The sequence below is a fragment of the uncultured Sphingosinicella sp. genome, from assembly GCF_963974575.1.
Lineage (GTDB): Bacteria > Pseudomonadota > Alphaproteobacteria > Sphingomonadales > Sphingomonadaceae > Sphingosinicella.
In genome coordinates this window covers 111,022-167,888 of the sequence record NZ_CAXBBQ010000002.1, presented here as the reverse complement: position 1 = coordinate 167,888, position 56,867 = coordinate 111,022, and the positions used below count along the sequence as shown (strand labels likewise).

At 64.9% G+C, this 56,867-nt stretch carries 51 protein-coding genes and 1 tRNA gene (2 of these 52 only partly in view); 17 read left to right on the top strand and 35 right to left on the bottom strand.

Annotated elements, in window-relative coordinates; translation table 11 throughout:
* Both parC and AAC014_RS03900 read right to left on the bottom strand, forming a co-directional pair.
* Window positions 1-1,994, bottom strand: the 5' portion of a protein-coding gene (parC, locus tag AAC014_RS03905; protein ID WP_339704286.1) for a DNA topoisomerase IV subunit A. 292 nt of this gene lie to the left of the window's left edge; only the first 1,994 of its 2,286 coding nucleotides appear in the window; it begins with the start codon at window positions 1,992-1,994; its stop codon lies beyond the left edge, outside the window.
* Window positions 1,995-2,037: 43 nt separating this feature from the next.
* Complete coding sequence (locus tag AAC014_RS03900; protein ID WP_339704284.1) at window positions 2,038-2,970, bottom strand: LysR substrate-binding domain-containing protein; 933 nt, start codon at window positions 2,968-2,970, stop codon at window positions 2,038-2,040.
* Between the two features lie 101 nt (window positions 2,971-3,071).
* Between AAC014_RS03900 and AAC014_RS03895 the strand changes: the two genes are divergently transcribed.
* The gene (locus AAC014_RS03895; RefSeq protein ID WP_339704282.1) at window positions 3,072-3,230 is read left to right on the top strand and encodes a hypothetical protein; all 159 of its coding nucleotides are present in this window, start codon (window positions 3,072-3,074) and stop codon (window positions 3,228-3,230) included.
* 4 nt (window positions 3,231-3,234) lie between these two features.
* On the opposite strand, the gene recO is transcribed toward AAC014_RS03895, so the two are convergent.
* Window positions 3,235-3,960, bottom strand: coding sequence for a DNA repair protein RecO (recO, locus tag AAC014_RS03890; RefSeq protein WP_339704281.1), 726 nt, complete (start codon window positions 3,958-3,960; stop codon window positions 3,235-3,237).
* A gap of 58 nt (window positions 3,961-4,018) precedes the next feature.
* On the opposite strand from recO, the gene AAC014_RS03885 reads away from it, so the two are divergent.
* The gene (locus AAC014_RS03885) at window positions 4,019-4,840 is read left to right on the top strand and encodes an arylamine N-acetyltransferase (protein ID WP_339704279.1); all 822 of its coding nucleotides are present in this window, start codon (window positions 4,019-4,021) and stop codon (window positions 4,838-4,840) included.
* 148 nt (window positions 4,841-4,988) lie between these two features.
* Here AAC014_RS03885 and AAC014_RS03880 read toward each other — a convergent pair whose 3' ends face one another.
* The 4 genes from AAC014_RS03880 to lepB all read right to left on the bottom strand — a co-directional run bounded on the left by AAC014_RS03880 (window position 4,989) and on the right by lepB (window position 8,647).
* A complete protein-coding gene (locus tag AAC014_RS03880; protein ID WP_339704277.1) occupies window positions 4,989-6,215 on the bottom strand; it encodes an alpha/beta hydrolase in 1,227 nt (408 codons plus the stop codon).
* A gap of 106 nt (window positions 6,216-6,321) precedes the next feature.
* Window positions 6,322-7,221, bottom strand: coding sequence for a GTPase Era (gene era / locus AAC014_RS03875; RefSeq protein WP_339704276.1), 900 nt, complete (start codon window positions 7,219-7,221; stop codon window positions 6,322-6,324).
* Window positions 7,218-7,880, bottom strand: a complete 663-nt coding sequence (gene rnc, locus AAC014_RS03870; RefSeq protein ID WP_339704275.1) for a ribonuclease III — start codon at window positions 7,878-7,880, stop codon at window positions 7,218-7,220. The genes era and rnc overlap by 4 nt, the downstream gene beginning before the upstream one ends.
* Complete coding sequence (gene lepB / locus AAC014_RS03865) at window positions 7,880-8,647, bottom strand: signal peptidase I (RefSeq protein ID WP_339705334.1); 768 nt, start codon at window positions 8,645-8,647, stop codon at window positions 7,880-7,882. The genes rnc and lepB overlap by 1 nt, the downstream gene beginning before the upstream one ends.
* 137 nt (window positions 8,648-8,784) lie before the next feature.
* Between lepB and pgi the strand changes: the two genes are divergently transcribed.
* Window positions 8,785-10,311, top strand: a complete 1,527-nt coding sequence (gene pgi / locus AAC014_RS03860; protein WP_339704273.1) for a glucose-6-phosphate isomerase — start codon at window positions 8,785-8,787, stop codon at window positions 10,309-10,311.
* Here pgi and AAC014_RS03855 read toward each other — a convergent pair.
* A complete protein-coding gene (locus AAC014_RS03855; protein WP_339704271.1) occupies window positions 10,308-11,603 on the bottom strand; it encodes a PLP-dependent transferase in 1,296 nt (431 codons plus the stop codon). The two genes, pgi and AAC014_RS03855, sit on opposite strands and share 4 nt — an antisense overlap.
* Before the next feature lie 137 nt (window positions 11,604-11,740).
* On the opposite strand from AAC014_RS03855, the gene typA reads away from it, so the two are divergent.
* A complete protein-coding gene (gene typA, locus AAC014_RS03850) occupies window positions 11,741-13,567 on the top strand; it encodes a translational GTPase TypA (protein ID WP_339704269.1) in 1,827 nt (608 codons plus the stop codon).
* A gap of 19 nt (window positions 13,568-13,586) precedes the next feature.
* Here typA and AAC014_RS03845 read toward each other — a convergent pair whose 3' ends face one another.
* The 3 genes from AAC014_RS03845 to AAC014_RS03835 form a co-directional block, all read right to left on the bottom strand.
* Window positions 13,587-14,945: a serine hydrolase domain-containing protein gene (locus AAC014_RS03845; RefSeq protein WP_339704267.1), complete on the bottom strand. Its 1,359-nt coding sequence runs from the start codon at window positions 14,943-14,945 to the stop codon at window positions 13,587-13,589.
* Between the two features lie 110 nt (window positions 14,946-15,055).
* Window positions 15,056-15,268, bottom strand: a complete 213-nt coding sequence (locus AAC014_RS03840) for a hypothetical protein (protein WP_121048128.1) — start codon at window positions 15,266-15,268, stop codon at window positions 15,056-15,058.
* A gap of 202 nt (window positions 15,269-15,470) precedes the next feature.
* A complete protein-coding gene (locus AAC014_RS03835) occupies window positions 15,471-16,004 on the bottom strand; it encodes a PAS domain-containing protein (RefSeq protein WP_339704263.1) in 534 nt (177 codons plus the stop codon).
* Between the two features lie 89 nt (window positions 16,005-16,093).
* Between AAC014_RS03835 and AAC014_RS03830 the strand changes: the two genes are divergently transcribed.
* Both AAC014_RS03830 and fghA read left to right on the top strand, forming a co-directional pair.
* A complete protein-coding gene (locus AAC014_RS03830; RefSeq protein ID WP_339704261.1) occupies window positions 16,094-16,600 on the top strand; it encodes a prolyl-tRNA synthetase associated domain-containing protein in 507 nt (168 codons plus the stop codon).
* Window positions 16,597-17,436 carry an S-formylglutathione hydrolase gene (fghA, locus tag AAC014_RS03825; RefSeq protein WP_339704259.1) on the top strand — a complete coding sequence of 280 codons (840 nt, stop codon included), beginning with the start codon at window positions 16,597-16,599 and terminating at the stop codon, window positions 17,434-17,436. The genes AAC014_RS03830 and fghA overlap by 4 nt, the downstream gene beginning before the upstream one ends.
* Here fghA and AAC014_RS03820 read toward each other — a convergent pair.
* Window positions 17,433-18,035, bottom strand: coding sequence for a hypothetical protein (locus AAC014_RS03820; protein ID WP_339704257.1), 603 nt, complete (start codon window positions 18,033-18,035; stop codon window positions 17,433-17,435). The two genes, fghA and AAC014_RS03820, sit on opposite strands and share 4 nt — an antisense overlap.
* A gap of 93 nt (window positions 18,036-18,128) precedes the next feature.
* On the opposite strand from AAC014_RS03820, the gene AAC014_RS03815 reads away from it, so the two are divergent.
* Window positions 18,129-19,118, top strand: a complete 990-nt coding sequence (locus AAC014_RS03815) for a zinc-dependent alcohol dehydrogenase family protein (RefSeq protein ID WP_339704255.1) — start codon at window positions 18,129-18,131, stop codon at window positions 19,116-19,118.
* Here the strand turns inward: AAC014_RS03815 and AAC014_RS03810 are convergent.
* The 5 genes from AAC014_RS03810 to hutI are packed head-to-tail and all read right to left on the bottom strand — an operon-like array spanning window position 19,115 to window position 24,817.
* Window positions 19,115-19,603 carry a flavin reductase family protein gene (locus AAC014_RS03810; RefSeq protein WP_339704253.1) on the bottom strand — a complete coding sequence of 163 codons (489 nt, stop codon included), beginning with the start codon at window positions 19,601-19,603 and terminating at the stop codon, window positions 19,115-19,117. The two genes, AAC014_RS03815 and AAC014_RS03810, sit on opposite strands and share 4 nt — an antisense overlap.
* Window positions 19,604-19,663: 60 nt before the next feature.
* A complete protein-coding gene (hutU, locus tag AAC014_RS03805) occupies window positions 19,664-21,319 on the bottom strand; it encodes a urocanate hydratase (protein ID WP_339704252.1) in 1,656 nt (551 codons plus the stop codon).
* A complete protein-coding gene (gene hutG, locus AAC014_RS03800) occupies window positions 21,316-22,131 on the bottom strand; it encodes an N-formylglutamate deformylase (protein ID WP_339704250.1) in 816 nt (271 codons plus the stop codon). Before hutG ends, hutU begins: the two co-directional genes overlap by 4 nt.
* Window positions 22,128-23,630 (bottom strand): histidine ammonia-lyase, encoded by a 1,503-nt coding sequence (hutH, locus tag AAC014_RS03795; protein WP_339704248.1) that lies wholly within the window; start codon window positions 23,628-23,630, stop codon window positions 22,128-22,130. Before hutH ends, hutG begins: the two co-directional genes overlap by 4 nt.
* Window positions 23,627-24,817, bottom strand: a complete 1,191-nt coding sequence (hutI, locus tag AAC014_RS03790; protein WP_339704246.1) for an imidazolonepropionase — start codon at window positions 24,815-24,817, stop codon at window positions 23,627-23,629. The genes hutH and hutI overlap by 4 nt, the downstream gene beginning before the upstream one ends.
* Window positions 24,818-24,864: 47 nt before the next feature.
* On the opposite strand from hutI, the gene AAC014_RS03785 reads away from it, so the two are divergent.
* Together AAC014_RS03785 and AAC014_RS03780 are read left to right on the top strand one after the other, a co-directional pair.
* Complete coding sequence (locus AAC014_RS03785) at window positions 24,865-26,214, top strand: formimidoylglutamate deiminase (RefSeq protein WP_339704244.1); 1,350 nt, start codon at window positions 24,865-24,867, stop codon at window positions 26,212-26,214.
* On the top strand, window positions 26,211-26,864 hold the full coding sequence (locus AAC014_RS03780; protein ID WP_339704242.1) for a UTRA domain-containing protein: 654 nt from the start codon (window positions 26,211-26,213) through the stop codon (window positions 26,862-26,864). Before AAC014_RS03785 ends, AAC014_RS03780 begins: the two co-directional genes overlap by 4 nt.
* A 24-nt stretch (window positions 26,865-26,888) precedes the next feature.
* Here the strand turns inward: AAC014_RS03780 and AAC014_RS03775 are convergent.
* The 6 genes from AAC014_RS03775 to AAC014_RS03750 all read right to left on the bottom strand — a co-directional run bounded on the left by AAC014_RS03775 (window position 26,889) and on the right by AAC014_RS03750 (window position 32,599).
* Window positions 26,889-26,964: transfer RNA gene (locus tag AAC014_RS03775), tRNA-Lys, on the bottom strand.
* A gap of 103 nt (window positions 26,965-27,067) precedes the next feature.
* Window positions 27,068-28,192 carry a rod shape-determining protein RodA gene (gene rodA / locus AAC014_RS03770; RefSeq protein ID WP_339704240.1) on the bottom strand — a complete coding sequence of 375 codons (1,125 nt, stop codon included), beginning with the start codon at window positions 28,190-28,192 and terminating at the stop codon, window positions 27,068-27,070.
* Window positions 28,185-30,104, bottom strand: coding sequence for a penicillin-binding protein 2 (gene mrdA / locus AAC014_RS03765; RefSeq protein ID WP_339704238.1), 1,920 nt, complete (start codon window positions 30,102-30,104; stop codon window positions 28,185-28,187). Before mrdA ends, rodA begins: the two co-directional genes overlap by 8 nt.
* Window positions 30,101-30,628 (bottom strand): rod shape-determining protein MreD, encoded by a 528-nt coding sequence (gene mreD / locus AAC014_RS03760; RefSeq protein WP_339704236.1) that lies wholly within the window; start codon window positions 30,626-30,628, stop codon window positions 30,101-30,103. The genes mrdA and mreD overlap by 4 nt, the downstream gene beginning before the upstream one ends.
* A complete protein-coding gene (mreC, locus tag AAC014_RS03755; RefSeq protein ID WP_339704234.1) occupies window positions 30,625-31,548 on the bottom strand; it encodes a rod shape-determining protein MreC in 924 nt (307 codons plus the stop codon). The genes mreD and mreC overlap by 4 nt, the downstream gene beginning before the upstream one ends.
* A gap of 13 nt (window positions 31,549-31,561) precedes the next feature.
* On the bottom strand, window positions 31,562-32,599 hold the full coding sequence (locus AAC014_RS03750; protein WP_339704232.1) for a rod shape-determining protein: 1,038 nt from the start codon (window positions 32,597-32,599) through the stop codon (window positions 31,562-31,564).
* Between the two features lie 173 nt (window positions 32,600-32,772).
* Here AAC014_RS03750 and mutL point away from each other — a divergent pair, with 173 nt between their 5' ends.
* Window positions 32,773-34,542: a DNA mismatch repair endonuclease MutL gene (gene mutL / locus AAC014_RS03745; protein WP_339704230.1), complete on the top strand. Its 1,770-nt coding sequence runs from the start codon at window positions 32,773-32,775 to the stop codon at window positions 34,540-34,542.
* Between the two features lie 2 nt (window positions 34,543-34,544).
* The gene (locus AAC014_RS03740) at window positions 34,545-34,952 is read left to right on the top strand and encodes a DUF2147 domain-containing protein (protein ID WP_339704228.1); all 408 of its coding nucleotides are present in this window, start codon (window positions 34,545-34,547) and stop codon (window positions 34,950-34,952) included.
* 11 nt (window positions 34,953-34,963) lie between these two features.
* Here the strand turns inward: AAC014_RS03740 and AAC014_RS03735 are convergent, their stop codons facing one another.
* The 4 genes from AAC014_RS03735 to AAC014_RS03720 all read right to left on the bottom strand — a co-directional run bounded on the left by AAC014_RS03735 (window position 34,964) and on the right by AAC014_RS03720 (window position 41,251).
* Window positions 34,964-36,259, bottom strand: coding sequence for an amino acid permease (locus tag AAC014_RS03735; protein ID WP_339704225.1), 1,296 nt, complete (start codon window positions 36,257-36,259; stop codon window positions 34,964-34,966).
* A 99-nt stretch (window positions 36,260-36,358) separates the two neighbouring features.
* On the bottom strand, window positions 36,359-37,144 hold the full coding sequence (locus tag AAC014_RS03730; protein ID WP_339704223.1) for a DsbA family protein: 786 nt from the start codon (window positions 37,142-37,144) through the stop codon (window positions 36,359-36,361).
* 7 nt (window positions 37,145-37,151) lie between these two features.
* Window positions 37,152-38,507, bottom strand: coding sequence for a M48 family metalloprotease (locus tag AAC014_RS03725; protein WP_339704222.1), 1,356 nt, complete (start codon window positions 38,505-38,507; stop codon window positions 37,152-37,154).
* A gap of 143 nt (window positions 38,508-38,650) precedes the next feature.
* Window positions 38,651-41,251, bottom strand: coding sequence for a ribonuclease E/G (locus AAC014_RS03720; protein WP_339704220.1), 2,601 nt, complete (start codon window positions 41,249-41,251; stop codon window positions 38,651-38,653).
* Window positions 41,252-41,736: 485 nt separating this feature from the next.
* On the opposite strand from AAC014_RS03720, the gene AAC014_RS03715 reads away from it, so the two are divergent.
* Window positions 41,737-43,053: an N-acetylmuramoyl-L-alanine amidase gene (locus AAC014_RS03715; protein WP_339704218.1), complete on the top strand. Its 1,317-nt coding sequence runs from the start codon at window positions 41,737-41,739 to the stop codon at window positions 43,051-43,053.
* Here the strand turns inward: AAC014_RS03715 and AAC014_RS03710 are convergent.
* Both AAC014_RS03710 and AAC014_RS03705 read right to left on the bottom strand, forming a co-directional pair.
* The gene (locus AAC014_RS03710; RefSeq protein ID WP_339704216.1) at window positions 42,976-43,824 is read right to left on the bottom strand and encodes an NTP transferase domain-containing protein; all 849 of its coding nucleotides are present in this window, start codon (window positions 43,822-43,824) and stop codon (window positions 42,976-42,978) included. The two genes, AAC014_RS03715 and AAC014_RS03710, sit on opposite strands and share 78 nt — an antisense overlap.
* A 1-nt stretch (window position 43,825) precedes the next feature.
* Window positions 43,826-44,797 (bottom strand): phosphoribosylglycinamide synthetase, encoded by a 972-nt coding sequence (locus AAC014_RS03705; RefSeq protein WP_339704214.1) that lies wholly within the window; start codon window positions 44,795-44,797, stop codon window positions 43,826-43,828.
* A gap of 298 nt (window positions 44,798-45,095) precedes the next feature.
* On the opposite strand from AAC014_RS03705, the gene AAC014_RS03700 reads away from it, so the two are divergent.
* The 3 genes from AAC014_RS03700 (at window position 45,096) to prfB (ending at window position 50,767) form a co-directional block, all read left to right on the top strand.
* Window positions 45,096-46,919 (top strand): M48 family metallopeptidase, encoded by a 1,824-nt coding sequence (locus AAC014_RS03700; RefSeq protein ID WP_339704212.1) that lies wholly within the window; start codon window positions 45,096-45,098, stop codon window positions 46,917-46,919.
* 220 nt (window positions 46,920-47,139) lie between these two features.
* The gene (locus AAC014_RS03695; protein ID WP_339704210.1) at window positions 47,140-49,605 is read left to right on the top strand and encodes a PBP1A family penicillin-binding protein; all 2,466 of its coding nucleotides are present in this window, start codon (window positions 47,140-47,142) and stop codon (window positions 49,603-49,605) included.
* 33 nt (window positions 49,606-49,638) lie between these two features.
* A protein-coding gene (gene prfB, locus AAC014_RS03690) for a peptide chain release factor 2 (RefSeq protein WP_339704208.1) occupies window positions 49,639-50,767 on the top strand; the annotation gives its coding sequence in 2 pieces (ribosomal slippage) (window positions 49,639-49,707 and window positions 49,709-50,767; 1,128 coding nt in all).
* On the opposite strand, the gene AAC014_RS03685 is transcribed toward prfB, so the two are convergent.
* Genes AAC014_RS03685 through sseA form a run of 3 tightly spaced genes read right to left on the bottom strand, consistent with a single transcriptional unit; the run spans window position 50,764 to window position 54,061 of the window.
* Window positions 50,764-52,050, bottom strand: coding sequence for a mechanosensitive ion channel domain-containing protein (locus tag AAC014_RS03685; RefSeq protein ID WP_339704206.1), 1,287 nt, complete (start codon window positions 52,048-52,050; stop codon window positions 50,764-50,766). The genes prfB and AAC014_RS03685 overlap by 4 nt on opposite strands.
* A gap of 5 nt (window positions 52,051-52,055) precedes the next feature.
* The gene (gene metC, locus AAC014_RS03680) at window positions 52,056-53,228 is read right to left on the bottom strand and encodes a cystathionine beta-lyase (RefSeq protein WP_339704205.1); all 1,173 of its coding nucleotides are present in this window, start codon (window positions 53,226-53,228) and stop codon (window positions 52,056-52,058) included.
* Window positions 53,225-54,061, bottom strand: a complete 837-nt coding sequence (gene sseA / locus AAC014_RS03675) for a 3-mercaptopyruvate sulfurtransferase (RefSeq protein WP_339704203.1) — start codon at window positions 54,059-54,061, stop codon at window positions 53,225-53,227. The genes metC and sseA overlap by 4 nt, the downstream gene beginning before the upstream one ends.
* Window positions 54,062-54,155: 94 nt before the next feature.
* Here sseA and queF point away from each other — a divergent pair, with 94 nt between their 5' ends.
* Complete coding sequence (gene queF / locus AAC014_RS03670) at window positions 54,156-54,602, top strand: preQ(1) synthase (RefSeq protein WP_339704201.1); 447 nt, start codon at window positions 54,156-54,158, stop codon at window positions 54,600-54,602.
* Here the strand turns inward: queF and AAC014_RS03665 are convergent.
* The 3 genes from AAC014_RS03665 to queC are packed head-to-tail and all read right to left on the bottom strand — an operon-like array spanning window position 54,599 to window position 56,391.
* Complete coding sequence (locus tag AAC014_RS03665) at window positions 54,599-55,048, bottom strand: hypothetical protein (protein WP_339704199.1); 450 nt, start codon at window positions 55,046-55,048, stop codon at window positions 54,599-54,601. The two genes, queF and AAC014_RS03665, sit on opposite strands and share 4 nt — an antisense overlap.
* 12 nt (window positions 55,049-55,060) lie before the next feature.
* Window positions 55,061-55,693 carry a 7-carboxy-7-deazaguanine synthase gene (gene queE, locus AAC014_RS03660; RefSeq protein WP_339704197.1) on the bottom strand — a complete coding sequence of 211 codons (633 nt, stop codon included), beginning with the start codon at window positions 55,691-55,693 and terminating at the stop codon, window positions 55,061-55,063.
* Window positions 55,690-56,391: a 7-cyano-7-deazaguanine synthase QueC gene (gene queC, locus AAC014_RS03655; protein WP_339704195.1), complete on the bottom strand. Its 702-nt coding sequence runs from the start codon at window positions 56,389-56,391 to the stop codon at window positions 55,690-55,692. The genes queE and queC overlap by 4 nt, the downstream gene beginning before the upstream one ends.
* 49 nt (window positions 56,392-56,440) lie before the next feature.
* Here queC and AAC014_RS03650 point away from each other — a divergent pair, with 49 nt between their 5' ends.
* Window positions 56,441-56,867: the beginning of an energy transducer TonB gene (locus tag AAC014_RS03650; protein ID WP_339704193.1), read on the top strand. The gene runs 1,472 nt beyond the window's last position; only the first 427 of its 1,899 coding nucleotides appear in the window; it begins with the start codon at window positions 56,441-56,443; its stop codon lies beyond the right edge, outside the window.

Sequence of the window (56,867 nt, the reverse complement as noted above, 5' to 3'; positions counted from 1 at the left end):
GCGATCGGACGGATGCTGTGCAGCTTTGCGCCCTTCTTGAACGTCACGACCTGCCGCCCCTTGCGGGTTTCGCCGAGCAGATCCTCGTTCGTGGCAATGAAGCCGCGCCCATCACTCGATGCGAGCAGTACGCGCATTTCGGGGCGTGCCGGGAGAACGGTCGCGATCGCGGCGTCGCCCTCGATATCAACGAGGAGCCTGAGCGGCTCGCCGAAACCGCGCCCGCCGGGGAGCTTGTCCGCGCCCACGGTGTAGAAACGGCCGTTATCGGCGGCGATGAAGATCTTGTCGGTCGTTTGCGCATGGAACGCGAAGGCGGGGCCGTCGCCCTCCTTGAACTTGAACGCTTCCGGGTCGCTGAGGTCGAGATGGCCTTTCATCGCGCGCGCCCAGCCCTTGGCCGAGACGACAACGGTGATCGGTTCTTTCTCGATCATTGCTTCAAGCGGGATTTCGCGCGTTGCCGAGGCCTCTTCGATCCGCGTGCGACGAGCGCCGAGCACGGTTTCGAAGCCATAGCGTTCGCGAAGCACCGCGAGGTCGCGCTTCAGGCGCGTGCGCTGGCGTGCCGGGCTGTCGATTAGCGCGACAAGGCCTTCGCGTTCCTTCGCAAGATCGTCGCGTTCCTTGCGGATTTCCATCTCTTCGAGGCGGCGGAGGCTCCTGAGGCGCATGTTGAGAATGGCTTCGGCCTGCCGGTCGTTGAGGCCGAATTCCGCCATCATCACGGCTTTCGGCTCGTCCTCGGTGCGGATGATCTCGATGATGCGATCGAGATTGAGGTAGGCGATCAGGTAGCCGTCCAGCAGCTCGATCCGGTCGTCGATCTTCGCCAGCCGGTGGCGCGAACGGCGCAGGAGCACGGCGATCTGGTGGCTGAGCCACTGCGTGAGCACGTCTTTCAAGCTCATCACGCGCGGCGTGCGCTCCGCATCAAGTACGTTGAGGTTGAGTGAGAAGCGGGTTTCAAGCTCGGTGAGGCGGTAAAGGCTCTCCACCAACACCTCGGGCTCGACGTTGCGGCTCTTCGGCACGATGACGATGCGGATCGCCTCGTCGCTCTCGTCCCGCACGTCTTCGAGAATGGGCAGCTTCTTGTCGGCGATGAGCTGCGCGATCTGCTCGATCAGCTTGCCCTTCTGCACGCCATAAGGGATTTCGGTGACGATGAGCTGCCATGTGCCGCCGGAGAGCTTTTCCGGCTCCACCACCCACTTGCCCGTTGACGGGTCTTCGCGCCCGGCAAAGCGCGCCCGGACGCGGAAGCTGCCGCGGCCGGTGGCATAGGCCTCGCGGATGCTGGCCGGGCCATCGACGATGAGTGCGCCGGTGGGGAAATCGGGGCCTTTCACATGTTCGAGAAGCTGATCCAGCTCGGCCGCGGGCTGATCGATCAGGAGCACGGCGGCGTCGATGAGTTCGGCGGCATTGTGCGGGGGGATCGAGGTGGCCATGCCGACGGCGATGCCGCTGGCGCCGTTCGCGAGCAGGTTCGGGAACAGGCCGGGCATCACCTCCGGCTCTTCATCCTCGCCGTTATAGGTGGGGCGGAAGTCGGTCGCGTCTTCGTCGAGGCCGGCCATCAGATCGATGGCAACCTGCGTCAGCCGCGCCTCGGTGTAGCGGTAGGCGGCGGCGTTATCGCCGTCGATGTTGCCGAAATTGCCCTGACCGTCGACAAGCGGGTAGCGCAGCGAAAAGCTCTGCGCGAGGCGCACCATCGCGTCGTAGACAGCGACGTCGCCGTGCGGATGGTATTTACCGATCACGTCGCCGACGACGCGCGCACACTTCTTGTAACCCTGACCCGGATCGAGCTTCAAAAGCCGCATCGCCCACAGCAGCCGGCGGTGGACCGGCTTCAACCCGTCGCGGACGTCCGGCAGCGAGCGCGCGGTGATCGTGGAGAGCGCGTAGACCAGATAGCGATCGGCGAGCGCGTCGCCGAAAGGTGCTTCGATGATGTTCGATTCAGGGTCGAGAAGTTCGGTCATGGGAGGGCGATAGCAGGCCGAACGAAGCGATGCGAGCCTTCCGTCAGGCGCGTGCGGCGGGATACTCGTAGTTGCCGAACGGATCGCTTGCCGCCTCGCGCGCAGCCTCCGCGAGAAGCCATTCCCGGAACGCCTTCACCTTGGGCCGTGTGCCTGTGTGCTCTGGATAGACAAGCCAGTAGCTGCGGTGATCGAACACCGTCTCCCCGAAAACGGGGACGAGCCGTCCGGCGGCAATATCGTGCGTCCAGAACAGCGGATTGAGCAGGCCGATGCCATGCCCCACCATGATCGCCTGCATCTCCATGATCTGGGAATCGAGCCGAAGTCCGGGCGCGGGGCGATCTTCGATATGCGCGGCATCGAAACACCCGCGCCAGACCGACCACCATTCGTCGCCCGCGCTGATGCGCGGCAGACGGAGCACGTCGTCGACGCTCCGGATCGGTGGATGCGCGGCGAGGAAAGCGGGGCTCGCAAAGGCGCGGAGGGCGTCGCGCATGACAAAATGCGACGTGAGACCCGGCCAATCGCCATGCCCGAGGCGCAATGCGACGTCGACATCCTCGCGCGCGAAATCGACGAGCTGGTTCTGGCTCTGCAGGCGAACGGCAAGCGACGGCCGCGTCACCTGAAATGCGCCGAGCCGGGGCGCGAGCCAGTTTGCCGCCATGGAGACGGTACACGAGATGGTGAGCACGCTTTCCGTTTCCTGCCGCACGGCGCGGAATGCCTCCTCCATCGTGTCGAAGGCGCCCGACAGCAAAGGCGTGATGCGTGCGCCGATATCGGTGAGCCTCACGCCGCCGCCGGTTCGGAAGAAGAGCTTATGGCCAACGCGTTCCTCAAGCAGACGCACCTGATAGCTGACGGCCGCCTGCGTCATGCCGAGTTCTTCGGCGGCGCGTGTAAAATGCCCGTGACGTGCCGCAGCCTCGAAGGCGCGGACGGCGGCAAGGGGCGGTAGGCGGCGCATAGGCCTATCATAAGTTTAGCTTATGAATGGCGTCCATCGTTTTGTTGGTTTCAGAGGTGACGCACGGGCACAGTCCACGCATTGAAACACGGAGACTTGCGATGCGTGATGAATTCGACATGCGGCTGATGACCGAGCACCGCTCCGCCCTCTACGGCTTCGTGGAAGGCGTTGTCGTTTCGCTGGTTAGGGTGATGTGTCAGCTGAGCGCCATCCAGTGGCGCGCGCCCTGGCGGCCGGAACAGCCGCGCTGCCGCTGACGCCCTACCGCTTCAGCCGCGCTTCGATCCTGTCGCGTGCGGCGGTGAGGTTCGCGGCGCGGCGGCCGGTGAGGAGATCGCGTTCGATGAAATGGCGGGCGATGCGCAGGGCTTCGGCGATGTCGTCCTCGCTTGCCGCGCCGCCGTTCGCGATGAAGGCGGGCAGGCGGAACAGGCGGTCCGCATAGGGCGCGCCTGCGATTGCGCTTACCGCGCGGCCGGTTTTCGGGGACACGAAAGCGAGATCTTCCGTCTGCCCTGTCGCGGCGCAGGTGGAAAGATCGAGGCCGAAGCCCAGCTCGGCGAGAAACAGCAGCTCGAAGCGCGCGAGCGCCGCGAGCGTGACGAGCGGATCATCCTGAAGCTCTGCGAGGTCGAGCACCGATTCGAACGTTTCGTGGACGCGCGGGTAGGGGTGGCCTTCGGGGAGCAGCGTGGCGGCGAGGCCTGCCAGCCACTCGACAAGCGCCAGCGCCAGCGGATCGAAGGCGAGCGCGGCGCGGGAGCGCACGATCTCCACGCCTGCGCGCGCAAGCTGCGTTTCCGTACGCCCATCGAGTCGAAGCCGCACGCGCGTGCCAGGCGAAAGCGCCGGACGCAGCCGCTGCGAGCGCCCGCCCGGCACATAGGCAGCGACGAGTCCCGCCTCTGCGGTGAGGAAGCGCACGACCGCCCCGTTCTCGCCGTGAGCAATGGCAGCGCAGACGAGGGCTTCGGCATCGAGGTGCATTGGCGGATCATCGCCGAGGCGCTAGAGGCGCGTCAAACGATATACGGGCCTTACTCTTATGCTGACCGAACTGACACCTGAACAGATGGACCGCTACTGCGCACGCATCGGCGTGTCGCGTGAGGGCACGCCCGATCGCGATCGCCTTGCCGCCTTTCAGCGCGGTCACGTGCACAGCTTCACATGGGAAGTGCTCGACGCGTTCATGGGCTGGCCGAACGCGATCGACCCGGCGGCGGCGTTCGACAAGATGATCGACGGCACACGCGGCGGCTGGTGCTACGAGATGAACGGGCTTCTGGGCGCTGCGCTTTCGGCGGCAGGCTATCGGGTGACACGCCTGTGCGGCGGCGTAAACCGTGCCGCGCTGGGTGACCTTGCGGTGGGCAACCACTTGACGCTGCGCGTAGACCTTGATCGGCCCTGGTTGGTAGAGGGCGGCCTTGGCGACGCGCCGGCGCGGCCGATCCCGCTCGCGATCGGCGATCACCGCGAGGACGACCACGACTTCGGTATCGAAGCGGCGGACTCGGATTGGCTACGCTTCCGCAACCAACGCTTCGGCGCGGCGCCGAGCTTCGACTTCAAGGCCGACTACGCGGACGAACCGCAGCTTGCGGCACAGCAGGCGTGGCTGATGGCTGACGACGGCTCGCCGTTCCGAAACAACCTCGTCGTGATGCGGCACTTCGATGGCCGTATCGAATCGATCGTCAACCGCACGCGGCGCACGGTGACGGCGAGCGGCATGACCACGGAAACGATGACGAGCGCTGACGACCTCGCGGCGGCGCTCGGCGGTGTGTTTGGGCTTCAGGTGCCGGACGTCGCGGCGGTGTGGGCGAAGGTGGAAACGTTGCCGAAGGGTGAGTTCGAGTAGCGGCTTACGCGGCGCCAAGTACGACATAAATGCCGACGCCAATGACGAGTGCGGCGAAAATACACTCCAGCAACGCCTTGCGGCAGGAGAGGCGCGCGGTCGACCGCGACAACCGAACATCCGGATCCATCTCGCGCCGGCCTTCGGATTATTGCCTTTTTGGCTGGAGACCGGCGACCAGCTTCCCGAATGCCCGCGCCGTTTCCCCGGCCGCGCGATCGGCTTCCTGGGTAACGGCGGTTTGCTGGAGGAAGCCGTGCGGCAGGGCCGCATACTCCATGTAGACGGTGTGTACGCCCGCCTTTTTCAAAGCCGCTGCGTACGCGCGGTCTGAATCTCTCAGCGGATCAAAGCCGGCAGCGGCAACGAGCGTGGGCGGCATTATCGTGAAGTTGTCGGCCAAAATCGGCGAGATCTCGGGCTGAGACAAATCCATCTCCGGAAACACACGCTGGTGCACATAATTCGTGAAGGGCTCGTCGAGACCGAAGCCGTTCCAGAACAGGCGCGCAGAAGCGTAATGGATACGCATGATGGGCACGCTGCGGTTATCGACGGCAGCGTAGTAAAGCAGCTGACACGCGGGTTTCGGCTTTCCAGCCTTGTGGGCCCTGGCAGTCACCACAACCGACATGTTGCCGCCAGCGCTGTCGCCGCCCACGCAAATGCGCGAGGTGTCGCCATTCAATCGGCCAGCATTTTCCAATGCCCAATAGTAAGCATCTTCAGCATCGTTCCATGACGCGGGATACGGGTTTTCCGGCGCGAGCCGGTAATCGGTCGAAATGATCATCACCCCGGCTTCGTCCGCCAGCCGTCGCATGGCGCGGTCCACAGCCTCGATGTTGCCGAACAGCCAGCCGCCGCCGTGATAGTAGACGAGAACCGGAAGCGGGCTTTCCGCCCTGGGCCTGTAAATGCGGACAGGAATGGGCTTGCCGTCCCTTGCCGTGACGGTTTCGTTCGTTATCGACGCGAGTTCTGGCCCCACCTTTGTGCGCCGAATCCAGCGCTGGTTTGCGTCCTCGCGGGTCTCCATGGCGCTTTGCGGCTCATCAATGGGGTCCGCTTCCGGTTTTTCGGGCCGGTCTTTCGCCTCTTGCGCTTCTGTTTCCGCCGCCACCCGTGCTTTGTGGAAAAGATACTGCATTCGAAGGTCGAGTGTCTGACCATCAAGAACGATCCGCTCGCCGCCAACCTGCTCCAGAACCCAGCTGTCGGGCTTTCTGGCGAGATCGGCGATTTCCTGATCCTCCGGGTGGGCGATGCGCGCCGCGCTGCCTGCCGGAACGGGTGCGTCGAGCGGCTTTTGCTGTTCGCACGCCGAAACAGCGAGGGCGAAAGCGGAAATGGTGCATAGATGGCTGCGGATCAACATGGCCTCCCTTGAAAGCCGGTCAATCGTGGCAGGCATACATCAGGGAGCAATGCTGCAGGCGGGCAATTTCCCGTCCAGATGGGTAACGCCGGGGCGGTCGCCCTCAATCCACCCAGCCGAGGCCCATGTCCCGATAGGTTTCCCGGTCGTCTGCCCAGTCGGGCTTCACCTTAACATTCAGGAATAGGTGAACGCGACGCTCGAGCAGCGTTTCCAGTTCGGCGCGGGCGGCGGAGCCGATGGCGCGGATGCGGGTGCCGCTTTTGCCCAGCACGATGGCTTTCTGCGTGTCGCGCTGGACGAGAATCTGCTGGTGAATCTTCACGGAGCCGTTCTTTTGCTCTTCCCACAGCTCGGTTTCCACAGTGGAGGCGTAAGGGAGTTCCTCGTGGAGCTGGCGGTAGAGCTGTTCGCGCGTGATCTCGGCCGCGAGGAGTCGCGTAGTGATGTTGGAGACCTGATCTTCCGGGAAGTGCCACGGGCCTTCGGGGAGCGCGGCGGCGAGCGTGCGGCGGAGATCATCGATGCCATCGCCGGTGACGTTGGAAACCATCAGCGTTTCGGCGAAGTCGACGCGGCGGTTCGCTTCGGCGGCGATGGGGAGCAGGCGCTCTTTCGCAGCGATATCGACCTTGGTGATGGCGAGCATCTTGGGCTCGGGCCGGTTTGCGAGAACTTCGAGTATAGCGTTCGTCTCCTCGGAGATCGCGCGCTTGCCATCGATGACGAGGAGCACGATGTCCGCGCCCGCGGTGCCTTCCCAGGCGGCGTGGACCATCGCGCGGTCGAGGCGGCGCCTCGGCTGGAAGATGCCGGGCGTGTCGACGAGGAGGATCTGCGTCTCGCCCTCGATCGCGAGGCCCATCAGGCGCGTGCGTGTCGTCTGCACCTTGGGGCTGACGATCGCGACCTTCTGGCCGACGAGCGCGTTCACAAGGCTCGACTTACCCGCGTTCGGCGCGCCGACCACCGCAACCACACCGCAAAAGGTCTTCTCGCTCATTCACCCGTCTCCCGCGCGAGCAGCGCGATTGCCGCCTGTTTCTCCGCTTCCTGCTTGCTCGAACCGTCCGCCTCTGCTGGCGTATAGCCGCGCACGGTGACACGAACGCGGAAACTCGGCGCATGATCCGGGCCGGAGCGACCAACGACCTCGTAAACGGGTATCGGCAGGCGCTTCGCCTGCGCCCATTCCTGAAGCGCAGACTTGGGATCGCGCGGCGCTGAGGCCGGGCGATCGAGGTGAGCGGCCCAGGTGGCGCGGATGAAGGCTTCGGCGGCGGGGAGGCCACCATCGACGTAGAGCGCGCCGATCAGTGCCTCGCAGATGTCGCCGAGCACATTGTCCGACCGGTGCACACCCGCCTGCCGCGCGGCGGTATCCATGCGGATCATCGGGGGTACGCCCACGGCGCGCGCGACCTCCGCGCAGGTTCCTTTGTCGACGAGCGCGGCGAAGCGGCGGGCAAGCTCGCCCTCTGTCTCGTCGAAACGCTGATAGAGCCATGCGGCGACGACACAGCCAAGCACGCGATCACCGAGGAATTCGAGCCGTTCGTAATTGCGTTTGCGCCCTCCACCATGCGTGAGCGCGGTTTCAAGCAGCTTTGTATCGCTGAATTCGTGGCCGAGTGCCTCTCGTGCCCACGCCGTGCTGTCCATCAGAAGAGGCGCCCGATGCGCTCCCAACGCGCGGCGGAAACCCATGTCCACGGCATGACCCAACTTGCCGAGCCGTCGGTCGAGAAGAACATGATCTCGGCACGGCCGACGAGATTTTCCGCAGGCACGAAGCTGATGCCACCCTCGGCGAAGCTGAAGCGGCTGTCAGAGCTGTTGTCGCGGTTGTCGCCCATCATGAAATAATGGCCTTCAGGCACCACGAACGGGGCCGTATCGTCGCCCGCGCTCATCGGGTCGCTGTCGAGCACGAAATAGGTGCGGCCGCCGGGTAGCGTTTCTTCGAAACGCATGTAACGGCACATGCGCTCGCCGCTCGCGTCGACGAACACTTCGCCCTTGAGGCAGGCCATGTTCGGGCTCTGCGGCACGACGAAATCGGCGACGCGGCGCTTGGGCACGGCATCGCCGTTCAGGTAAAGCGTACCGCCGCGCATCTGAACGATGTCGCCGGGCAGGCCGATTACGCGCTTGATGAAATCCGTGCGGTTGTCACTCGGCGTCTTGAACACAGCGATGTCGCCGCGCTCCGGCGCGCTGCCGCCGATGCGACCTTCGAAGATCGGCGGGCCCATCGGGAAGGAATAGCGGCTGTAGCCATAGGGCCATTTCGCCACGAACAGATAATCGCCGACCAGCAGACGCGGCAGCATCGATTCGGACGGGATGTTAAAGGGTTCGTAGCCGAACGAGCGTAAGAACAGCGCGATCAGCACCGCGCCGACGATGGTTCTGAGGCCTTCCTTCATCGAACCGAGCATCTGTTCACCGCGCGCCTGATGGACTGCGCGGGCGGCTTCGGTAGAAGGGTCTACGGTTTCGGGATCGCTCACAGGGCGGCACTATTGGCCCCGGTCCGGGGTGTCAAGCAAGGAGCGGAGGGCGGATGGACGAGCGAAGTGCGGCCTGGGCGGCGGCAACGGAGGCAGCGAGCGAGGTTCCGACGCTGAGCGCGCTATTCGCGGCGGAAGCGGATCGGGTAGGGCGGCTTTCGGTGGACGTCGCCGGGCTCCATTTCGACCTTTCGAAAATGCATTTGTCGAAGGCGGCAGAGGCGGCGCTTACGGGGCTGCTGGGGGCTTCGGACTTCGAATCCCGGCGTGCGGCGCTGCTTTCCGGCGCGATCGTGAACCCGAGCGAGGTGCGCGCGGCGACGCACACGGCGGAGCGCGGTTCAGGCAGTGGGCCAGCGGTTGCGGCTGCAGCCGACGCGCGGCACGCGATGCAGCGGCTGGTGGACCGCGTGGAGGGCGGGACGTTCGGCGAGATCCGACATATCTTCCACATCGGCATCGGCGGCTCGGCGCTTGGCCCCGCATTGCTGGTGGATGCGCTCGGTGGTGAGGGCGCGCGCTATGATACGCACATCATTTCCAACATCGACGGCGTGGCGCTGGAGCGTGCGATGCGTGCCTGCGACCCCGCGCGGACGCTCGTGGTGGTGGTGTCGAAGACATTCACGACCGTCGAGACCATGACCAATGCCGAGAGTGCGCGGGACTGGATCGGTAGTGCGGAGCGCTTCGTTGCGGTGACAGCGGCGCCTGAGAAGGCTGCGGCATGGGGCGTGGCGCGCGAGAATGTGCTCGGCTTCGCGGAAAGTGTCGGCGGCCGCTATTCGCTGTGGTCGGCGGTGGGCGTGACAGCAGTGCTCGGTCTCGGATGGGTGGCGTTCGAGGCGCTGCTGGCGGGGGCGCGAGAGATGGACACGCATTTTGAAACCACGCCCGTCGCGGCGAACGCGCCGGTGCTCGCGGCGATGGTGGATGTGCTCTACGCGGCCTTCCTTGGTGCCGAGACGCGCGCGGTGTTCGCTTATGACGAGCGGCTGCGGCTGCTGCCGTCGTTCCTCCAGCAGCTTGAGATGGAAAGCAACGGCAAGCGCGTGGATACGGCGGGGAGGGCGCTCCAGCACCCGAGCGCCGCGATTACGTGGGGCGGCACGGGCACGGATGCACAGCACGCGGTGTTCCAGCTTCTGCATCAGGGCACGCATCTGGTGCCGGCCGAGTTCGTGATGGTGAAGACGCCGGGGCACGGGCTGGGCGCGGCGCATCACCGGCAGCTGCTGGCGAATGCTGTCGCGCAGGGGGCGGCGCTGATGCGCGGGCGGACGACCGAAGAGGCATTGGCGGTGAGCGGCGGTGATGCGGGGCTCGCGGCCGCGAAGACGTTTCCGGGCAACCGGCCGTCGAGTGCGATCGTGCTTGAAACGCTGGACCCGCACACGCTCGGCGCGCTCATCGCTTTCTATGAGCACCGCACGTTTACGGCAGCGGTGCTGCTCGGCATCAACCCGTTCGATCAGTGGGGGGTGGAGCTCGGCAAGGAGATGGCCCGCGCCGCTTTGGAAGGCAGCGCGGGGGAAGGGTTTGATGCATCCAGCCGCGCCTTGCTGGCGCGGGTGCTTTAGGCCCCGGCGGCCACCAGCGCCTGTTCGATGTCGGCGATGATGTCGTCAATGTATTCGAGGCCGATCGAGAGTCGCACGTAGCCCGGGGAGACGCCGGTGGCGATCTGGTCAGCTTCCGAGAGCTGCGAGTGCGTCGTCGAAGCGGGGTGGATGGCGAGGCTGCGGGCGTCGCCGATGTTCGCGACGTGGTAGAGCAGCTTGAGGTTGTCGATGAAGGCGCGGCCGGCCTCGCGGCCGCCTTCAAGCTCGAAGCCGAGCAGGCCACCGTAGCCGCCAGAGAGATACTTGTCGGCGTGGGCGCGGGCTTCGCTATCCTGAGCTGAAGGATGAATAACCTTCGTTATCCCCTTGCGCTTCTTCAGATAGTCGGCAACCGCCTGCGCGTTGCTGCAATGGCGTGGCATCCGGAGCGGCAGGGTTTCGAGGCCCTGCAGAAGCTGGAAGGCGTTCATCGGCGACAGCGCAGCGCCGAGATCGCGCAGCAACACGGTGCGGGCGCGCAGGATGTAGGCGATGGGGCCGAGCGGCTTCACCGCCTGCGTCCAGACAGCGCCGTGGTAGCTCGGGTCCGGCGTATTGAGCGTCGGGTGACGCTCAGGCTTCGCTTCCCAATCGAAATTGCCGCCATCGACGATGAGGCCGCCGATCGAGGTGCCGTGGCCGCCGATATACTTCGTTGCCGAATAGACGACGATGGCGGCACCGTGGTCGAACGGGCGCGCGAGCAGTGGCGCGGCGGTGTTGTCGACGATGAGCGGAATGCCGAGCCCGCGACCGAGTGCGGCGACCTCACCGATCGGGAAGACACGCAGCTTCGGGTTCGGGAGCGTCTCGGCGTACCAGGCGCGGGTGCGCTCGTCGCTGGCGCGCACGAACGCCTGCGGATCGGCGGGGTCGACGAAGCGGACGTCGATGCCCTGATCCCGAAGCGTGTTCGCAAACAGGTTCCACGTACCGCCGTAAAGATCTGTGGAACTGACAATATTGTCACCGGCGCGGGCGAGATTTTGGATCGCAAATGCCGACGCCGCCTGACCCGACGCGACCGCGAGCGCCGCAACGCCACCCTCGATCGCGGCAATGCGCTGCTCGAGGATGTCGGTCGTGGGGTTCATGATGCGCGTGTAGATGTTGCCGAGCTCGGACAGCGCGAACAGGTTCGCGGCGTGCTCAGTGCTTTTGAACTGGTACGAGGTCGTCTGATAGATCGGAGGGGCCACCGCGCCCGTCGTCGGGTCCGCGCGCCAGCCGGCATGAAGTGCCAGCGTTTCGGGGTGCAGGCTGTTGGTCACGGGCGATCCTCCTTGTTGGTTTTGAAGCTCTAATCGGGTGACGGGGGCTTCGCCAAGAGGTGACACGCCTTGCTGCGATGCAGCAGGTGCTGTATGCGCGCGCCAAATCCGTTTCCTCGAATCTGAAAGAGACCCCCATGGGCCTTCGCAACGTGGCAATCATCGCCCACGTCGACCACGGCAAGACAACGCTCGTTGACCAGCTGTTCCGCCAGTCCGGCACCTTCCGCGATAATCAGCGCGTTGAAGAGCGCGCGATGGACTCGAACGACCTCGAAAAAGAGCGCGGCATCACGATTCTCGCGAAGTGCACCTCCGTCGAGTGGACGCACGGCGGCGAGACGACGCGCATCAATATTGTCGATACGCCCGGCCACGCCGACTTCGGCGGCGAGGTGGAGCGAATCCTCTCGATGGTGGACGGCGTGATCCTGCTCGTCGATGCCGCCGAGGGGCCGATGCCGCAGACGAAGTTCGTCACCGGCAAGGCGCTCGCGCTCGGGCTTCGTCCGATTGTCGTCGTCAATAAGGTCGATCGTTCGGACGCGCGCGCCGATGAGGTGCTCGACGAAGTGTTCGAACTGTTCATGGCGCTCGACGCGAGCGACGAGCAACTCGACTTCCCGGCGCTGTTCGCCAGCGGGCGTGGCGGTTATGCGGGGCTTTCGGCGGACGTGCGCTCGGGCGACCTGACGCCGCTGTTCGAGAAGATCGTGGAGCACGTGCCGGCGCCGGATGCCGATCCGGCAGGGCCATTCGCCATGCTGGCGACACTGCTCGACCGCGACAACTTCCTTGGCCGTATCCTCACCGGCCGCATCACCAGCGGCAAGCTTTCGGCGAACATGCCGATCCGCGCGCTCGACCCCGAGGGCAAGGTCGTCGAGGAAGGCCGGGCCAGCAAGGTGTTCGCGTTCCGCGGGCTTGAGCGCGTGCCGGTGGAAAGCGCCGAGGCGGGCGACATCGTCGCCATCGCCGGGCTTTCGACGGCAACCGTCGCCAATACGATTGCCGAGCCTTCGGTGACGGCCGCGCTGCCCGCGCAGCCGATCGACCCGCCGACACTCGCCATGACCTTCGCCGTCAACGACAGCCCGTTCGCAGGCCGTGAAGGCAGCAAGGTGACGAGCCGCATGATCCGCGATCGCCTGCTGCGCGAATCGGAGGGCAACGTCGCCATCCGCGTCACCGAAAGCGCCGACAAGGACAGCTTCGAAGTGGCGGGACGCGGCGAGCTTCAGCTTGGCGTGCTCATCGAGACGATGCGCCGCGAGGGCTTCGAGCTGGGCATCTCGCGTCCGCGCGTGCTGTTCCGCGATGGCCCGAACGGCCGCGAAGAGCCCTACGAGACCGTCGTGATCGACGTCGACGAGGAGCATTCAGGCACGGTCGTCGAGAAAATGGCGCTACGGAAGGGCGAGATGACCGACATGCGCCCCTCGGGCGGCGGCAAGACCCGGCTGACGTTCATCGCGCCGTCGCGCGGGCTCATCGGCTACCACGGCGAGTTCCTGTCCGACACGCGCGGCACCGGCATCATGAACCGGCTGTTCGACAGCTACGGCCCCCACAAGGGCCAGATCACGGGCCGCCAGAACGGCGTGCTGATCTCGATGGAGCAGGGCGAGGCGGTCGCCTATGCGCTGAATGCGCTCGAAGATCGCGGCATCCTGTTCATCTCGCCGGGCGAGCCGCTGTATCAGGGCATGGTGATCGGCGAGAACGCGAAGCCTCAGGATCTTGAGGTCAACCCGCTGAAATCCAAGCAGCTGACCAACTTCCGCGCATCGGGCAAGGACGATGCGATCCGCCTGACGCCTCCGAAGCGCATGACGCTGGAACAGGCGATCGCCTACATCGACGACGACGAGCTGGTTGAGGTGACGCCGAAGTCTATCCGCATCCGCAAGCGCTTCCTCGATCCGCACGAGCGCAAGCGCGAATCGCGCAAGGCGGCAGCCTGAACGCGCGGCGGCTAGACTTCTAGCCGCCGTCCGCCAGTCGCGCGAAGGTGATGCCGCGCACGCGGTCCGTGCCGAGCGTGAAGCTGGCGCGGTCATCCGAGAATTTGAGCGTCATCCCATCCCCGCGATAGACACCGTCCGGGGCGAGCGTGAAGTTCAACGGTGCGCCTTTCGTGGTGTAGGGCGAGGTGATCGCCGCCGTCAGCGCGGGGCCTTTTGTGCTGATATCGTAGGTCGCCTGTAGCTCGTCCGAATAATAGCGGCCGCTGGGCGACGCTGTGTTGGGCGCCAGGATATTGCCTTCGATAAGTTCGAGGATGGCGTCGGCCTTTTCCACGGGATTCCAGTCGCTTCGATTGCAAAACACCGCAATGCCGAGGCGGCGGTCGGGCAGGCGCTGATACTGGTTGAGAAAGGCTTCGGCGCCGCCGCTGTGCTGGACGAATTTCTGCCCACGGCGTTCGCCGATCATGAGACCGCCGGCGTACGCCTGCAGGCTCGGCTTGCGGACGGCGGGTTCGCCGTTCGTGAAGCGCCCCGGTTCGAGCATGATGGCGCTGACGGCGGGGGTCCAGACCTTGTGGCCGATCTCGATATCGTACTCATAGCGCGCGAGGTCGTTGATCGTGGTCATCAGCCCGCCCGAACCGCTGATCAGCGGATAGGTGTCACGAATCTCGAAGCCGCCGTCTTTGGCCTTGTAGCCGTGCGCGACCTTGCCCTCGGGGCGGGCGCCGTTCATGAAAACGCTGTTCTTCATGCCGAGCGGTTTCAGTACGGCCTTCGCGGCATAGTCGCTGAAAGGCATACCGGAGACGCGTTCGACGATTTCCGCAAGCAGCAGATAGCCGCCGTTCGAATAGGTGAAATCGGTGCCTGGGGTGAAATTGGTGGCTTTCTGGCGCAGCAGCAGATCAAGCGCTTTGGCCTTGGTGAACGTCGCCGCATCGTCGCTGCCCGACCAGCGCGCCAGCGCCAGCCAGTCCCGAACCCCCGAGGTATGGTGGATCAGCATCTGGACGGTGACCGGCACTTCGTAGACGGGCAGTTCTGGAAGGTATTTCCGAATGTCGTCGTTGAGGCCGAGCTTGCCTTTTGTGATGAGGGTCGCGGCGGCAAGGACCGTGAACTGCTTCGAGACCGACGCGGCATAGATCAGCGTGTCGCCATCGAGCGGCCGTTTCGCCTCCACATCCGCCATGCCGGATGCAGTGACGAACAGCGGCTTGCCGGCCTTGAACGCGCCGACCGCGCAGCCCGGCGCCGCAGCGGCGCCTGAATCGGAAACGAGCTTCCTGACGGCATCAAGATCGGTCGCCGCGGCTGGAGACGCAGCCGTCGTGGCAATGAGTGCAACAAGAACACAGGACCGTTTCATGAATACCCCTCCAACTGAACGAACGGAGAGGGAAGGGCATCAGGCCCTACGCCGCAAGAGCGTATCTCGAAGGCTCGCTATAACCGCCGGTTATCTGGCGACGTGCGCTCTCAGGCTGCGACCAGTACGCCGAGATCGGTGAGAAAGTCTGCGCCGCCCGTCTGCTGGAGCGGCAGCGCGGTTGCGCAGAAGGCGCACTCGGCAGAGCTGCGGCCGATGTACCAGTTCGTGTGCCCGCAGCCGGGGCAGCAATTGACCTTCGACGGGCGGTATACAAGCCGGTAGCCCTGCTTTGAGCCATCATAGGCGCGCGTGTCGAGCATGGTCCTCGTCCTTTCAACTCGGCGCCGATAGAGGGCGCCTTGTCGCTGGAACACGCAAGGAGGGTGCCAGTTCCGCATGTGGCGGAAATTGCAGCGTTCTGAGGATTGGAGGTCACAGGATTGTAAGGTTTCTCGACCCGTCTGTGCCGCAATGGGACAAGTCGGCGCGTCGATGCGAACCCGTAACGTCTTGATTTCGTGCTCAGCCGCTCAGCACGTGAAGCTGGCCAGGCTGCGGGATGAGCATACCGTACCATTCAAGGAACTTGCCGTTGCCGTCGCGCACCGCCGCGCCGGTGGCGCTGAATGTCGCGTAGGCGCCGTCCCGCTGCAGCATCCGCATGAGCGCACCGCGCGGCACACCGCTCTGAATCGCGAGCGCGAGGGCCGATTTGATGTTCGCGACATCTTCCGGATGCGTGAAGCTTTGCCAGCCGGCGCCCAGCGCGTCCTCGGGCGGGCGGCCTGTTAAACGCGTGAAGCTGTTGTTGATGTAGGTGACATCACCCTTCGAATTGCACGCGAAGATGATGACGGGAACGGCTTCGACGATCGATTCGAAGCGCTGCTTGATGATCTGCAGGCATTCGACCTCCGCGCGCAGGCGGCGGATTTCGCTCTCCTTGCGGGTGAGTGCGGCCTCAGAGCGAATACGGACGTGATCGACCGCCTTGCGGACGAAATCCAGTTCCTCGGAACTGGGCGAAAGACCCGGCCGTTCTATCTCCCGGCCCATGACCATTCTCCAGAAAAATATCACTCGTGCAAACATACTGGCATGTGAGGGTTAATGCGCTGTATGCGCCGGGCCGAAAGGGGCTCTTTGTGACATCGAGGGAAACGGAACTGGACACGGCGCTTGGTGCGCTCGGCGTCGCTTTCACAAAGCACGAGCATCAGGCTGTGTTTACCGTGGGCGAGAGCGAGGCGCTGCACCATGCGATCGCCGGCGCGCACACCAAGAATCTCTTCCTGAAGGACGAGGCGGGCGCGTTCTTCTTGGTGACGATCCCGGCCGAAGCGCGGGCGAACCTGAAGGCTCTGCCGGCCGTGATCGGATCACGGCGGCTGAGCTTCGGTAAGGCGGAGGACATGGAGCGTCTGCTCGGCATTACGCCGGGATCGGTGACGCCGCTCGCCGCATTCAACGATGCGGGCCGCGTGGTGAGTGTGGCGCTGGATGCGGCCCTCGCGGCGGCGGAGACGGTGAACGTCCACCCCTTGCGCAACACGGCGACGGTCGGCATGTCCGGGCCTGACCTTGTGCGAGCGCTCGAAGCGTGGGGCCACACACCGATCATCGCCCAAATTCCTGTTCTGGAGGACAAATGACCATCGAAACCGTTTCGACGAACCGCAGCTTCGGCGGCACACAGGGCGTCTACAAGCACAGCTCGCGCGAAACCGGTACGCCGATGGTGTTCAGTGTGTTCGTTCCCGATCATGTCCCGGGCACGAAGCTGCCGGTCGTGTGGTATCTTTCGGGACTCACCTGCACGCACGCGAACGTCACTGAAAAGGGCGAATTCCGGCGCGTGTGCGCTGAGCTCGGCCTAATCTTTGTGGCGCCCGACACGAGCCCGCGTGGCGATGACGTGCCGGACGACGAGGCCTACGACTTCGGCAAGGGCGCAGGCTTTTACGTGGACGCGACCGCCGCGCCCTGGGCGGCGAACTTTCGGATGCGCAGCTATATCGAGCGCGAACTGCCAGAAGTGATCGGCGCACACTTTCCGGCGGACATGTCGCGGCAGGGCATCATGGGCCATTCCATGGGTGGCCATGGCGCGCTCACCATCAGCCTGCGCAATCCGGGCCGGTTCCGCGCGACGTCAGCCTTCGCGCCGATCGTCAGCCCGCTTCAGTGTGCGTGGGGCGAAAAGGCGCTTGGCGGCTATCTGGGGGCGGACCGTGCGGCCTGGCGCGAATACGATGCCTGCGCGCTGATCGAGGACGGCGCTCGCGTGCCGGAGCTGCTGGTAGACCAGGGCGGGGCGGACAATTTCCTGAAAGAACAGCTGAAGCCGGAGCTCCTCGAAGCCGCGTGCGCGAAGGCGGACATTCCACTGATGCTGGGGATGCGCGAAGGCTATGACCACAGCTATTACTTCATCTCGACGTTCATGGAGCCGCACCTGCGCTGGCACCATGAACGGCTGACGCGTTAGCTGAGGCTCTCTTCCTTTTCGCTTCGCAGAGCATCGCGGAAGGATTCAAGGCGCGCGCGGTAGCCCTCGGCATCGCCGTATTCCAGGAAGGCCTGGTAGCGCTGGTGTGCTCCGCTGACCCTGATCGCGTGCTTGATCGGGCACCAGTATTGCTCGGTGCGCGCGGCGATTTCGCGCACATAGCTGACGACGCCGTTGCCGTAGCTGCAATAGGCGCAGTTCAACGCCTCGATCCAGTTGAGGTAAGCGAGGTGTCCGCGATCGAAAGCGATATGGTCGCTACGGCGAACGCGCGGGATGCCGTAGGCGCGGAAGCAGATCGCCTGATAGATGCTGACCCAAATGTCGATCAGCGCGAACGGCACGATCATCGAGTAGATCACCGGCGCCGTCACGATCGTGCGCCACGAGGAGCGGGCAATGAACTGCGTGAGGTCCATGCGCAGACGCCGATGCTCGGCGACAATGCCCTGCTCGAACTCGACGAAGCGCGCCTTAAGCGACCAGCCGAGCGCCTTGCGGCGGCGCTCGATCTCGCGGTCCAGCTCCTGTTGCAAGCGGACGATCTCGTGCGCCAGTTCCTCGATACGCCCCGTCATGTACTTCCCCCGGCAGCCGATACGGCACGATGGTAATCTGACGCATTGCACGACTCCAGACGGCAGGTCACGTTTGGCCGAGGAGAAACGACGATGGCGATCATGCGCGCGGCTGAGCTTGCCGGGCCGGGACAGGCTTTGAGGATCGTGGAGCGTCCCGTGCCTGTGCCGGGTAGGGACGAGGTGCTTATCGCCGTATCGGCTTGCGGCGTGTGCCGCACCGATCTGCACGTGATGGATGGGGATATTCCGGCGCGTTATCCGATCGTGCCGGGGCATGAGATCGTCGGGCGCGTGGTCGACATAGGTGCGGGCGTGACTGGGTTCTCGATCGGGCAGCGCGTCGGCGTGCCGTGGCTGGGGCACACGTGCGGCCACTGCCCCTATTGCGCGGCGGAGCAGGAAAACCTCTGCGACCATCCTGAATTCACCGGCTGCACGCGCGACGGCGGCTATGCAACGCATGTCGTGGCGGACGCGCGCTATTGCTTCCCGATCCCCGAGCGCTTCTCCGACGTGGAGGCCGCGCCGCTGCTTTGCGCGGGGCTGATCGGCTGGCGCGCGCTGAGGATGGCGGGGGAGGGGCGGCGCATCGGCCTCTACGGATTCGGCGCTGCGGCGCACGTGCTGGCGCAGGTCGCGGTGTGGCAGGGGCGCGAGGTCTACGCGTTCACCAAGGCGGGAGACGCGGAGGCGCAGGTGTTCGCGCGGTCGCTCGGCTGCGTGTGGGCGGGATCATCGGAAGAGGCGCCGCCCGCGGAGCTCGATGCGGCGCTGATCTTTGCGCCGGTCGGGGCGCTCGTGCCTGCTGCGCTCAAGACGGTGCGCAAGGGCGGGCGCGTGATCTGCGCGGGCATCCATATGAGCGACATTCCGGCGTTTCCCTACGCCGACCTGTGGGGCGAGCGGGTGATCCGATCGGTTGCGAACCTGACGCGTGAGGACGGAACCTCGTTCTTCGAGGTCGTGGAGAAATCCGGGCTGAAGACGGTGACGGAAACGTTCAGCCTCGAACAGGCGAACGTCGCACTCGAACGGCTGCGGGCGGGCAGGCTTTCCGGCGCTGCGGTGATCGTGCCCTAAGCGGGAACGCGCGTGTAGCGGCCATCCACGTAAAGCAGCGGATCGACGACATCGCCAACGGTGACGGACTGCACGCGGCCGATCACGATCGTGTGCGTGCCGTAGGCGAAAAGGCCATCCTGCTTGCAGACGACATTCGCCTGCGCGCCGCCGAGCAGGGGAAGGCCACCCGGACCATCGCGCCAGTCGCCGCAGGCGAAGCGTTCAGCGCCCTTGGCGCCGCCGCCGCAAATGCGTGAAATATCCTCCTGATCGGCGGAGAGGATGTTGATCGCAAAGTCCGCGCCCGCCGCGAGGGGCGCGTGCATCGAGGCTGATCGGTTGACACAGACGAGCATCGACGGCGGGTCCATCGACATCGCTTCAACAGCGGTCGCCGCCATCAGGAAGCGCTCGTCCTCGTGGCGGGTGCTGATGACGCAGACCGTTGTGGCGAGTCGACGCAGCGCCTGCTTGGTTGCACCGACGAGATCGATTTCATCCAATGCGCTTCTCCTGCTCCCCGCGTTTGCGCCGAGCCTATGACACAGGAAGAAACGCCGCGTCTAGCCGATGGCTGGGAGATCGAGGCCCTGATCGCGCGCGCACTGGAGTGCGATGTCGTAGCCCGCATCGGCGTGGCGCATCACCCCGGTGGCGGGGTCGTTCCAGAGAACGCGCTCGATGCGGCGCGCGGCCGCCTCTGTGCCGTCGCACACGATGACCATGCCCGAATGCTGCGAATAGCCCATGCCGACCCCGCCGCCGTGGTGGAGCGAGACCCACGTGGCGCCGGACGCAGTGTTGAGGAGCGCGTTGAGGAGCGGCCAGTCCGACACGGCGTCGGAGCCGTCGCGCATCGCCTCCGTCTCCCGGTTGGGGCTGGCGACCGAACCGGAATCGAGGTGATCGCGGCCGATGACAACCGGCGCCTTCAGCTCGCCGGACGCGACCATTTCGTTGAAGGCGAGACCGAGCCGATGACGATCGCCAAGCCCGACCCAGCAGATGCGCGCGGGCAGGCCTTGAAACTTGATGCGTTCGCGCGCCATTTCGAGCCAGTTGTGGAGGTGCGGGTTGTCGGGGATGAGCTCCTTCACCTTCGCATCCGTCTTGTAGATGTCCTCCGGGTCTCCCGAGAGCGCCACCCAGCGGAACGGGCCGATGCCGCGGCAGAACAGCGGCCGGATGTAGGCGGGCACGAAGCCGGGGAAGGCGAACGCGTCTTCGACACCCGCATCCTTCGCGACCTGCCGGATGTTGTTGCCGTAGTCGACCGTTGGGACGCCTGCCTTCTGGAAATCCAGCATGGCGCGAACGTGCACGGCCATCGAGGCCTTTGCGGCCTCGGCGACGATGTCCGGGTTCTGCTCGCGCATCCCGAACCAGCGCTCGAGGCTCCAGCCCGCGGGCAGGTAACCGTTCACCGGATCGTGCGCGGAGGTCTGATCGGTGAGGAGATCAGGCCGGATGCCGCGCTGGAAGATTTCTGGGAGCAGTTCGGCGGCATTGCCGAGGAGGCCCACCGAGACGGGCTTTGTCGCCGTGGTGACGAGACGCACGGCCTCGTCAAGCGTCTCCGCCGCGTGATCGAGATAGCCGGTGCGAAGGCGCATCTCGATCCGGCTCGGCTGACATTCGATGGCGAGGCACGATGCACCGGCCATCACCGCCGCGAGCGGCTGCGCGCCGCCCATGCCGCCAAGCCCCGCCGTCAGCAGCCATTTCCCAGACAGATCGCCGCCGTAGTGCTGGCGACCCATTTCGACGAATGTCTCGTAGGTGCCTTGCACGATGCCCTGCGTGCCGATGTAAATCCACGAGCCCGCCGTCATCTGGCCGTACATGGCGAGGCCCTTGCGGTCGAGCTCGTTGAAGTGCTCCCACGTTGCCCAGTGCGGCACGAGGTTGGAGTTGGCGATGAGCACGCGCGGCGCCTGCGTATGCGTGCGGAACACGCCCACGGGCTTGCCGGATTGGATGAGCAGCGTCTCGTCATCGTTCAGGCGGCGCAGCGTTTCGACGATCTTGTCGTAGCTTTCCCAATCGCGCGCGGCGCGGCCGATGCCGCCGTAGACGACAAGCTCTTCGGGGCGCTCGGCGACGTCGGGGTGCAGATTGTTCATGAGCATCCGCAAAGGGGCCTCGGTGAGCCAGCTTTTGGCGCTGAGCGCGGTGCCGGTGGCGGGGCGGATGATGCGGGTGGTGTCGGTGCGAGTCATGCGTGGCCTTTGGCAAATGCGATGGCGGCTTCCAGAACCTCGCGGAGCGTGGATTGCAGCGGCGCGGCGCGGGCGGGATCGTAGTCGGCGGGCCAGTTGCCCCATGCCGTCACGGGCGGCTCGGCGAGGTAGGTACGCATCGCGAGTTCCATCTGGACCGCGTGGATGCCGGCGCTGGGGTTGCCGTAGTGGCGCGTCGTCCAGCCGCCCTTGAAGCGCCCATCGAGAATATGCGTGTAGGGCGAGCGGGCGCAGGCAGCCAGCACGGCGTCCGCAAGCGCGGGCGCGCAGGTTGTGCCGCCGTTGGTGCCGACATTGAGGTCGGGAAGATCGCCAGGGAACAGGCGCGGGACGTGGCCGCGAATGGAATGTGCGTCATAGAGCACAACATGCGTGTGGCGACGGCGCAGGCGGGCGAGCTCTTCGGAGAGAACGCGGTGATAGGGATCAAACCATGCCGCGCGGCGGCGCGCGATTTCGGCTTCATCCGGTTCCTCGCCGGGGCGGTAGAAGGGCTCGCCGTCGAAGGTTTCGGTGGGGCAGAGGCCCGTTGTGATCTGCCCCGGATAGAGCGAGACGCCGGACGGGTCGCGGTTTACGTCGATGACCGTGCGCGACATGCCGGTGCGGATCGTCGTGGCACCGAGATCGCGCGCGAAGGCGTAGAGCGCATCCACCCACCAATCGGTGTCCTTGAGCGCGAGCCACGGCGAACGCAGCGTGTCCTCGATTTCCAGCGGGATCGTGGTTCCGGTGTGTGGGAAGGTGACGACAAGCGGCGCGTCGCCCTGATGCACCATCAGCCATGTCATAAGGGAAGCTCCACGAGTGCCGCGAGCGTGCCCGCGTTCACAAGCCGTGTCGCTGCGACGATATCCGGGTGGAAATGGCGGTCGTCATCCAGCGTGGGGACGTCGGCGCGGAGCGCGGCGCGGGCGGTTTCGAGCGCCGGGCTTGAAGCGAGCGGCGCGTGAAAATCGCAGCCCTGCACGGCGGCGAGATATTCGATGGCGAGCACGGCAGCAAGGTTTTCGGCCATCGGCAGCAGGCGGCGCGCACCGTGCGCGGCCATCGAAACATGGTCTTCCTGATTGGCAGAGGTGGGGATCGAATCGACGCTGGCCGGATAGGCGCGCTGCTTGTTTTCGGAGACGAGCGCCGCTGCCGTCACCTGCGGGATCATGAAGCCCGAATTGAGGCCGGGTTTCGGCGTCAGGAACGCGGGGAGGCCGGAAAGGGCGGGATCGACGAGCATGGCGATGCGGCGCTCGGCGATGGAGCCGATCTCGCAGAGCGCGAGTGCGATCATGTCTGCCGCGAAGGCGACTGGCTCGGCGTGGAAATTGCCGCCGGAGAGCGCTTCGTCTGTATCGGCGAAGATGAGGGGGTTGTCGGAAACGCCGTTCGCCTCGTCGATGAGGGTTTCGGCCGCCTGCCGCAGGATGCCGAGCACGGCACCCATCACCTGCGGCTGACAGCGCAGGCAATACGGATCCTGTACGCGCGCATCGCCTTCGAGATGCGAGGCGCGGATCGCGGAGTCCTGCATCAGCGTGCGGAGCGTATCCGCCACGTCGATCTGGCCGCGATGGCGGCGCAGCGTGTGAATGCGCGGGTCGAACGGTGTGTCGGAGCCCTTCGCGGCTTCGGTGGAGAGCGCACCGGTGACGAGCGCGGTGCGGAACAGGCTTTCGGCCTCGAACAGACCGGCGAGCGCGTAGCTGCAAGAGAATTGCGTGCCGTTGAGGAGTGCGAGGCCTTCCTTCGCGCCGAGCGTGAGCGGAGTGAGGCCCGCCTTTGCCAGGGCTTCGGCTGCGGGAATACCGTCGATCTCGCCGACGCCGATCATGGTGGCGGCCATGTGGGCGAGGGGGGCGAGGTCGCCGCTGGCGCCAACCGACCCTTGCGCGGGGATCGTTGGCATCAGGTCTTTCGCCAGCATGGCTTCGATGAGGTGGACCGTTGCCGTGGAGACGCCCGATGCACCGTGGCCGAAGCTTGCAAGCTTCAGTGCCATCATCAGCCGTACGATCGCGCGCGGCATCGGTTCGCCAACACCTGCGGCGTGGCTGAGCACGATGTTGCGCTGGAGGGTGGCGAGATCAGCGGCATCGATACGGACTGAAGCGAGTTTTCCGAAGCCGGTGTTGATACCGTACACGGGATCACCGCGATCGACGATGCGCGCGACAGCGGCGGCGCTCGCTTCGATGGCGGGAAAGGCTGCCGCGTCGAGCGCTGCCGCTTCGCCGCCATAGATGGCACGCAGGGCGTCGAAACCGATGGCGCCGGGGGTGAGCGTGATCGTCACTGTCCTCTCCAGATGCGCGCATGGAGCGGATTGAAGCCCATGCGGTAAACGAGTTCGGCGGGCTCGCCGATGTCCCAGATTGCCAGGTCGCAGGTCTTGCCCGGCGCGAGCGTGCCGATGTCGCTGTGCCCGAGCGCACGCGCGGCTTCGCAGGTGAAGCCGGCGATGCATTCCGCAACGGTCAGGCGGAACAATGTTGCCGCCATGTTCATCGCGAGCAATGGCGAGGTGAGCGGCGAGGTGCCTGGGTTGCAATCCGTCGCAAGCGCGATGGGAACGCCGTGTGCGCGGAGCGCGGCGACGGGCGGGCGTTTCTCCTCCCGCGTGAAATAGAAGGCGCCGGGGAGCAGGACGGCGACGGTGCCGGAGGCGGCCATCGCGGCGATGCCCGCCGCATTCAGATGTTCAAGGTGGTCAGCAGAAAGGGCGCTGTGGCGCGCGGCGAGCGCTGCGCCGCCGAGGTCCGAAAGCTGCTCGGCGTGGAGTTTCACGGGCAGGCCGAGCGCTTCGGCGGCGGCAAACACGCGCGCAACTTGATCGGGCGAGAAACCGATGCCTTCGCAGAACGCATCGACCGCATCGACAAGGCCTTCTGCGGCGAGAGTGGGCAGCATCGCGTCGCAGACGTACGCGACATAGGCGTCGCGGTCGGAGAATTCGGGCGGCAGAGCGTGCGCGCCGAGGAAGGTGGTGGTGACAGCGACGTTGCGTTCTTCGCCCAGGCGGCGGGCAGCGCGGAGTTGCCTGCGTTCATGCTCCAGAGAGAGGCCGTAGCCGGACTTGATCTCGACCGTGGTGACGCCCTCGGCAATGAGCGTGTCGAGGCGGGTCAGGGAGGCCGCGACGAGATCGTCTTCGCTCGCCGCGCGCGTCGCCTTCATCGTCGAGACGATGCCGCCGCCGGCGCGGGCGATCTCCTCATAGGACGCGCCCTGGAGCCGCAGTTCGAACTCGCGTGCCCGGTTTCCGCCGTAAACGAGATGCGTGTGGCAATCGATGAGGCCGGGCGAGATCCAGCGGCCTTCGCAGTCTATGCGCTCGGCGGCTTTCGGCGCGCCCGCGCTCGGCCCCGCATAGGTGATGATGCCGTCTTCACACGCCACGGCACCATCCTCGACGATGCCGAGACCGCGCCCTTCGAGCGTCATCAATCTTGCGTTGTGCCAGAGGCGATTCATGCGTGCCATTCTCAGCGCGATCGGCTATTATGTCTAGACATAATATCGAGGTGGCGATGCAAAGGCTTTGGTTCTCGCAGGCAAGACTGAACGACGGCTGGGCGACGGACGTGAGGCTCACGCTCTCCGGCGGGTTGATCGAAAGCGTCGAGACGGGCGTTCCGGCAATGGCTGAAGACGAACGTCACGGCATCGCGATTCCGGGGCTCTGCAACGTACACAGCCACGGTTTTCAGCGGGGCATGGCGGGGCTTTCGGAGCGGCGCGGGCGTCCTGACGACGATTTCTGGTCGTGGCGCGAGGTGATGTACCGCTTCCTCGACCGCATGACGCCCGACGACATCGCCGCGATTACCGCGCTCGCCTATGCCGAGATGCTGGAGAGCGGCTACACGCGCGTCGGTGAGTTTCACTACCTCCACAACGACGTCGGTGGCGGCCGCTACGTGGACCCTGCGGAAACGGCGGGCAGCATCGTTTCGGCTTCAGCAGAAACGGGCATCGGTCTTACGCTGCTACCGGTGTTCTACGCACACGCCGATTTTGGAGGTGCTCCGCCCGCGCAGGGGCAGCGGCGGTTCATCAGTGACATTGATGGCTTTGCGCGGCTGATGGACGCGAGCCGCGCCAAGCTGCGCAAGGGTGACGTGATCGGAATCGCGCCGCATTCGCTGCGTGCGGTGACGCCGGAAGAGCTGGCCGCGATCCTGCCGCTGGCGCAGGATGGACCTATCCATATCCACGCCGCCGAGCAGACGAAGGAGGTGCAGGCCTGCCGCGCGTGGTCCGGCGCGCGGCCCGTGGAATGGCTGCTCGAAAACGCGCCTGTGGACGAGCGTTGGTGCCTGATCCATGCAACCCACATCGATGATGCCGAGGTGATGGGCCTTGACGCCTCGGGCGCTGTCGCGGGCCTATGCCCGGTGACGGAAGCGAACCTTGGTGACGGTGTGTTTCCGGCCGATGCCTATCTGTGTCTCGAAGGCCGCATCGGCACCGGCACCGACTCCAACATCCTCGTCGATGCGGCGGGCGAACTGCGCATGATCGAATACAGCCAGCGGCTTCACCATCGCCGGCGCAACATTCTCGGCTGCGAAGAAACGCCGTCGGTCGGCGAGCGGCTGTTCGGCGCGACGCTGGTGGGCGGCGCACAGGCGCTGGGCGTGAAATGCGGGCTCGCGGCTGGGATGCCCGCCGATATCGTTGCGCTCGATGCTTGCCATCCGGCATTCGCCGCAAGAGAAGGCGATATGATTCTCGATAGCTGGATATTCGCGGGCGGCGCGGGCTGTGTGGACAGCGTCTGGGCCGGCGGTGTGCTGCAGGTGAAAGACGGTCGCCATGTCGCGCGGGAAGCGATCGCGGCGCGTTATGCCGTCGCGCTGGAGCGCCTCACCGCGTGAAGCCCGGCGAGCGCATCCGCGCCGATATCGAGGGACGAATCCGCTCGGGCGACTGGAAGCCGGGTGACCGTATCCCCTTCGAGCACGAACTCGTCCGCAGCTACGGCTGCTCGCGCGCCACGGTGAGCAAGGCGCTGGAGATGCTAGCGCGGGCAGGGCTCATTGAACGACGGCGCAAGGCCGGATCGTTCGTTGCACACCCGCGCGTGCATTCGGCGGTTCTGGAGGTGCCCGACCTTGCGAAGGTCGTTGGCGAACGCGGTCTTGCCTATCGCTGGCAGCGACTGAAGCGGGAGGTGCAGGACGGCAATATCACCGTCACCGGCCTCCACCACGCGGGCAATGAGCCTTATTGCATCGAGCAGCGCGAAATTTCGCTCGCCGCCGTGCCCGAGGCCGAAGCCGAGTCCTTCACGGATGAAGCGCCCGGCACATGGCTGTTAAAACGCGTGCCATGGAGCGAAGCGCGGCACAGGATCAGCGCCGTGATGCCCACCGCCGCCGAAGCCCGCCTGCTCGGCATCCCGCGTACCGCCTGCCTGCGCATCGAACGCTGGACTTGGCGCGGCGGAGATCCGGTGACGAACGTATCGCAGCTCTTCCCCGGCGATCGCCACGACCTCATCGCGGACTTCGCGCCGGGCGTCTGAATTCAGGTTTCGGGAGGGGGAGAGTGGTGGATGCACTAGGGCTCGAACCTAGGACCCGCTGATTAAGAGTCAGCTGCTCTACCAACTGAGCTATGCATCCACACCGGGCATGAGATAGGCGCCGGGGCGCCGCTTTCAACCGCGAGGCGGGGGCTATAGCGCGGGGTATGCGGGGTTGCAAGGCCGGAATTGATGCCGACGCGCTAGAATGACGACGGACCTTCGCCGATCATGCTTTCCTCGCGCTGGCGATCGATCGAAAGCAGGATGCCGATCAGGAGCATCGCGGTCATCATCGCCGATCCGCCATAGGACATCAGCGGCAGCGGAATGCCGACCACCGGCGCGAAGCCCATCACCATCGCGAGATTGACAAACACATAGAAAAACAAGGTGCAGGTGAGGCCCGCCGCAGTGAGCCGCGCGAACTGGTTACGGGCTCGTAGCGCCACCGAGAAGCCCCAGCCGAGGATGATGACGTAGCAGGCGAGCACGAAGACCATGCCGAAGAGGCCCCATTCCTCAGCCATAGTCGCAAAGATGAAGTCGGTATGCAGCTCCGGGAGATACTGAAGGTGGCTCTGCGTACCCGACAGGAAGCCCTTGCCCGAAAGCCCGCCCGAGCCGATCGCGATCTTCGACTGGGTGATGTGGTAGCCCGCCCCGAGCGGATCGGCATCCGGATCGAGGAAGATGAGGATGCGCCGCCGCTGATAATCGTGCAGCAGGCTGACGGCGATTGGAATCGCCGCGACCAGCGCAGCGCCGCCACCGACGAACAGCGACATGCGCGCGCCCGCCAGAAACACGATCACCACCCCGCCGAACGCGATCGAGAGCGCTGTGCCGAGATCGGGTTGCAGCATGACGAGCGCAACGGGCAGGCCGATGAGGATCGCGGGTGCGACGAGGCTGCCCCAGCGCTGCGTTTCGACACGCGGCAGGTAGTGAAAGAAGCGCGCCAGCGCGAGCACGATGGCAATTTTCATGAGCTCCGATGGCTGCAGCCGGATGATGCCGAGATCGAGCCAGCGCTGGCTACCACCGCCCACCTTGCCAAGAATCTCGACCCCGAGAAGCATCACGACGACAATGCCGTAGGCAGGATAGGCCGCGCGCAGCCACCAGGACAGCGGCACCTGGCTCATGGCGAGCGCCATCATGAAAAACAGCGTGAAGCGTATACCTTGATTAAACGCCCACGGGCGCACGTGCCCGCCAGCGGCCGAATAGAGTACGGCCAGCCCGAACCCGCCGAGCGCGAGCAGCGTCAGCAACATCCGCCAGGGCAGCGCCTGCAGCCGATCGGGAAGCGCGCTGTTAAGCATCCGGGATGGGCTCTGTGGGTGAAGGTGGGGCGGCCGCCTGCGCCGCTGCGGCAGCTACGGCAGCGCGCTGCGCGGCCTCGCGGCCCCAGCCTTCCTCCAGACGTTCCAGCGCGGCCATCGCGACCTCGGGCGCGAACAGGAAGGTCATCACATCCTTGGCGATGGGCGCCGCGGTTATGCTCCCGCCGCCGCCGTGCTCGATGACGACGCTCACGGCGTAGCGCGGCTCCTCGACCGGCGCGAAGGCGATGAAGTGGCCGTGGTCGCGGAATTTCCAGGGGATCGACTTGTAATTGGCGCCGCGCGTCGCGCTGGTCAGCGCGCGCACCTGCGCGGTGCCGGTCTTGCCCGCCATCTGTATGGGGATTGGCAGGCGAGAACGTCCGGCGGTGCCCTGCGGGCCGTTCACGGTGAGACCCATCGCATAGCGGATGCGCGCCAGATGCTCCGGATCGACGTCGAGCGTGCCAGGCGTACTGCCGCCAGAAACGAGGCGCGGCACGACGCTCCGGCCTGAAGCAATGCGCGCCGACATCACGGCAAGCTGCAGCGGCGAAGTAAGCATGTAGCCTTGGCCGATCGCGGTGTTCAGCGTCTCGCCGGTCAGCCACTCCTTGTCGTAGCGGCGGCGTTTCCATTCAGGCGTGGGAACGAGGCCGTCGCGCTGCGCGGGCAGCGACAAACTCTCATACTCGTGTCCGAGCCCGAGGCGCTTCGCCATGTTGGCAATGCGCTCGATGCCGATCTCGCGGCCGCGCGTATAGTAATAGACATTGCAGCTCTGGAAAATGCTCTTGTCGAGGTTCACGGTGCCGTGCCCGCCGCGCCGCCAGCAGCCGAAGCGGTGGCTGCCGAGATAATAGGCGCCGGGGCAATGCACCGTCGCCTCCGGGTCGATGCCGTATTCGAGCGCGGCAAGCGCTGTGACCGGCTTGAACGTCGATCCGGGCGGATAAAGCCCCTGCACGGTCTTGTTGATGAGCGGATTGTGATCATCCGACATCAACGCGTTCCATTCCTTGTGGCTGATGCCGTCGGAAAAACTGTTGGGATCGAACGCGGGCATCGAGACGAGCGTCAGCACGTCGCCGGTCCACACGTCGATCACGACGACGCTGCCCGATTCCGGTCCGAGCCGCCGCGCCGCGAAGGATTGGAGATCACGGTCGATGGTGAGCTTCACCGTCTGGCCCGGCGTGTCGTTCACCGTGGAAAGCTCGCGGATCACGCGGCCACGCGCGTTCACCTCCACGCGGCGCGCACCGGCCTTACCGCGCAGGGGCACGTCCAGTACCTTCTCGATGCCGTCCTTGCCGAGCTTGAAGGCTGGGTGGAGGTAAAGCGGATCGCGGTCCGCGGCGAGATACTGTTCGCGCGTCGGTGCGCCGACATAGCCGAGCAGATGGCCGACCGCCTCGCCATCGGGGTAATAGCGCGTAAAGCCGCGCACCGGTTGCACACCGTCGTAATCGGGCAGGCGCACGTTGATCGCGGCGAAATCGTTCCAGCTGATGCCGGCAGCGACCTGAATGGGGAGGTATTTCGGCTGCGTCGCCGCCGCCTCACGAATCCGCGCGACCTCTTCGGGCGGCAGCCGCAACAGGCGGGTGAGATCGGCGAGTGTTTGTTCGAGATCTGTGATCTGTTCGGGGATCATCTCCAGCCGGTAATCGGGCTGATTGACGGCAAGCGGCTTGCCGTTCCGGTCGACGATCCAGCCGCGCCGAGGCGGGATCAGCCGCACGGAAACGCGGTTGTCCTCGGCAAGGAGCTTGTATTTCTCCTGCTCGAAGATCGAAAGATAAGCCATGCGCCCGCCGAGCAGCAGGCCGAGGCCGCCGGTCGCTGCGCCCACAAAAAGCGTACGGCGCGTGAACATCTGCTCGCGTGCGGCTTCGGAGGTGAGCTTCACGGCGCCCACCTACGCTGGATCCGTGCAAAAAAGTGCGCGGCGAACGGGTACACAGCAATCGTCGCCGCTGTCTGCGTTGCGAGCGGAAGGAAGGGGAACGGGTCCGCAACGAGGGCGCAAAGTCTCCACAGCGCCAGATGGTACACGAACAGCATGGGGATACTGAACAGCCAGTCGCCGATCCAGCTCGCGCGGCGAACATGTGCGTCGGCATAGCGCACGAGCATCATGAATAGTGGCAGCAGCAGCCCGTTCGCGCCGACCGGCGTTCCGAGCAGGATATCTCCGGCAAGCCCCATCGGGAGCCCCGTCCATTCCGGCATCTGCTGTGGGCGATAAAGCGTCCAGAGCAGCACGAGCAGCAGCGCCAGATTGGGCATCACGGGTAGCGGTGCGAACATCGGCAGCGTCATCACCATGTAGGCGGTGACAACGACGATCAGTGGGATCGCCAGCTTCCAGTGGTCGAAGATCCAGCGCGCCCGCTCGCGCGTGGTCATCTGGTGCCACGGCGTCGTGATCACTCGGCGGCCTGCTGCTGGATGACGGCTTCGGGGTGGGATTCGCGGTCCCGCGGCGTCTCTTCGGGAAGCGGCATCGGGGGCATATAAGGACGCTCGACGATTACGTAATCGAGCCCGTCCGGGGTCGTCGCGGGGCGGGCTTCGGGCATGTCGCCGGAAACGCGAACGACGGTTGCGACAGCAAGTCCAGGCGGGAAGAGCCCGCCGTCACCCGATGTGACGAGCCGGTCGCCGACACGGACTACGGAATTCGAGGGACCCGAGAGGTCGACATCCAGCAGCGGCAGGTTCTTGCCGATGAGCAGCGCGGGCAGCCCGGTGCGCACGACGCGGACGGGTACACGGCTCGATACGTCAGTCAGCAGCATCACGCGCGTGGCGCGATTGCCGACATCGACGGTGCGCCCGATGAGGCCCGCAGCCGCGAGCACGGGCTGACCGGGTTCGATGCGGTGGCGTGCGCCGCCGCTGATCAGTGCATAGCGGACGTAGGCACCCGTGCTGGAGCCCGAAATCGCGAACACGCCGATGCGCTCTCGCGACGGTTCTATGACCTTGAGAAGTTTCTTGAGTTCGCGGTTTTCATGCAGCGCCTGCAGGTGCCGCTCGCGTTCGATCTGATACATCCGGTCACGGCCTTCGAGCAGGCGCACCTTCTCGACCGCCCGGAAATAGTCGGCGACGGAGCCTGCGGCGGCCTGAACCTCTGCCAGCGGTACGAGAATAACGGCCCACAGCGGTGCAACGAGATCGGCCGCGCCGCTCCTCAGCGCCGAATATCGGTCGGGGCTGGCGCGGCTCAGCACCAGCAGCATCGCGGCGATGGCGACAGCGGCGATCGTCGCCGCACGTCCCAGGAGCGCGATGTTGCGTTGACGGCGCGAACTCCGCCCGCTCGATCTGCGGGGTGGCCACGCCATCCGCAGTAACTCCCTAGAGTGCGGTGGTCAGGACGCCGCGAAAAATCGGCTCTTCGAGCGCGCGGCCCGTGCCGAGCGCAACGCAGGTCAGCGGATCGTCAGCAACGGTGACGGGTAGGCCGGTCGCATCGCGCAGAACTTCATCAAGTTGTCCGAGAAGCGCGCCGCCGCCGGTGAGGACGATGCCCTGATCGACGATGTCGGCGGCGAGCTCTGGCGCTGTGTTTTCAAGGGCTTGGCGGACTCCTTCGACGATCGCCGACACCGGCTCCGACAGCGCTTCGGCGATCTGCGCCTGGTTGATGGTTATTTCCTTCGGGACGCCGTTCATCAGGTCGCGGCCCTTGATTTCGAGCGTCACGCCGACGCCATCGAGTGGTGGCTTCGCGGTGCCGATTTCCTTCTTGATGCGCTCGGCGGTGGCTTCGCCGATCAGAAGGTTGTGATTGCGGCGCACGTAGCTGACGATCGCATCGTCCATCTTGTCGCCGCCGACGCGCACGGAGGTCGTGTAGGCGAGGCCGCGCAGCGAGAGCACGGCGACTTCGGTGGTGCCGCCGCCGATGTCGACGACCATCGATCCGATCGGCTCCGTCACGGGCATTCCCGCGCCGATCGCGGCCGCCATCGGCTCCTCGATCAGATAGACCTGGCTGGCGCCGGCGTTGTTCGCAGCGTCGCGGATGGCGCGGCGCTCGACGCTGGTGGAACCCGACGGCACGCAGATGACGATTTCGGGATAATTGCCGAACTTGCGCGTGTGCACCTTCTTGATGAAGTGGTTGATCATCTGCTCGGCGACGTAGATGTCGGCGATCACACCGTCGCGTAGGGGGCGGATGGCCTCCACGTTGCCCGGTGTCTTGCCCATCATCATCTTGGCGTCGTTGCCGACAGCCTTCACCATCTTGCGGCCGTTGATCGTTTCGATCGCAACCACCGACGGTTCGTTGAGCACGATGCCCCGGCCGCGCACGTAGACGAGCGTGTTGGCGGTGCCGAGATCGATGGCCATATCCTGGGCAAGAAAACCAAAAAGGCGGCTGAGCATGGAGTTCTTCTCTTCTATGCGTGAGGACGCGCGTTAGCCTGCATATGCAGCGTTGTCGCAGGGAAGTGCAAGGGGCGCATTGGCGTCGATTCCGTGGTTAACGCGGCTTTCACCACGCAATACGCGACGAACCGCTAACAAAGCCTTGCGATCGTTGCTAGGAAGACGCGGTCATGCCGATCCGCCGCTTGCCTGAAGACCTCGTTAATCGCATCGCCGCCGGTGAAGTCGTCGAGCGGCCTGCGAGCGCGGTGAAGGAATTGGTCGAAAACGCGCTTGATGCAGGCGCCACGCGAATCACGGTCGAACTTGAAGGCGGCGGCCTCGATCTCATTGCCGTCACCGACGACGGCTGCGGGATGAATGCGGACGACCTCCGCCTCTCGCTCGAACGCCACGCCACCTCGAAGCTGCCGACCGGCGACCTCGAAGCCATCGCCACGATGGGCTTCCGCGGCGAGGCATTGCCCTCCATCGCCAGCGTCAGCCGCTTTCGCATCACCAGCCGCACCACAGGCGGGGAGGGATGGGAGATCGAGATCGACCACGGCGTCATCCAGCGCGACGGTCCCGCTTCACTGCCGCCCGGCACGCGCGTTTCGGTCGCGGACCTGTTCGGCAAGGTGCCCGCACGCCGCAAGTTCATGAAAAGCCCCCGCGCCGAGCTTGCCGCTTGCCTCGATACCGTGCGCCGCCTCGCCATGGCGCGCGCCGACGTGGGGTTCGGCGTTGCCCACGAAGGCCGCCGTATCCTCGACGCGCAGCCTTCCGCCGACCTCCTCGAAAGTGCCCGCGTTGCGCGCCTCGCGGCGATCCTGGGGCAAGAGTTCACCGATAACGCCGTCGCGATCGATCTGGTGCGCGATGGGCTTCGCCTTGGCGGGCTCGCGGCGGTGCCCACCTACAGCCGGGGCGCGGCGGACCATCAGTATCTGTTCGTTGGCGGGCGTCCGGTGAAGGACCGGCTGCTGCTCGGTGCGGTGCGCGGCGCCTACCGCGATCTCCTGGCGCGGGACCGGCATCCCGTGCTCGCGCTGTTCCTCGACGTGCCGTTCGATTTCGTGGATGTGAACGTCCACCCCGCGAAAACCGAGGTGCGCTTCCGCGATCCGGCGCTGGTGCGCGGGCTCATCGTCTCGGGGCTCCGTCACGCGCTCGACACCGGCAGCGGTCACGCTGCGACGACGGTTTCGGATGCTGCGCTTGCAGCATTTCACGCCGAGCCGCTGGCGCCCGCGCCGCAGTCGCACCGCTCAGCGTCGATGTTCGGCGAGCACAGCTTCCGTTTCAACGCTCCGCCGCAGGCACGCGCCGAAGCGCCGTCGCCCGTCTACGCGGAGAGTCGCGACACCGACCTGACGGCGTTCCCGCTCGGCGCGGCGCGCGGGCAGGTGCATGGCAGCTGGATCGTCTCGGAGACGGCTGATTCTCTCGTCATCGTCGATCAGCACGCCGCGCACGAGCGGCTGACGCTTGAGAAGATGAAGCGCGCGATGGAAGGCGGCGGCGTCCGCGCGCAGGCGCTGCTGCTGCCCGAGGTCGTCGAGCTTGACGAAGCCGAATGCGACGGCCTGGAAGCCCACGCCGCCGAGCTTGCCGAAATGGGGCTGGAGATCGATCGCTTCGGCGCGGGCGCCATTCTCGTGCGCGCCACGCCCGCGATCCTCGGCAATGCCGACGCGAAAGCGCTGGTGCGCGATCTCGCCGACGACATCACCAGCCTCGGCGCGGCGCACAGCCTGAAGGAACGGCTCGACGAAGTCTTCGCAACCATGGCCTGCCACGGCTCGGTGCGGGCAGGCCGATCGCTCAGCGTCACCGAGATGAACGCGCTGCTGCGCGAGATGGAGGCGACGCCGCATTCGGGCCAGTGCAACCACGGGCGCCCGACCTATGTGAAGCTCGCGCGTGGGGATATCGAGAAGCTGTTCGGGAGGCGGTAGCCATGATGCGATCGGTGCTGATGTCGATGATGCTGCTTGCCGCGCCCGCGCTGGCGCAGGACGCGACGCTTTCGGAACGCACCTACGGCACGTGGAAGAACCCGAAGAACAGCGTTCACGTCGAGGCGCAGGAATGTGGCGGCAAGATGTGCGGCGTCGTGGTGTGGGCGAATGACAAGGCCAAGGCCGACGCCCGGCGCGGCGGCACGGATCAGCTTATCGGTCGCCAGCTCTTCCAGGATTTCGAGGAGCAGCAGGAAGGCCGCTGGAAGGGGAAGGTCTTCGTGCCCGACATCAACCGGACCTTCCACGGCACCGTCACGATCATCGATGCCGATACGCTCGAAGGGAAAGGCTGCCTCATCGGCGGCATCGGCTGCAAGTCGCAGGTGTGGACGCGGGTGAAGTGAGCGGAAGCCGCCTATTGCGTCGTGCTCACTGCGCTTAGCCGGTTGAGCCGGAACATCACGGCACGAACGACAAGGCCGATCGCAAGCAGCACCAGACACCACAGGCTCGCTTCGAGGCCGATGCCGTAGGTCGCGAAGGCGATGAAGAGGACCGCGCCCGCGATCAGGAGACGCTGGGCAGGGGCAGGGCTGCACCGCCACGCCGCGAGCGCCGACGTCAGATAGACGAGCACCATCGCGGCGGTTGAAAGCAGAATAATGAACGTGAAGAGATGCGCCGTCGCGCGGCTGCTGTTCGCAAGCAGCAGAATGACGCTGAGGACGGTGGCTACGATCTGCGCGACGACGGGCGTGTTGCTTCCGCGCGTTTTTGTCATGGCCTTAGGCATTTCGCCGCGCAGTGCCATCGCATAACCAAGCTCGCCGGTGCCGAGGATCAACCCGTTCAGGCATCCGATCGCCGCGACCGCGAGGGTGAGCGCACTCACGGTTGCGGCTGTGTTGCCCCAGCGCGACACCAGCGCATCGGCGAAGGGCGCTGGTGAAGCGACGATGGCGCTGGTCGGCAGCAGCATCTGGATCGCGGTTCCGGCGATGAGATAGAGCACAACGACAAAGGCCGTGCCGCCGATCAGCGCGCGAGGGATCGTCCGCTCGGGATCGCGGACCTTGCCGACCGGAGTCGTTGCCGTTTCAAAGCCGGTGAAGGCGAAAAAGGTCAGCGCCGTCGCCGTTGCGATATTGGCGAAGTTGACCGGCAGCGGCGCGAGCGGTTCGAAGGTGCCGCCTGTGACGCCGCGTTCGGCAAAGAGGAAGACGACCGCCAGCAAGGGGATCAGCTTGATCGCAACGGTAACGATCGAAAAGCTGCCTGCCGCGCGCACACCCGCTGCGTTGATCGCCGTGAGCAGCACCAGCCAGCCGATTGCCATCGGGACGATCGCAGCCTCACCGCCGAGCGCCGGGCTGACAAACGACAGTGCCGCCGCCGCGGCCACGGCCACCGCCGCCTGCGCCACCCAATTCGACACCCAGAAGCTCCACGCGACAAGGAATGCGACCGTCGGCCCGTATTCCTTTTCGACATTGGCCTGAATGCCGTCGCCGCCAAGGCGCGACAGGCGCGCGAGACCATAAGCGATACACAGGATGCCAACCCCGCTGATCACCCAGCCGATCAGCGCGTTGCGGCCGAGGGGCGCAAGGCTGACCGGAAGCATGAAGATGCCTGAGCCGATAATGGTGCCGACAACGAGTGCAGCCGTCATCCAGAAGCCGATCATCTGCGGCTTGGCGCTTGCGGTCATGGTGCCCCTCCATCGACCGGAACGGCAGAATCACCGCCAGGTCGATGCGAACGTTAGACGAACTGTGGAGGGTGTGTGCGATTTTATCGCTTCAGCGTTTCAACCCTCGTTGCGGGCTTCCGCGATCGCCTTTTTCAGCTCGTCATAGCCCACCGCGCCCGAAAGGACGCGGTTGCCGACCACGTAACTCGGCGTGCCGGTGAGGCCGAGTGCGTTGCCGAGGCGGAGGTTTTTGTCGATTTCGCGTTTCAGGCGTTCGCTTTTCATGTCGGTCGCCGTGCGCGCCTCATTGAGTCCGGCCTTGCGGACGCCTTCGATCGTCTTTTGTGTGGAGACGCGCGCCTTGTCCGTGAACATCCAGTTGTAGAAGGCGCGGTATTTGCCCTGCTCGGCCGCCGAAAGACTGGCAAGCGCGGCTTCGCGGGAGGCTTCGCCGAGCACGGGAAGGTCTCGGTACACGACCTTAAGTTTCGCATCCTCCTTCAGCAGTCGTTCGACGTCCGGGTGCGAAAGGCGACAGTAGGGGCAGTTGAAATCGAAGAATTCGACGAGCGTAACGTCAGCGTTCTTGGCGCCCGCCCATGCGCTGCCGAAGGGCGTTTCGATCTCGTCGCGGTTCTGGGAGACGAGGGTGGAAATCTCGCGCGCCTGCAGGCGGTTCACCGCTTCGGGGATGATCTCCGGGTGCGCGAGGATATAATCGTGGACGATCTTCTCCACCTCCTCGCGCTGCGCCTTCGTGAGCGCGCCGCCGTTCGCGACGGAAGGCTGGCGTCCGGTGAGCAGCATCAGCAGGCCGCCCGCGAGCAGCAGCAGCGCAAGCGCGCCCGCGATGTTGGCCGCAAGCGGCCAGCGCGCACGCAGGCGTTTGTAGAAATCGATCATAAAGCCCCTAACGACGTTTCCGCTTGCCGTTCTCGTCTTCGACGGCGTGTTGGCTCACCATGTAGATATCCTGCGCGCGAATCCAGTCCGGAGTGCCGGGACTGAGGCCCGCCATCGCCGTGCGCGAACTGGCGAGCGCAAGCTGCGCGTTGCCGGTGAGATTGTTCTGCTCGGCGGTCGCGAGTGCGGCGCGCGCTTCGTCGCCGCCGCGCGCATAGGCGATGCCGAGCTGATACCAGGCGAAGGGGTTGCGGTTGTCGCGCGCCACCGCAGCGCGCAGCACGCGCTTCGCTTCATCGGTGTTCTCGGGCTTCTCGGTCGCGATCAGCGCATGGCCGAGCATTCCGGCGATCAGCGGCTGATCGGGCGCGAGCGCCACCGCACGGCGCAGTGGGCCGATCGCATCGCCGACCTTGCCGGATTCGAGCAGCACCTGACCCTTGAGTTCAAGGAAGAAGGGGTCGTCCGGCGCATCCCTGAGCAGCCAATCGATCTCGGTCTCCGCACGGTCCGGGTAGGCATTCTTGTGCCAGGCATAGGCGCGGGCGTAGCGCGCGGGCACTGACGTATCGGTATCGGGATACTTCTGGAACGTGCGCGAGGGCTCCTCGATATAGCCGTAGAGCTTCGCCTTGATGCGCAGGAACTTCGCCTGCAGCGCAGGCTCGATGGGTTTTTCCCATGCCGCGTCGGTCTTGTATGTGTTTTCCAGCGCGGCAATGCGATCGCCTGTTAAAGGGTGTGTGCGCGCGTAACCATTGTCCTGCGGGATCGCCAGGCGGAATTCCTGATTCTGCAGCTTCTTGAAGAAGTTGATCGACCCTCGTCCCGAAATCCCGGCCTTGTGGAGGAAGGTCGCTCCGGCTTGGTCCGCTGCCGATTCCTGCGTGCGTGAGTAAGCGAGGAATTTGCCGAGAGCGGCCTGTTGTCCACCTGCGAAGATCGCCATGCCCGCTTCGCCCGCGCCCGCGGCCATTGCCGCTGCGCCGAGCAGCATCGAGAGGAGGGTGATGGACGTCGCCGCCTTGGCGCCTTCGCTGAAGCGCACGACATGGCCGCCGGTGATGTGGCCGATTTCGTGGGCGATGACGCCTTGCACTTCATTGACGTCGTCCGCGGCCATGATGAGGCCGCTATGGATATACACCGCCTGTCCGCCCGCAACGAAGGCGTTGATCGAGGAATCGCCGATCAGGATGACGTCGAGCGAACGGGGATTGAGCCCGGCAGCTTCGGCGAGCGGCGCGGAGATTTCGTGGAAGAAGGCTTCGGTTTCCGCGTCGCGTAGGATGCTTTGGGCAAGCGCGGGGCGGATCGACGCCGTAATGGCGAGGACAGCGGCGAGAAGAAGGCGCAGGACCACCGAAAAAGGCTTCCGGGCTGAAACAAAACGGGATGTCATCGCCGCCCTATCACCTTTCGCGACTGAACCCCCGCTGAGCGAAACTAGGGCGGCGGCGGGCGATTGCAAGCCCGCCGCCGCCAAGTCTCTGGAATGCCGGCGTCTCAGTCGCCGAACGTCCGCTGCCACCAACCCTTACGCGGCGGTGCGGCGTCTTCCCCCGTATCGTTTGCGGCGGCCTCGACCGTCTCAGTGGCCTCCACGGCCTCCGACACGGTTTCCGCTGCAGGCGCGTTTTTGGCGGCGGCCTTGCGGCGCGGCGCGCGCTTCGGCTTTGCGGGGGCTTCTGCGGCAACCTCTTCAGCCGGTGCGGCGGGCTCCGGTTCGGGCGCGGCTTCCACCGTTTCCGCCTTCTTGCGCCGGGTCCGCTTGGGCTTGGCTTCAGCCTCGGCCGCAGGCGCTTCAACGACAGGCGCTTCGACCGTTTCCGGTTCGGCCGCGTCCACGGTTTCCGCGGTTTCAGCCTTCACGGCCTTGCGACGGCCACGCGGCTTGCGGGCAGGGGCTTCGGCTTCCACGGGCTCCGCGGGTGTTTCCTCCGCAGCCGGCTCGGCTTCCGGCGCGGATTCACCATCCGAACCGCCTTCGCCTTCGCTGGCTCCGCCCTCTGCGGCTTCGCCTCCGACCTCGTCACCGTTCCTGCGACGGCCACCACGGCGACCACGGCGACGGCGGCGGCGCTTGCTGCCGTCCTCATCCCGATCGTCGCGCGATTGTTCGTGCGTTTCCGCGCTCTCTGCGGCTTCGTCCGCATCTTCGCTTCCAGCTTCGACAGCCTCCGCACCGTCCTGCGGCGCGGGACGGCGTTCGTCGTCGCGCTCGCGATCCTTGCGGCCGCGCCCACGGCGGCGGCGGCGCGGGCGGCCACCCTCGTCGCGGCGCTCATCGCTGTGCTCACGGCGGTCGGAGGCTTCGGCCTCGACCTCTTCTTCCTCTTCTTCCTCGTCCTCGACGATATCGTCGTCGTCATCTTCTGGGGCGAGGGCGACGGGCGCCTGCAGGTTGACGCGGGCGACGGGCGGCGGGCCGCTGCCGTCGATCTCCTGATCGCCGACATTGAGGTCGCCGTTCGGCGCGATCTCAACCATGACGCCGTACAGATCCTCGACGCGCGAGATCTGGCTGCGTTTCACGTTGAGCATGTAGATCGCCACCTCGAACGGCAGGCGCAGTGTGATGCGGCTGTGTTTACCGCGCAGCGCCTCGGCCTCCAGCACGCGCAGCGCGCCGAGCGCGGCGGACTGGATCGTGCGGACCATGCCCGCGCCTTCGCAAACCGGGCAGACGTGCGTCGAGGCTTCGAGCACACCCGTGCGCAGCCGCTGGCGGCTCATTTCCAGGAGGCCGAACGACGAGATGCGTCCAACCTGAATGCGCGCGCGGTCGTGCTTCAGCGCTTCCTTCAGTGCTTTCTCGACCTTGCGGTTGTTCGAATGCACGTCCATGTCGATGAAGTCGATGACGACGAGGCCCGCCATGTCGCGCAGGCGAAGCTGGCGGGCGATCTCGCGCGCCGCCTCAAGGTTCGTCTTGAGCGCGGTTTCCTCGATATTGTGCTCGCGCGTCGATTTGCCCGAGTTGATATCGATCGAAACGAGCGCCTCGGTCGGGTTGATGACCATGTAGCCGCCCGACTTCAGCTGCACCACCGGATGGTACATGGCCGCGAGCTGTTGTTCGACCTGAAAGCGCTGAAAAAGTGGAACAGGATCAACGTATTGCTGAACCTTCTTCGCGTGGCTTGGCATCAGGAGCTTCATGAAGTTCCTGGCCGCACGGTATCCCTCGTCTCCGTCCACCAGCACTTCGCCGATGTCGCGATTGTAGATATCCCGGATCGCGCGCTTGATGAGGTCGGAGTCCTCGTGGATCAGCGCCGGCGCGGATGAAGCCAGCGTCTTTTCACGGATCTCGTCCCAAAGGCGTGTGAGGTAATCGAAGTCGCGGCGGATTTCCGCGCGCGTGCGCGACAGGCCGGCGGTGCGGATGATGCAGCCCATGCCCGTGGGCAGCTGCAGCTCCGATACGATCGACTTCAGCCGCTTGCGGTCGCTCTGGTTCGAAATTTTCCGGCTGATGCCGCCGCCGTGGTTGGTGTTCGGCATGAACACGCAGTAACGGCCAGCAAGGCTGAGGTACGTCGTGAGCGCCGCACCCTTGTTGCCGCGCTCTTCCTTGACGACCTGCACCAGCAGCACCTGCCGGCGCTTGATGACTTCCTGGATCTTGTAGCGGCGGCGCAGGTTCTGGCGCTTCGCCCGCATGGCGTTGTCATGGTCGTCGTGATGATCGCTGCCGACCGTGGTCGGCGCGGGCGGCTCGCCGTCTTCGCCGTCGTCGGACGGCTCTTCGGCGCCCTCCGCGTCGTCGTCATCGTCTTCGTGCTCGGCGTCCATCTCGGCGCGGTGCGCCTCGGCGGCCTCGCGCTCCTCGCGGAGCAGCGCGTCACGATCCTCTTTCGGGATCTGGTAGTAATCCGGGTGGATTTCCGAAAAGGCGAGGAAGCCGTGCCGGTTTCCGCCATATTCCACGAACGCCGCCTGCAGTGAGGGTTCGACGCGTGTAACTTTGGCGAGGTAGATATTGCCCTTCAGTTGTTCCTTCTGGGCGGATTCGAAGTCAAATTCTTCGATCCGGTTGCCTTCGATGACGGCGACCCGGGTCTCCTCCGGGTGGCGCGCGTCGATGAGCATGCGCATTGACATTTAGTGTTCTCCGAGGCCGCGGCACCGCTGCTGCTTCAGCCGCAGGCGATGGGGCACGTGTTACGGGAGCGTCGGGCAAGCCCGCGCTCCGATGGTTTGGAACTGTGGCGAGCCGCATATCGCGCGCCGAGGGGAAGGCCATCGCCTTCATCGTCTCCTCATGGCATCGCATTGCCGACATGCGTCAAAACCTCGATCTTAGCGGCAGCATCTCCCCGTCCGGCAGAATGCCAGTGCCGTTTCGCGCGGGAAGGCGTGAAACCATCGACCCGATAGAAGAGTAGACGGTTTGGACACTGTCGAAGGACCGGACATTGGCCGCTATTCGGTCTGCTAGCAGCTATGCGTGGCATGAACAACACAAAGCGTTACGGAAATGTGCAATTCACTTGAACACTGCCAACCTTAACCATAAGATTCGGCAGAAGTTCGCCATTTCCAGGGTCTTTTGGGGCGAACAAAAGGGCTGTTGCGGGGGAGAGGAAATGTCGCGCTGGTTGAGGCGGGGAGGGCAGGCGCTTTGCGCACCGCTGGTCGCGGTGTGTATTGCCCTTTCCGCGCCTGCCATGGCCGCGCGGCTTGGCGATGCGGTGGTTGCAGTAAGCGGCGATGGCGTTTCCATCACCATTGGCACGGAAGGCGCCGGACGGATTTCGGCTTTCGCACTGTCCGGCCCGCCGCGACTTGCCATTGATCTCGACGGCATGACGGCGCCGGGCGGCTCCAAACCGGGTGAGGGACTTGTCGCCAAGGTGCGGAACGCTCAGTTCGACGCCGATACGGCGCGGATGGTTCTGGATCTCGCATCGCCTGCGCGGATCACATCGAGCACATTTTCCGGCGGGAAACTGCGACTGACCGTGGCCCCGACGACCGAAGCGGCCTTCGCGAAGCTTGTTGCGGCGGGGCGCGAGACGTTGATCGCGGCGCCCGCAACGACGGAAAAACCGGTTGTTGCATCGGTGTCGCCCTCGGCGCCACCGCCCAAATCGGTTCTGAAGCCCGCTGTGCCTGACCCCGCCAAGGTTATCCCGGCGGTCGCAAAATCTGCTGCGGTCCCGCCCGCCAAGGTCGCGGCGGCTCCGCCGCGCCCCCGCCTGACAGGGCGGCTGCCGGTCGTCGTGATCGATGCAGGACACGGCGGCAAGGACGTCGGTACGATCAGCGTCCTTGGCGCCAAGAAATACGAGAAGGATGTCGTTCTCGCGATCGCCAAGGCGATCAAGAAGGAACTCGACGCTTCGGGACGCGTGAAGGCAATCCTGACGCGCGATGGCGATACGTATCTACGCCATCGCGACCGGTTCGGTATCGCGCGGCACAGCAATGCCTCGCTGTTCATTTCCGTGCACGCCGACAGTGCGCCTGTACCGAACGCGAGCGGGGCGACGGTTTACACGCTCTCGGAAACCGCGTCCGACGCCGAAGCCGCGCGTCTCGCCGCCAAGGAAAACCGCTCGGACATTATCGCCGGCGTCGATCTCGCGGTTGAAACCAACGAGGTGACCGACATCCTCATCGACCTCGCGCAGCGGGAAACGATGAACACCTCTGCCGAGTTCGCGGCGATCCTCCAGCGCGAGATGCGCGAGGACATCAAGGTGCGCAGCCAGTTCCATCGCTTTGCGGGTTTCCTGGTGCTGAAGGCGCCGGATGTGCCCTCGGTGCTCTTGGAGACAGGCTATCTTTCGAACGAGGAGGACTCGAAGTTCCTCTTCTCCTCGTCAGGCCAGCAGCGCATCGCCAAGGCTGTGCGCCGTGCGGTCGAGGCGCATTTCCTGCGGCGGCTCGCTCAGCGCTGAACCGCGTTCGCCGAGGATCGTCTCGGCAATATGCAGCGTGCGCTCGTTGTCGACATCGATGGCAAGCGCGCCGTCGGTGACGAGGACGGGATGGATGGTGAAGCTGAACCGCCGTGAGAAGCCGCGGAATGCGCCGCTGAGCGTCGCAAGACCATAGCGGAAGCGGATGAGGTTCAGGAGGCCGAACGCCTTCACGATCCGCATCGGGAATTTTGCGAACTGGCCACCGCCCCGGAAAACTTCGGCGGCCTTCAGCGCTTCGCGCGAGCCGATCACATAAGTGTTGCAGTTCGAATACTCGCCGCAGCGGAAGCGGTAAAAGCGGCGCTGCCCGTCGGGATGGGCGGCGATAACGTGCTCGCGCCGGGCGAATGCGACGGCGGCGTCCGCGCCTTGCGATGCAGCGAGGATTTCGGCGACGCTCGCGGGTGTCAGGTTCACGTTGTCGGCAGTGGTGACGAGGAAGGGCGGAGTGGATGCATCCGCGGCGCCGATCACGCTGTCGACCAGATTGGGCGCGGAGCGCTCCACGATGATGCGTCCGCTGCCGAGATGCCGGACGAGCGGCGCGAGAATTTCAGGCGCGTCGATCGAAACGACGATCCGGGCAACCCCTGGGGAGCCGTCCAGTGCTTCGAGGACGTGGAGGAGCATCGGCTTGCCGGCGACGGGCACGAGGCACTTGTGCGAGACGCCTGCGTTCGCGGCGAGCGGATCGAGGCGCCCGTCGCGCTTGCCTGCAAGGACGATCGCGGAAAAGCCGGCGCTCATTTCAGGCGACAAGCCGGTCCGAAGCGGCGGTTATCAACCCCTGCCGCCACAGGCTGTGCGCGACGATGGACTCGACGAGCTCGTGATGCTCGATCCCAAGCGTCGCGGCGGAGCGGGAGATGCTCTTTTTCGACCAGAGATTGCACGAGAGGTTCACTTCCATGAACCACACGCTCTCGGTCGCGGGATCGTAGCGAAATTCGAAGCGGCCGTAGTCGAACGGCCAGAGTTCGCGACACAGCGCGCGCGTCATCGCATAGAGCCGCTCGGCGACGCGCGAATTGGCGAGCACCTCCAGCGGGTCGTCCCGCTGGTCGGTCAGCGCGCGCTTCTCCTCGTAGCTGCGAAGCGCGTCGGGATCGGCGGGGATGTAAGCCATCGCGGGCAGCAGCCATGGCTCCTCCGAACGCCCGCCGACAACCGGGACGGCGACATCCAGCAGGGGCAGCCACGGCTCGATGATCGCGTCGTGGCCCGCGGTGTGGAGGTGCGCGGCGTGGGCGAGTGCCCCCGACCAGCATTCGCTGACACCAATCCCCCAGGAGGCCGAAGAGGCATTCGGCTTGATGATGTAGCGCGCTGCGTCCAGCGCCGGGACGACGGCAAGATCAGTGCCGCGGCGGAGGATGCGCCAGTCTGACGTCGGGACGGCGTGCTGCCGGGCCACGAGCTTCATCAGGTGCTTGTCGTCCGAAAGCCCGCGCAGGATCGGCGAAGCGCCGAGATATGGGATGCCGAGACGCTGGAGCAGCAGAGGCGCCAGCATTTCGCTGTTCAGGAACCCGGCGCGGTTCAGCAGCGGAAACACGAAATCGACGTCGGGCTCCGCGAAGAGCGCGTCGAAGCTGTTGGCGGCCACGACATGGAGGCCGATTTTCTCGAGCGTGCGGCGCAGTTCATGGTGATACTGGGCATGATTGCCGTCCACCATGTCGGGACTGCCATCGCCGCAGGCATGCTTCGCAAGCAGCATGATTCGGAGCGAAGCCTTCAGATGCGCGGGGACCTGAAGGCAGTGTTCGTGAGGAAAATCCGTATCCATGGCGGCCGGTTAGCAGCGACAAGCGACGGTTCAATGCAAGTCCTGTTGCGAGACGATGACGGTTTGAGCGGGCGCGGATATTCTTGTCGTTACGAACCCGATTCATTGTTGTTGGGCAATGATCGTCAATATAAGCTGAGAAAACGGTAGGTGAGGCCAGGGGGCTGCAAGGTTTATGAAAGTAATACGCGCGCCGAATGCGCAGTCTCAGTCCGCTTGGGGTCAGGTTGTGGCGTTGGAGCCGCGTTTCGCATCCATGATTGCCGGCCTCGAGGCATCGGCGCGTGTAAACCCCGGCAGCTACCGCCGCAAAGTCGTGGCGGCCGGATTCTTCGGCTATGCGGTGATCGGTAGTCTGCTCCTGCTGCTTGTCGGACTCACGCTGCTGATGCTCTGGCTGATACTGACGACGCGTACCGGCGTTGCCGCAGAATTGAAGGGCGCCTTTGTGTTCGGGCTGCTCTCGTTTTCGCTGATTCGGGCCCTATGGGTGCCGCGGCCGGAACCCGTCGGCGTGGAGGTGCGCCCGGAGGACGCCCCAGCCCTATTTGCAATGCTGGAACGCGTGCGGATGGGGAGCGGCGGGCCCAGGATCCACCAAGTCCGCATAACCAATGAACTGAATGCCGCCGTCAACCAGGATGCGACATTTCTGATTTTCGGTGCGCGTAACACGCTCTATCTTGGGTTGCCGCTTCTGATGGCGATGCGCGCCGAGGAAGTCGAGGCGGTCATCGCGCATGAACTTGGCCATTTCGCGGGTGCACACGGTCACACTTCGGGGTTTGTGTACCGAATCCGGGTGCGTTGGGGGCAAATTTCCGAACGCCTTCCGCAAGGATTCGTCGCGGGCTTATTACGCCGCTTTTTCGGGTGGTACGGGCCATGGTTCGCAGCCTACAGCTTCGTGCTTTCCCGGCAGCACGAATACGAGGCGGACAGGGTTTCTGCCAATGTCGCGGGCACCTCCGTCGCAGGGCATGCGCTGAAACGGATTGCGGTCCAGTCTGAGCGGTTTTCCGCTACCTGGTCCGACATCTGGCGCAACGCGGGCAAAGATTCCGAGCCGCCCCTGTCGCCCTATCATTCCCTTGCCGAGGCGTTGCAATCAAGCGCACCCGCCGATCCCGAAGCGCTTGATCGGGCGCTTCGGGAACTGGCGGGCATCGGCGATACACACCCCACACTCGAACAGCGTCTTTTGGCGCTTGGCGAGGGTTTCGACCTGCCGCCGCCCCTCGATACCTCGGCAGCATTCCTGCTCGGTGAGAAACTGGAAGCGATTCAGAGCGGTTTCGATGGGGAGTGGCGTGCCTGGGCCGCGCCGATCTGGGCGGAAACCTTCGCACAGCGTCAGGCGGATATCGCCGAGCGAGCCGTGCTCGCGGAAAAGACCGCCAGTGAAGAGGCAACCTCCGACGATTTGTTACGTCTCGCTCTGCTCGTCGAGGGCATTGATGGCCCAGAGGCGGCGGTCGGCGCGTTTTCGGCTGTTCTTCAACACTATCCGGATACGCACGTCGCGCGCTTTCGCAGGGGGGACGTCCTGCTTGATCTTGGAAACGAGGAGGGCGTTGCAGACCTACTAGACGCTGCGGCCGCGGAGCGGGTGCTTGAAGCGCCAGCCTACAGGCGCCTTGTCGGTTATTTTCACGCCGTCGCACGGCCTGAGGAAACGCAGCGCTACATGTCGCTTCTGGAAGATGCCGAAGCGATGGAGCGCATAAGGAACGACGAGTCTTCAACGATCGACGAAAATGCAAGGCTGCGCCCGCTCGATCCGGCGACGCGCGAGCAGCTTGTCGCGCTGGCGGCTTCAGTCCACGGTGTTCGGACGCTGCGCGCAGCGTTTCGCGATCTCGTTCATTCGAGTAAGCCCCAGATCGTGTTCGTGTTTACGGTGAAGGGCGGGGTGATCGCCTCCGAAGTGCTGGACAAACTTATAGACGCGTTCCTGCCGGCCGGAGATGTGTTCGGCATCCAGGAGGCACGGGACCATCGTTGGCTGGCGAAACGGATCGCTGCGCTGCATCACAGCAAGATTGTGAGCTAAGATGTATGAATGTCCAGCCCATGCTGGGCCGCAAACGTCGGTCTTCTGCGCTTCCGGTGCTCACGCGCCTTTCATACGCTGCGCGCCGGTTCTCAAATTTCACCGTTTTCTCTCCACGCTGAACGGTATCCTCACACACCCTCATTCGGTTGAAGGAAATTCGCTCATCCTGTCGCCAGCAGGTTTCCTCATTCGCAAGCAGCGTCTATAGGCTCGGGCAATGGCGCGTATTGCCGAGATAGTAGCCCGGCTGAGGGCCCAGTTCCGTGCCCTGCCGGGTTGGGCGCGGGCGCTCAGCTATGTCGTGTGTGGTGGCGTGCTGTTCGGCGTCCTCGTCGTGTTCGTCGCCTGGCTTGTTTTTGCGCGCGGGCTTCCCGATGCGGCGCAGCTTGCCGAATACGAACCGCCGCTGCCGAGCCATGTGCGCGCGGCGGATGGGACGCCGTTTACGTCGTTCGCGCGCGAACGACGTATTTTCCTCGATTACGAACAGACGCCGAAGCAGCTCGTGGGCGCGTTCGTGTCCGCCGAGGACAAGACGTTCTTCACGCACCCCGGATTCGATCTGCCCGGTATCTTCCAGGCCGCGATCACGAACTTAAAGGCGATGGGTACAGGCAAGCGGCCCGTCGGCGCTTCCACGATCACGCAGCAGGTGGCGAAGAACCTGCTGCTGACGAATGAAGTTAGCTATGTGCGCAAGGTGAAGGAGATTTTCCTCGCCCGGCGTATCGAGCAGGCGCTGACCAAGCCCGACATCATCGAGCTTTACCTGAACCAGATCTTCCTCGGTCGCAGCGCATACGGCGTGCAGGCCGCGTCCTTCGCTTATTTCAACAAGCCGGTCGACGAGCTCACGCTGGCGCAGACGGCGTTCCTCGCTGTGCTGCCGAAGGCACCCGCCAACTACAACCCCTCCAACGAGAAGGGCCGCGCCCGCGCCTTCGCGCGCCGTAACTGGGTGCTGGGGCAGATGGCGGAGAACGGCTATGTGACCGCCGCGGAAGCGCGTGCCGCCGCTGCCGAGCCGATCGTCGTCGTCAATCGTGCAGAAATCCCGCGTGACCGCACCGGCGACTATTTCATGGAGGATATCCGCCGCGAGCTCGTGGAGAAGTACGGCGAAGAGGGCGAGCACGGCATCTATACGGGCGGGCTTTGGGTTCGCTCCACGATCGACCCGGAAATGCAGCGCGCCGCCGAAATGGCGCTGCGCGATGGCCTGGTGAAATACGACCGTCCGCGCGGCTGGCGCGGAGCGACCGACAAGATTGAGCTTGGCGAAGGCTGGCCGCAGCGCCTGCGCGCCGTGAACCTGCCTGTCGGCTATGATGACTGGCGCGCGGCAGTGGTGCTCGAAAAGGCGGGCGGCGTGATTTCGCTCGGCTTCGAGGACGGCACGAACGGCCGCATGTCCGCACAGAACGCTTCGCTTCCCGTGCGCGGCGTCGGCGTGCCGGCGTTCCAGCGGCTGGCGCCCGGCGATGTCATCCCCGTGAAGCGCATTTCGGGCAGCGATTATACGCTGCGCCAGATCCCGGACATCGGCGGAGGCATGGTGGTGATGGAGGTCTCCACGGGCCGCGTGCTCGCGATGGTCGGCGGCTTCGACGCCCGCCGCTCTCAATATAACCGCGCGACGCAGGCGATGCGGCAGCCGGGATCGGCGATCAAGCCGTTCGTTTACGCAGCGGCACTCGAAAACGGCTACACGCCTGCGTCTGTCATCGTCGACGGACCGTACTGCGTGTTTCAGACGCGCTCGCTCGGCACCAAGTGCTTCAGGAACTTTTCGGGCGGCTACGCGGGCCCGCAGACGATGCGCTGGGGTCTTGAACAATCGCGCAACCTGATGACGGTGCGCCTTGCCTACAACACGGGCATGGACAAGGTTGTCGAGACGATCGACCAGATGGGTATCGCCAAGCTGGCGCCGGTGCTTTCCATGTCGCTTGGCGCGGGCGAGACGACCGTGCTGAAGCTTACGAACGCCTATGCGATGCTTGCGAACGGCGGCAAGCGGCAGTCTCCGGTGCTTTACGATTTGATCCAGGACCGACACGGCCGTACCATTTATCGCGCCGACGCGCGCGACTGCGCGGGCTGCAACACGCCGGATTGGGATGGCGATGCAATGCCGCGCCCCGCCGATGCAAGGCCGCAGGCAATCGACGGCAAGACCGCCTATCAGGTCGTGCATATGCTGGAGGGCGTCGTTCAGCGAGGCACCGCCGTCGTTCTGCGCGACCTCAATCGCCCGATGTTCGGAAAAACAGGCACGACCAACGGCCCGACGAACGTATGGTTCGTGGGCGGCACGCCCGATGTCGTGGCGGGACTCTACCTCGGCTTCGATGAGCCGAAGAACATGGGCGGCTACGCGCAGGGCGGCACGCTTGCCGCGCCGGTTTTCAAGCAGTTCGCCATCGCCGCGCTGAAGGATATGCCCAAGAGGCCGTTCGAGATCGCGCCGGGCGTGCGCATGGTGCGGATCGATCGCCGGTCCGGCAAGCGCGTGTATGGCGGCTGGCAGGTCGATACCGATCCGCGTGCGGCCGTGATCTGGGAAGCATTCAAGCCCGAAAGCGAACCGCGCCGCCTCGCGGCTGCCTATGACCCATTCGAAAAGCGCGAGATCGTGCGCTCCGACAGCGACTTCTTGCAATCCACCGGCGGCATTTACTAGAAGCCGCAGCCTCCAATACGAAGGACAAGTACCATGCGCGCCGAAGCGCTCAACCATGTCGACCGGATCAAGCAGGCGCTGGCCCTGCTGAGGAGGTTTCTTTGACTGGGATGTCGCCCTCAAACGCCTCGAAGAACTGAACGCCGAGGCCGAGAACCCCGAACTCTGGAACGACCCCAAGGCCGCGCAGAAGCTGATGCTGGAGCGCAGACGCCTTGATGAGGCGATCCAGGCGACGCGGAGCATCCAGACCGAACTCGACGACACGGTCGAACTGATCGAGATGGCCGAGGCCGAAGGCGACGAAGAGCTTGTCGACGACGGCGTGAAGGCGCTTGAAACGCTCGCGAACCGTGCCGACAAGGACAAGGTCGCCGCGCTGCTTTCGGGCGAGGCGGACGCGAACGACACCTATATCGAGATCAACGCCGGCGCCGGCGGCACCGAGAGCCAGGACTGGGCTTCGATGCTGCAGCGCATGTACCAGCGCTGGGCAGAGCGCCGGGGCAACAAGGTGGAGCTGGTCGACTATCACGGCGGCGAGCAGGCGGGCATCAAGTCCGCGACGCTGATGGTGAAGGGCGAGAACGCCTACGGCTACGCCAAGACCGAGAGCGGCGTGCACCGGCTGGTGCGTATCAGCCCCTATGACAGCGCGGCACGGCGGCACACGAGCTTCGCGAGCGTCTGGGTCTATCCGGTGGTGGATGACGACATCGCCATCGAGGTCAACGAAAGCGATCTCAAGATCGACACCTACCGCGCCTCGGGCGCCGGCGGGCAGCACGTCAACACGACGGACAGCGCCGTGCGCATCACGCACGTTCCCACCGGCATCATCGTTGCCTGCCAGAACCAGCGCAGCCAGCACAAGAACCGTGCCGAGGCGATGAAGCAGCTGAAAGCGCGCCTCTACGAAGCTGAGCTGCAGAAGCGCGAGGCCGAGGCGAACGCGGTGAACGCGACCAAGACCGACATCGGTTGGGGCCACCAGATCCGCAGCTATGTACTGCAGCCCTATCAGCAGGTGAAGGACCTGCGCACGGGCATCGTCAACACGAGCCCCGACGATGTGCTGGACGGCGATCTCGATGACTTCATGGCGGCGGCGCTTGCGCAGCGTGTGACGGGCGAGAAGGTGGTCGTTTCCGACGACGACTAAGCGTCTGCCTGCTTTTCTGGCGGCGGCGCGACCATGTGAACATGGACGTCGCGCTGGGGAAACGGAATTTCGATGCCTTCGGACTGGAACAGGTCCCAAAGTCTGTTGAGGATCGCGCTTCTTACGTTTCCGGTGCCTTCCTCGGCATCGGATATCCAGATCAGGATTTCATGATCGACCGCGCTGTCTCCATAGCCCTTCAGCCATACGTTGGGGGGCGGATCGCTGAGGACTCGTGGCGTTTCGCTGGCTGCGCGAAGCATGAGTTCCTGTGCCTTGCGGATATCTGACTTGTAAGACACGCCGACCGGAATGTGGACGCGAACGTTGCGGCTGGAATAGGACCAGTTTTCCACCTGCTCCGTCATCAGCTTTTCGTTCGGGATCAGGAATTCCTTGCCGTCGCGTGTGAGCACGGAAACGGCGCGGACTCCGATCTTGTTGACCCAGCCGAACGTGTCTCCGATCACGATCACGTCACCAGGCTTGATCGATCGGTCCATCAACAGAATGAGCCCGGCGAGCAGGTTGCCGAAGGTTTTCTGCATCCCGAAGCCGATCGCGAGGCCAAGCGCACCCGAGAACACTTTGAGCGCGGTCAGATCGATGCCGAGGAGGTCGATTCCCACGAAGACGCCGACGGCCAGGATGCCAAGCCCCGATACCTTCTGGAACAGGACACGCTGCGACCCATCCAGATGGTGGGCGCCATCGATCCAGTGCGTGGAGACGCGCATCAGGAAGCGGATGAGTGCGAAGAGGGTTCCGAGGATGATAAGCCCGTTCAGGACACCGAGCAGGCTCAGCGAATATTTGCCGATGTCGAGTTTTGCAGTCCCCAATACGTCTATCAGCGGCTGCAGACCGCCGAGCTTCGCGGCGACAACCGCCACGAGCGTCGCCGTGACCAGAAGTGCCGCGATGAGAACGCCGACCTGAGCGGTACGGCAGAGCTGGAAGACAAGATAGGCTGACGTGATCCCCATCGCCGATGCCAGCACGAGGGTGCTGAACGGGTCCGGCTCGGCGACGTTTCCGGCGATAAAGAGCAGGAGCAGCGCCAGTATCGCACCGAGCGAATGGGCGGCCCGCAGGCCGATTCCGCCCGGGATGAACGTAAATCGAGACCCCGCCCGCTTCTGGATGTACGGAGCGGAAAACCGCGCCAACACATACCCGAGGCCCCAGGCGATGATGACGGCCGCGACCGGGAGCATCCTCGCTTCAAGCACCGCATCTGCCGGGAGACCCAGAAATTGTGCGATGTCGAAGGTCCGGCCCATGGTCGCTATCCGGCGTAACGATCGAGGGCGTCTGTCATATCGGCGATCAGATCGTCTGCGTCCTCCAGACCGCAGTGGATGCGGAGCATGGGCCCTTCGGTCTGCCACCGGGTCGCTGTGCGCTGCGGCTTCACGGGCAGTACGAGGCTTTCATAGCCGCCGAAGGAGAAGCCCATGCCGAAATGGCGGAGATTGTCCACGCAGGCGGCAAGCGCCTCGCGGCTTCCCGGTTTCAGCGCGATGGCGAACAGGCTGGCGTAGCCGCTGAAATCACGCGTCCACAGCGCGTGACCGGGATCGCCCGGGAGGCCGGGACAGATCACGCGTTCGACGGCGGGGTGCGCGGCGAGCGCCTGCGCGAGCGCCAGCGCAGTTTTGCCGTGACGTTCCATGCGGATGGCGAGCGTGCGGAGGCCCCGCAGGGCAAGGGCGCAATCATCGGGCGCGGCGGTCTGGCCGAGGCGCAGCGCGGTGTTGCGGAGATTCTGCCACGCATCCGGCGCGGCCGTGACCGATCCCATCAGCGCATCGCTGTGGCCGACCACGTATTTGGTGAGCGACTGCACCGAAAGGTCGACGCCGTGGCGGATCGCCGGGAAGAGCAGGGGGGTCGCCCACGTGTTGTCGAGGATGGAGATGATGCCGCGTTCGCGGGCGAGCGCCGCGATGGCGGGCACGTCCTGCACCTCGAAGGTCAGCGAGCCGGGGCTTTCCATATAGATCGCCTGCGTGTTCTCGCGGATCCGCTCGGGCAGGCTATCGTGGTTCGTCGGGTCGTAGAACTCGGTCTCGATGCCGGACTGCGCCAGAATCGATTTCGCCATCAGGCGCGTCGGTTCGTAGACATTGTCGGCCATCAGGACATGACCGCCCGATGATGTTGCCGCCAGCAGCGCCGTAGCGATCGCGGCGACGCCCGAGGGGAACAGGTGTGTGCCCGCCGCGCCCGGCTCCATCTCGGTCAGCGCCTCGGCGAGCGCCCATGTCGTGGGCGTGCCGCGGCGGCCGTAATAGAGCCCCGCATCGGGATTGCGCGATGCCGCCTCATAGGCATCCAGCGTCTCGAAGAGGCACGTCGAGGCGCGGTAGACCGGCGGATTGACGACGCCGTGCGTCCATTCCGGGCGGCGCCCGGCGTGGACGAGCTTCGTGGCTGGGGCGTCTTCGCCGCCGCTCACGCCGCTCCGGTCACGACGGGCGTATCCGCCTCGCCGCCCCACTCGGACCATGAACCGTCATAGAGCGCGGTCTTCTTCGCGCCGAGCAGGTGCAGCCCGAACGAGAGCACGGCGGCCGTGACGCCTGAACCACAGGTGGTGACGACGGGCTGATCCGGATCGACGCCGACCTCGCGGAACGCGCCGCGCAGCGCCTCACCCTGCTTGAACGTGCCGTCCTCGTTGAAAAGCTCGGTGTAGGGCAGGTTGAACGAGCCCGGGATGTGGCCGGGGCGGACGCCCGGGCGGGTTTCCGGCTCGTCGCCGCGGAAGCGGGCTGCGCCGCGCGCGTCGACGACCTGCTCGGCCTTGGTCTTCAGGTTTTCCTTCATCTGCGAAAGATCGCGGACCTGCGCCTTGTCCGTCCAGACGGTGAAGTGCCGGTGGCGCACGACGGGCTTGCCCGATTCCATCGCACGGCCTTCGGCCTTCCACTTCGCGAGGCCGCCATCGAGGATCGCGACTTCGTGCGCGCCGAACAGGTTCAGCAGCCACCATGCGCGCGCCGAGGAGCGCAAGGGGGAGTTGTCGTAAACGACGATGCGGCTGCCATCGCCAAGGCCGATGGCCTGCATACGGCTGGCGAACTTCTCCGCGCTCGGCACCATGTTCGGCAGGCTGGAGCTGGTATCGGAGAGTTCGCCGAGGTCCATGAACACGGCGCCCGGGATATGCGCAGCCTCGAACTCGGCGCGGGCATCGCGCGCATCAAGGAAGTAGGAGGCATCGACGATGCGCAGATCGTTTGCGCCAAGCTCTTTCGCGAGCCATTCCGTCGTTACCAGCGAATCCATGCGTTGCTCCTTGAACCTGTGTCTCAATCCACTTCCTGAATAGTCGGACGCCCCGATATTGCCAATGGCGTATGGGCGCTCTAACGCGAAACCCATGGAAACGACGCATCTCGGCAAGGTGAGTGCGCTTCCGGCCTCTCCCGAGGCCGCGAAGCTCGACTACGTGCCCAATCCGCGGCCCGAAAGCCGCTACCTCGTGCGCTTCGCGGCGCCCGAGTTCACATCGCTGTGCCCGGTGACGGGCCAGCCCGATTTTGCGCATATCGTGATCGACTATGTGCCGGACGCGCGCATCGTGGAATCGAAGTCGCTGAAGCTGTTCCTCGGGAGTTTCCGCAATCATGCGGCGTTTCACGAGGATTGCACCGTCGGCATCGGCGAGCGGCTGTTTCGCGAGATGGCGCCGCATTGGCTGCGTATCGGCGGCTACTGGTATCCGCGTGGCGGCATTCCGATCGACGTGTTCTGGCAGTCCGGCGCGCCGCCTGCCGACGTGTGGGTGCCGGACCAGGGCGTCGCGCCGTATCGGGGGCGGGGTTAGGGAGCCACGCAAGGCTTGATGATCGCGTTGATTTTTGTTCCGTAAGCCTCCCACATTTTCACCTGAGCAAGAGCCAAATCAAGCGCTTGGCGAGCGTCCGCAGGACGCCGTGGCAAAGGGGCTGGTGTCTCCGGAAGACGGGATGTCTGTAGGCATGGCGTTGATACGGGAACAAGAATGTCCCGGAGTGGTTTCTGATTTAAATTTTGAACAATTTTATTTTCTGGATCTTTTATTACGTCTGCTCCAATAAGAAATCTTAAATTTCGCTCTGCAACATCAGCATTTTCACTAGAAATTAATTGAAGTATCGCATCTCTGTTGGTACGAATTTCTTCTATTCTTTCTGCTCGCTTGTCGTTGTTGTTCGATATAATAGTGTTCCCTATTAGACCGGTCACAGCAACAAACGCAGCTACGACAAGAGGGTGCGATAATGTGCTCATGCTTGTCCCCCGTTACGGCAATCCGATCAGCTTGTGCGTCTGGAGCGACAGGCGCCATTTCGGATGGGTGAGGCAATAGTCCGTGGCGGCGGCGATGTTCCGCGCCTGCGCGGGGCCGTCCATCGGTTGCAGGAAGAAGTTGCGGAAATCGAGCTGCTCGAACATCTCCGGGCTGTTGTTCGGCTGTGGGTAGACGAGCTTCAGTTCATCGCCCGATGTTTGCACCAGCTCGGCATCCGCCTTGGGGCTGACGCAGATCCAGTCGATCCCGGCGGGCGCGGGGAGCGTGCCGTTGGTTTCGATGGCGATCGAGAATTCGCGCGCATGGAGCGCGTCGATCAGCGCGCGGTCGAGCTGCAGCAGCGGTTCGCCGCCGGTGCAGACGACGAGGCGATGCTCGGCGCCCGTGCCCCACGCCGCCGCGACGGCATCGGCGAGCGCTTCGGCATCCGCGAACTTCTCGCCGCCGGGGCCGTCCGTTCCGATGAAATCGGTGTCGCAGAAGGTGCAGACGGCCTCGGCGCGGTCGCGTTCAAGGCCCGACCAGAGATTGCAGCCGGCAAAGCGCAGGAACACGGCGCGGCGGCCGGTCTGCGCGCCTTCGCCCTGCAGCGTGAGGAAGAGTTCCTTGACGGTATAGGTCACGGCGCGGCGTAGGCGGTGGGGTCAGGGAGGCCCGCCTCCTCGAAACCCTTGTGGCGGAGGCGGCAGGCGTCGCAGCGGCCGCAGTGGAGCGGCGTGCCGTCCGCGCCCGTGGCGGGGTCGTAGCACGTCCACGTTCCGGCGATATCGACGCCCAGCCGCGTTGCCTCGCGCGCGATCCCGGCCTTGTCGAGATCGATGAGCGGCGTGTGCACCTTGAAGCGTTCGCCCTCGCTGCCCGCCTTGGTAGCGGTGGCGGCCAGCGCCTCGAACGCCGCGATGAACGCGGGGCGACAATCCGGATAGCCGGAATAATCGAGCGCGTTGACGCCGATGAAGATGTCGCGCGCGCCGATCGCCTCTGCCCACGCCAGCGCGACCGACAGGAACACGGTGTTGCGCGCGGGCACGTAGGTCGGCGGGATGACGCCGCTGTCGATGGGGCCGTCGCCCTTGGGCACGGCGATGTCGCTGGTGAGCGCCGATCCGCCGAACGCGCGCAGATCGAGCGGCAGAACGATGTGCCGCACCGCATAAACGGATGCCGCCCGCCGCGCCGCCTCCAGCTCCACGCGGTGGCGCTGGTTGTAGTCGACGGTGAGCGCGTGCACGGCATAGCTGCCTGCGCGCGCGATCGCGGCGCACGTAACGGAATCGAGTCCTCCGGAAAGAAGAACCACTGCCGGTTGCGAAGTTGTCATGGTGGCGCGATAGTCAATTCGCCGATCAGGGGCAAGTTCAGGGGTATTTATGCGCGGGCACATCTTCGCGGCGATTGTCGGGATTTGTCTTACGTCTGCAGCGGCGCAGGCACAGAAGCTGCAGGAGCGCTATGACGCCGCTGAAAAGGCGTTTGCAGCCGGGGAATACGACAAGGCGGCTACGCTGTTTGCCGAGGTGCAAGGACGCCTCGCAAAATCGCAGCGCGGCAGTACGGTGGAAGCCGATCTGCGGCGACGCATTGCCGAGACGGATATCGCGCTCGGGCGACAGGAGCGCGCGATTGCCGTGCTGGCGCCTGTCGTGTCCATTTATGCGAAGGCGCCGGGTCAGCCTTTTCTGATGGAGACGTATAGTCTTCTCGGCCGCGCCCATGAAAAGCTCGGCGAAATGCAACGGGCGACGGAGAATTATCAGGCGGCGCTGCGGCTGAACACCGATCCCGCCCGCAAGACGG

Coding starts and splice junctions, on each gene's coding strand:
- hutU (WP_339704252.1), bottom strand. CDS start 21,319: ATGACTCGCACCGACACCACCCGCATCATCCGCCCCGCCACCGGCACC.
- typA (WP_339704269.1), top strand. CDS start 11,741: ATGGGCCTTCGCAACGTGGCAATCATCGCCCACGTCGACCACGGCAAG.
- era (WP_339704276.1), bottom strand. CDS start 7,221: ATGAGCGAGAAGACCTTTTGCGGTGTGGTTGCGGTGGTCGGCGCGCCG.
- mreC (WP_339704234.1), bottom strand. CDS start 31,548: ATGGCGTGGCCACCCCGCAGATCGAGCGGGCGGAGTTCGCGCCGTCAA.
- queC (WP_339704195.1), bottom strand. CDS start 56,391: ATGACAACTTCGCAACCGGCAGTGGTTCTTCTTTCCGGAGGACTCGAT.
- AAC014_RS03750 (WP_339704232.1), bottom strand. CDS start 32,599: ATGCTCAGCCGCCTTTTTGGTTTTCTTGCCCAGGATATGGCCATCGAT.
- lepB (WP_339705334.1), bottom strand. CDS start 8,647: ATGAAGGAAGGCCTCAGAACCATCGTCGGCGCGGTGCTGATCGCGCTG.
- AAC014_RS03705 (WP_339704214.1), bottom strand. CDS start 44,797: ATGCTGCTTGCGAAGCATGCCTGCGGCGATGGCAGTCCCGACATGGTG.
- AAC014_RS03845 (WP_339704267.1), bottom strand. CDS start 14,945: ATGAAACGGTCCTGTGTTCTTGTTGCACTCATTGCCACGACGGCTGCG.
- AAC014_RS03885 (WP_339704279.1), top strand. CDS start 4,019: ATGCTGACCGAACTGACACCTGAACAGATGGACCGCTACTGCGCACGC.
- sseA (WP_339704203.1), bottom strand. CDS start 54,061: ATGGATTCGCTGGTAACGACGGAATGGCTCGCGAAAGAGCTTGGCGCA.
- AAC014_RS03840 (WP_121048128.1), bottom strand. CDS start 15,268: ATGCTCGACACGCGCGCCTATGATGGCTCAAAGCAGGGCTACCGGCTT.
- AAC014_RS03730 (WP_339704223.1), bottom strand. CDS start 37,144: ATGATCGATTTCTACAAACGCCTGCGTGCGCGCTGGCCGCTTGCGGCC.
- AAC014_RS03715 (WP_339704218.1), top strand. CDS start 41,737: ATGTCGCGCTGGTTGAGGCGGGGAGGGCAGGCGCTTTGCGCACCGCTG.
- AAC014_RS03735 (WP_339704225.1), bottom strand. CDS start 36,259: ATGACCGCAAGCGCCAAGCCGCAGATGATCGGCTTCTGGATGACGGCT.
- AAC014_RS03740 (WP_339704228.1), top strand. CDS start 34,545: ATGATGCGATCGGTGCTGATGTCGATGATGCTGCTTGCCGCGCCCGCG.
- rodA (WP_339704240.1), bottom strand. CDS start 28,192: ATGCTTAACAGCGCGCTTCCCGATCGGCTGCAGGCGCTGCCCTGGCGG.
- AAC014_RS03720 (WP_339704220.1), bottom strand. CDS start 41,251: ATGTCAATGCGCATGCTCATCGACGCGCGCCACCCGGAGGAGACCCGG.
- queF (WP_339704201.1), top strand. CDS start 54,156: ATGGAAACGACGCATCTCGGCAAGGTGAGTGCGCTTCCGGCCTCTCCC.
- AAC014_RS03685 (WP_339704206.1), bottom strand. CDS start 52,050: ATGGGCCGGACCTTCGACATCGCACAATTTCTGGGTCTCCCGGCAGAT.
- pgi (WP_339704273.1), top strand. CDS start 8,785: ATGGACGAGCGAAGTGCGGCCTGGGCGGCGGCAACGGAGGCAGCGAGC.
- AAC014_RS03710 (WP_339704216.1), bottom strand. CDS start 43,824: ATGAGCGCCGGCTTTTCCGCGATCGTCCTTGCAGGCAAGCGCGACGGG.
- fghA (WP_339704259.1), top strand. CDS start 16,597: ATGACCATCGAAACCGTTTCGACGAACCGCAGCTTCGGCGGCACACAG.
- mutL (WP_339704230.1), top strand. CDS start 32,773: ATGCCGATCCGCCGCTTGCCTGAAGACCTCGTTAATCGCATCGCCGCC.
- rnc (WP_339704275.1), bottom strand. CDS start 7,880: ATGGACAGCACGGCGTGGGCACGAGAGGCACTCGGCCACGAATTCAGC.
- AAC014_RS03665 (WP_339704199.1), bottom strand. CDS start 55,048: ATGAGCACATTATCGCACCCTCTTGTCGTAGCTGCGTTTGTTGCTGTG.
- AAC014_RS03835 (WP_339704263.1), bottom strand. CDS start 16,004: ATGGGCCGGGAGATAGAACGGCCGGGTCTTTCGCCCAGTTCCGAGGAA.
- AAC014_RS03895 (WP_339704282.1), top strand. CDS start 3,072: ATGCGTGATGAATTCGACATGCGGCTGATGACCGAGCACCGCTCCGCC.
- AAC014_RS03695 (WP_339704210.1), top strand. CDS start 47,140: ATGGCGCGTATTGCCGAGATAGTAGCCCGGCTGAGGGCCCAGTTCCGT.
- AAC014_RS03820 (WP_339704257.1), bottom strand. CDS start 18,035: ATGACGGGGCGTATCGAGGAACTGGCGCACGAGATCGTCCGCTTGCAA.
- hutG (WP_339704250.1), bottom strand. CDS start 22,131: ATGACATGGCTGATGGTGCATCAGGGCGACGCGCCGCTTGTCGTCACC.
- AAC014_RS03900 (WP_339704284.1), bottom strand. CDS start 2,970: ATGCGCCGCCTACCGCCCCTTGCCGCCGTCCGCGCCTTCGAGGCTGCG.
- recO (WP_339704281.1), bottom strand. CDS start 3,960: ATGCACCTCGATGCCGAAGCCCTCGTCTGCGCTGCCATTGCTCACGGC.
- AAC014_RS03815 (WP_339704255.1), top strand. CDS start 18,129: ATGGCGATCATGCGCGCGGCTGAGCTTGCCGGGCCGGGACAGGCTTTG.
- hutI (WP_339704246.1), bottom strand. CDS start 24,817: ATGGCACGCATGAATCGCCTCTGGCACAACGCAAGATTGATGACGCTC.
- AAC014_RS03785 (WP_339704244.1), top strand. CDS start 24,865: ATGCAAAGGCTTTGGTTCTCGCAGGCAAGACTGAACGACGGCTGGGCG.